This is a genomic window from Leptolyngbya sp. FACHB-261, from assembly GCF_014696065.1.
GTDB lineage: Bacteria > Cyanobacteriota > Cyanobacteriia > FACHB-261 > FACHB-261 > FACHB-261.
The window spans coordinates 283,548-340,407 of the sequence record NZ_JACJPL010000015.1 but is presented as its reverse complement, the minus strand read 5'-3'; the positions used below and the strand labels follow the sequence as shown (position 1 = coordinate 340,407).

Sequence of the window (56,860 nt, the reverse complement as noted above, 5' to 3'; positions counted from 1 at the left end):
GGCCTTCAGCCAGCAAGACCTAGATCCCCAGTCTCTGGTTGAACCTGAACCAGCGCAGGTCTAGTGCCAGTACCATAGGGCCAAGGCTACCGTCCACCCGTGCAGAGCCGCAATGACTGTGTCTCCTGAGCCCTTATCTTCTGAGCCCTTGCCTTCTGCGTCCCTTGATGAGGTCGCACCCAGTGAGGTGCCCGAACCAGAATTGGCCGAGGCCGAGGCCGAGGAGTTACCTGAGCCTCAGCCTGCTTCCCGTTCAGGCGTTAACTGGCGCTGGTTAGTGTTGGCATTGTTGTTAGGCAGCACTGTTCTAGCTGCCACTGTGCTTTGGTCGAAACGGGCAAATTGGCGCGGGCCTAACGCAATTCGAATCACTACCCCCACAGCTATTTTGGTCACTGCTGCTGGGCTGGGCTTATTGCAGTGGCAACTCGACCGGCGCCGACGGCAGGATTTGTTTCTGTTGAGCCAGCAACAGGCCGATATTGCTCGACAGCAAGCAGCAGAAGCCGCTCGCGAGCGTTACCTCGACAGCATTGGACAGTGGGTTTTGCAGCGCTCCTTAACTACAGCCCCCTCTCTGCTGCGGCAACCGATTCTGCCGCTGACTCCAGCAGATCCCAATGGTTTAGAACTTGAAATCCAGGTTGCCCGAGCGCGGACTTTAGCCGTGTTGAGTCAACAGGACGCTAGTGGTCGTGGGTCGATCATTCAATTTCTGCATGTAGCTGAACTGATTGTGGGCGAATACCCTCGCCTACCGCTGCATCACGCCTGCCTCAATGACGCCAATCTGAACGGCCTTTATCTAAAAGCAATTAATCTCTCCGATGCTCACTTGTCGCGGGCTGACCTCGCTGGAGCTTACTTGCGCGAGGCCCGGTTGGTGAATACTCAGCTCAATGAGGCCCAGTTGACCGATGCCAGCCTTGGGCACGCAATTTTGTGGGACGCTGATTTACGTCAGGCCGAGCTTCGGGCAGCCAGTTTGGTCAGTGCTGACCTCAGCCGTGCCGACTTGAGTGAGGCAAATCTGCAAGGGGCCAATTTGCAGTCGGCCACGCTATGGAATGCAGTCCTGAGAGGGGCAGACCTCAGTCAGGCTCAGCTGGGTGGCTGCATGGCCATGGGCGCAGACTTTACCGATGCCGATCTCGACGGCGCAGATCTAGTTCAAGCCAATCTTAGCGAAGCTGACCTGAGCGGCGCTAATCTCAGTGGGGCTGATCTTCAAGATGCCGACCTGGTAAGGGCCAACCTCAGTGGGGCTGACCTGAGGGGAGCTAACCTTAGCCGTGCCGACCTTAGTGGCGCAGATCTCAGTGATGCGCGCTTGGATAATGCTGATATTACGGCAGCTCACTTCGGGGATGTTCTAAATCTGAGCGAAGGCAACCGGCGCAATTTGTGCAAACGACCGGTTTCGCAACTCGAAGCTCATCATCCAACCACAGGGCTCAGCCCCGGCCAGTGCTTGGGTTGTGATAAGCCGGATGACAGCTGAGGGTAGGACTTGAAAGGTTATAGCCTGGGTTTGTGCATTAGTCCAATGCGACTCAAGGCGGTAGATTCCTGCTGTGAATTTATGAATCAAGGCAATAGCAAATATTGCGCCTGCTCTTTCTGACAACTATTTTCGAAATACTAGATTTTCGGCCACTTTTTAAGCCATTAAAAAACGCCAGCAAAACCATAATAGGCACAAGCTCCAGCACCAACAATGTAAACCAACCAGGTGAGAAAAAAACCAATAGCACGACCAGGTGAAGGACCGTAGGTTTTGATCAAGGCCCAGGCATGGGCAAGTCGGCCAACCGTAAGTGCACTGCCGAGAAACCACAGCAGCCAGACCTGGGAATTGCTCAACTCCAACGCCAAAATGAACAACAATGCGAGGGGGACATACTCTACGAAGTTAGCGTGAGCCCGTACTTTTCGTTGCAATACTCCATCATCACTCGTTTTAGTGACGATTGATTTCTGAGTGTATCTTTCGACGAGCGTTGCCCAAGCACTGGGGTGCTCAAGGTAGTTGGGCTGGGTTGCAACATCTTCCTTGGTCTCTCCGTGCCACAGTCTAGTTTTGATCCGCTCGATCACGACAATGTAGGAGAGCACGAAAGCGATAAAGCCATTGAGCCCAATGAATAAAGTTGAGACTGGGATAGGATAAGGGGCCATTGAAGCGTTGGAATTACATCAATGCCAAAGTAGATTTGTATAGACAGGACCACAAGTCCCCAACTGGGTACAGTTCCATGAAGTTATCTCTTTTCAGAGAAAGAGTCGCGGCTATCCAGAACGAACCTGAACTGCGCTCCTACTTCATGGATGTTGCGGGGAGGCTGGTCGGAGCTAGAGCTTGGGGTTTAGATCTCCTTGACAGTAATTCTCAGGTAATTGAATCTGAGCTATATGGCCTTGCTGATACTTTTAGAGATCGCTATCAAGCACTGGGACAGGATGCAGACTCAGTAAGCCAGTGGATGATCCAGCACCATATTCCTGTTCACAATTTATCCATTCAAACTCCGCAAGCTTGGCAACAGAGCCGACTATATCAACAGCTTTTTAAGGGTTATGGAATTGAACATGGCATGGTTGGCCCCTTAGTTGCCAATGGACGCCTAATTGGCGGCGTCTATTTTATGCGCGGGACTCATTTTTCACCCTTTTGCGATGCTGATTTGATTCGCCTCAGTTCTCTTTGTTTGCACCTGTCCGTTCGCTTGGCAACATTACGAATTCCTGCATCTGTTGCCAATTCTTTTTTCCGTACTTTAACGAGACGGGAACTGGAGATCGCCGAATTTGTTGCTCAGGGTCTAAACAATCGAGAAATCAGTATGAGCTTAGGCATCAGCCGAGATGGAGTGAAACAAGCGCTCAAACGAATGTTCCGCAAACTCGGCGTTTCTGCGCGGGCCGAAATGATTGCCAAGTTGAAAAGCTAAGTTGCTACTATTTTCGTAGCTGTTTTCGTAATGGCAAAGCTCTTCAGTGGGTTAATGTGAGAGCCATGATGTTGTCGTCTTGAATGTCATTACCAACTTGAAAAGTCTGCTCATCAACTTTAACGAATCCTGATTTTTGGTAGAAGGATATAGCTCTTTGATTCTCTCTGGAAGTACTCAGCCAGAGTTGTTGGTATTTGTTCTCTAAAGCTAATTGAATAGCACTGCGCATGAGTTTCTGGGCAATGCCAGTGCCATGAAACTCTGGTAGAACATAGAAACGCTTCACTTCAATAGCGTTGGCTAATAGTATCTCTGAAGCTACTTCAGAGCAATATAACATACAATAGCCCGCTACTTTCTCGCTAGTTTCTGCCACCTGAAAAATTGATTTTGGATCCTTAAAAAGATCTCTAAATCTCTCAGGAGAAAATTCGCTTTCAATATAGCTTTCTAAATCTGCTTGGGGAGTGTTCGCAGGACAGGCTAAGGCAAAGGTATGAGCTGCAACCGAGGATAAGTCTTCTGCATCGTTCTCAGTTCCAACCCTGATTGAGCTTTCCATTCAATTCACTCCTCAATGCGGTCCTTAATTTGTTTTAGACTCTGGCTGCTCAAGTCGTGTTGCGACATAGCACCTTCAGTCTATTTTTAATGCAAAAATAGACTTTACGGGGCGCCCTTCTAGTTAGCTTGAGGAAGTTTTGTGCTGGTCTAGCTATGTAGTTAGATCGCACCAAGCTTCAAGACTTGGGCAAGGCAGGCAGACCCAACTTTTGCCACCACTGGTTGAATTGCTGAGGAGCTACGAGATGAAACCCAACCAGAACCAAGACAACTAATAGGGTCAGACTTAGCAAAACAGATAGAAGTGCGCCTGATGGCCTCGCTGGTTGCGGCTGAGTTGTTGATTTCTGATTTGGGGAGTGCTTTGCACTATCAGGGCTGAAGGTAGGGCGGGGCGTCGCCGATTGTGGACGAGTTTCCCATTTGGGACGAGTGGCTGCAACGGGCACACGAGCCAAGCTTGCACCTGGAACCCAGGCCCCCACAGCCGCCTGCTGCACAGGTGTGGGCGGTTGTTGTGTCCTGGTCCATTGCACCAGCATATTGGGCGTAATACAACACAGGTTGCTCTGCCTTACATTCTGAAGCTGACGCGCTAAGGCGGAGTTATTGGCAACGACAACAATCAAACTACCAGGATTATCCTGAGCTACGGCGCAGGCACATTGTGCAACGGCTAAGTTAATTCGGGCCTGCTTGCTCAGAGCAACACCGGCAGGCGTGACAAATTGAGGACCAGTAGCCAAGCACGAGGTGACGCCCCAGTGGCTGTTGGGGTAGAACCGGGCAAAGGCACGGGCAACCGCTTCTTGGCCTGGCTCCGGGGCTCGGTCAACCAAAAAATTTAGCTCATCAAGCACGGGTTGAGGAACGACACAGTCTCCAATTCCTGAAAACCCAATCCAGTGTCGAGTTTGGGTCGACAGAATTGTACTGAGATCGAGTAATAACCGGACGGGTGGTAAAGGAGTCGCCATGCTACGAAAAAATCCCTGCTTCTCACCACAGATACTCCCAGATTCTGAGATTCATGCAGCAAAAAAACAGACTGTCTGGGACAGTCTGGTCAGATCAGAAGATGACAATGTATGACAATTCCGAATTGCAGGAAACTTAGGACCCTACAGGGCTTTGAGCAAGCCAATGAGGCCGTGGCCAGTGGTGTACTCAATCGCCAGCAATAGCGCAAAACCTAGCATGGCGAACCGGCCATTCCACAGCTCAGCGAAAGGTGTAAAGCCAATGCGGGACTCCTCATCCAAATAAACCGGAGGCTCATAAGCGAAGTTATTGAGAAGGCCCTGCTCGTCTTTGATCACCGTGCGCTGAGACATGAGAATCACCATTAGCTTTATCTTGTTAAAGAATGTAACAAAGATAAAGAAATATTACAAGCGCTTTTTACAAGCACTTCGCAGCTCTCTCCATTCAGCCGATGCCCAAGCGTCCTGCTAGCCCCGGTGACAAAGGGAGCAGCATCGCTGCCATCAGGAACAGTGCCAAGAGCGCCAAAGCATCGCGACGGTCGTCGGTCTCACTGATTTCATCTAGGGGTGGACGTTCTAGATCGCGGACCAGGAACAAAATTACCCCGGCCCAGTAGAGCGCCAGTAGGTTGACCAGAGCTGCCAGAGCCAGCAAAATCAGCGCGATCAAGGTAGATCGACTGGCGGTGCGCCGCCCGTAAATCGCCTGCACAATCCGGCCCCCATCCAAAGCCCCAGCAGGAATCAGATTCAGCGCTGTGCTCAGCAGACCTAACCAGCCCACCAACACCAAAGGATGAATGCTGATTTGAGAGGTTTGTAAAGCCTCACCCAAAATCAGTCGGGCCAGACTTCCGACTAAAATTGAGCCCTGGAAAAATAGGGTTGGAACTTGAATTTGGGCTCCCTCGCCGGACAAAAACAGTCCTGTGAGCAGTAAGGCCAGAGAGACCAAACCACCTGCAGCAGGACCCGCTAAGGAAATGTCTAGCAGGGCTTTGCGGTTGGGAACGGTCGATTCAAAGCGAGTGAGCGCACCAAAGCTGCCCAACTGAGCGGCTGGAATAAAGAAGGGCGGACTGAGGCGCACATTGTAGCGTTGAGCGACCCAGCGATGGGCTAGCTCATGCACGGTAAAGATACCAAACAAGGCAGCAGCGACGGGCACCGCTAACAACACCCGTTCCGGTTGTGCAAACAGATCAAAGTTATTGAGTTGAGCCCCAAGGCTGAGTGTGGTTACAACGGTGGCTAGCAGTAGGGCCAGGGCCAGAGCTTTCTGCCCTGGTTGGGTTGGGCTTTGTGACATTGCCTTGGGCAACACCAATACCACTGGCTTGCCTTCTTGTCCCTCGACTAGAAATAGGCAGTATTGATCGCCCATGCGCTGCTTGAGATTCTCGCTCAAGCGTTGATGGCTCGCGGTTGGCTCACCCCGCAGATTCCCTTTGAAAATCACACCCTCACGGTAGGGGGTCGCTTCGGTGGCAAAGAAAGTTTCGATGCCAAAAATGCCACGAATGACCTGCAAGTCCTCAGCAGGAATGCCGGCTGCCTGTAGGAGAACCGTTGGTTCTGGCTCTGGCCGAGAAATAGGATTGCGCTCGATTTCAGCCTCAGGCGCAGGACCTGCGGAAGCCTGAGTCTTGAGACCATCCGGAGCTGCTTGCGCTAAGCGCCGGACCTGGTTGCCCAGGAAAATGTAGGCCCCTGTAGACACCACAATCAGGATCACCAAGGCCGCAAAAGGGATATAGATGCCCGCCGTGAACAGACCAAAAAACAGCAGCCAGGGGGTCATGAGCACGACCGACTGAAGCCATGCCAACACGCCAGGCTTACCGAAGGGCTGCGCCCGGTAGTAGCCCCAGATCAGAATGCCCAGGGCAACGAGCATGATCAGGATCGTAATCATGGACTCAGTAAGTATGAAGTTCTCTTGCTTCTTTCGAGTCTAGCTCCGAGCTGCCTTCGCAACGCAGAGATAACGCTATTTAGCGCTTATCGGGAGCTAGAAAGACGATTTGAAGTCGTTATAGTGGCTCAGCGCTACCAATTCTTCTAGGGAGCGAGTGCCAGGGTAGAGCTGACCTTCGATCTCCCAAGTCGGAAAGCCCTGGATGCCCTTGTCTCGGCAGAGTTGCGTTTGCGCTTGTGCACCCTGCGGATCGCATTCAACGTAGGGAACTTGAGCAAAGGCAGCCCCAAAAGTTTGTTTCTGCTCAGCGCAGTGCGAACACCAATAAGCGCCATACATGCGTGCCCCTACCTGGCTTAAGTGCTCAGCTAAGCCTGGAGCTGATACGTCAGCTCCAGCAGGACTCAGGAGAACTAGCACTGACGCTAGACCGGCCACAAGACCCACCATCAAGGCTAGGCCCAACTGTTTTAACCCTCTAACCATCCCCAACCCCCTTACTGGTCATGTCTGCTGACCTGATGCCTTCAGGTTTTTCCGCCATCAAAGCACAGCCGAAGAATTCTTGCAGGCTGGTGAGAATCCGCTCGGCTGCCCGACCGTCACCAAAGGGATTGATCGCATTTGCCATCTGTTGGTAAGCAGCCGTATCCGATAGCAAACGGGTGGCAGCGGCGACAATCTGCTCGGTGTCTGTGCCCACTAGCTGCGCCGTTCCGGCGGTGACGGCTTCGGGTCGCTCGGTGGTCTCGCGCAGTACGAGGACAGGCTTGCCCAGGCTAGGTGCCTCTTCTTGCAAGCCTCCTGAATCGGTTAGCAGCAGATGGGAGCGCTGAATCGCGCCCACCAAATTGGCATAGTCCAGCGGCTCTGTGAGAAAGGCGCGGGGATGATTTTGCAGCAGGGGCTCTAGTACCCCTCGCACTCTGGGATTGCGATGGAGCGGTAACAGCAGTGCTGTGTCGGGAAAGGTATCTAGAATCTGCAAAAACGCTTCGGCAATCTGAGTGAGGGGCGTGTCCCAGTTTTCGCGTCGATGAACAGTGGCTAGAACCACGCGATGTTGTTCCCAAACCAAACCGGGAATGTCACAGGCCGGCTGACGCTTAGCCACAGTCAGCAAGGCATCAATTACGGTGTTGCCAGTTTTGATGATCTGTCCAGTCACGCCCGAGCGCTCTAGATTGGCAACAGCGGCCTCCGTGGGTGCAAAGTGCAAACGGCTAATCTGTGAGATTAACCGACGATTGGCTTCTTCTGGATAGGGATTGAGAATGTCATCGGTGCGCAGGCCTGCTTCCACATGACCCACTGGAAGCTGCTGATAGAACGCCGCTAAAGCAGCTGCGAATGCCGTAGTTGTATCGCCTTGCACCAGCACCATCTGAGGCCGAAGTTCTTGAAATAAACCTTCCAAGCCGCGCAAGCTACGACAGGTGATGTCGGTCAAGGTTTGGTTATGAGCCATGATTTCTAAGTCATGATCTGCCTTGAGCTCAAATAAATTCATCACTTGGTCAACCATCTCGCGATGCTGGCCAGTCAAAATGACCTGAGTTGCGAAGGTTTTGTGGGCTTGGCGTAGGGCTTGAATGACAGGAGCGAGCTTAATAGCTTCGGGGCGAGTGCCCAGGATCACGCAGATGCGAGGTTGGCTTGGGTCGGTAAGAGAGTTAATCATGGCGAGATCCATCCTACCGAGCTACTGGCAGGCTGCAAATCGTGGCAAAATAGCCGCACCGATTTTGCAAGAGGCATCGAGCTGGCATCGAGCAATTTTCTCATTCCAGAATCATCAACAACGCTCACCAAAACTTCCCCTTTTTGCCCCTGCTGATCACCGTCAGACTGCGCGATGAAACTACTTTGCCTGAGTAACGGTCACGGAGAGGATAGCATTGCTGCTCGCATTCTCGAGGAGCTCCGGCTTCAGGCCCAAGATCTTGACCAAAATCTCGAACTGGCGGCGCTGCCGTTGGTTGGGCAAGGAGTTGCTTACCGCAAGCTGGATGTGCCGTTAGTAGGTCCGGTTAAAGCCATGCCCTCGGGTGGGTTTGTCTACATGGATGGGCGGCAGTTGGCACGAGATGTGGGCGGCGGTTTGGTGCAGCTAACTCTGGCTCAATTGCGAGCAATTCGACAATGGAGCGAGTCTGGTGACGCGGTGTTAGCAGTTGGCGATATTGTGCCTCTGCTGATGGCTTGGCTCAGTGGTGCTCCCTACGCATTTGTCGGCACTGCCAAGTCGGAATACCATCTGCGCGATGAGCAGGGACCCTTACCGCGTCAGCATTGGAGTGAGCGCTTTGAGGGCTGGTCGGGGTCAGTCTATTTGCCTTGGGAGCGCTGGCTGCTGCAGCGTAAACGATGTCGGGCTGTCTTTCCTCGCGATCCGTTAACGGCTCAGATCCTCAAACGCTTTCATGTGCCTGTGTTCGACCTGGGCAATCCGATGATGGATGGTCTAGAACCTCAAGGTTTTGAGTTTGAGAGCGAACCCGATGCCCTGGTGGTCACCCTACTACCCGGTTCGCGCGCGCCAGAAGCTTATCGCAACTGGCAGCAAATTCTCGCCGCAGTCGAGGCGATTGTCCAAAACAAACCCGCTCGTTCTGTAACTTTTCTAGCGGCTCTCTCGCCTGAGTTAGATCTGGAACAGTTCGGCCAGCTCACGCGGCAGCAATCCTGGAGTGAGACAGCGGTTGCAAATCGTGCGGTTGCCCAACGCAGTTTTAAGCGAGAGCAAGTTTATCTGCACTTGATCCAAGGGGCCTTTGCCGATTGTTTGCACAAGGCTCATTTGGGATTGGCGATGGCAGGTACGGCAACAGAGCAACTGGTGGGTTTGGGTAAACCAGTTATTTGCTTTCCCGGTGGCGGTCCCCAATTTACATATGCTTTCGCAGAAGCACAGACCCGTCTGCTTGGCCCCTCTTTGACTCTGGTTCAACAACCCACAGATGCGGCAGCTGTAGTCACGAGCTTGCTACAGGATCCTGACCGCCTACAGCTTTGTGGAGTCAATGGCCGTCAACGCATGGGTGAAGCGGGGGCTGCTGGCCGGATTGCTTGTTGTCTGCGCTCATTGTTACTAAATCCCGAGGCTCAATCCCGGTGACTCCTGCTTCAATCAGCACACCCAACCAGCCTCCCAACTAGCATCAGGGACTGTCGAAGTCAGGGCGGGGACGGGTCCGCAGCGCTTCAAGTGTCCGGGGGCCAGCAATGCCATCAACTGTTAAGCCGTAGAAGAACTGGGCATTACGAACAGCCGCCTCGGTGGCAGGACCATAGACGCCATCCGCAAAACCCAAGTAATAGCCCCTGGCCTGAAGCAGCTGTTGAAGTTCGACCACATCAACAGCAGCACTACTGCCAGGTGTGCCGGTTGAAGGTTCAGCGATTGGCGTTGGGGTTGGGGTTGGAGTTGGGGTTGGGGTTGGAGTTGGGGCAGCTTGACTGCGCAGGACTGCCAGGGTTTGAGGCCCAGCAACGCCATCGGGGAACAGGCCATAGGAGCGTTGCGCTTCGAGAATGGCAGCTTGCGTGAGAGGGCCACACACGCCATCAACGGCACTGAAGTAGAACCTCAGGCTGCTGAGCAATTGCTGGGTCTCGATTGGGTCCTCTAAGCAAATCCGGTTGGCTGTGCTCTCTTCGCCAACTCTAAACAGCAAGCGGCTGGTTTCTGAACCAACGACACCATCAGCAAACAAACCATTGCTCTGCTGAAACTCAATGACTGCCTGCTCAGTGCCGCTGCCGAAGTCTCCATCTACTGTCCCAAAGTAGTAGCCTTGGCTGCTCAGGGCTTGCTGGATCTCGGCTACAGGATCGCCGAAGTCCCCAAAACCAAGCACCTCGTTGGCCATTGCCAGAGCAGGACATAGGACTGGTGCAACTAGCCCTAAAGCAATGAGTGCGCCCGTCGTCAGCTGAAGGCGAAATTGCTGCGTCACCTGTTGCCAATCCTGCCGTCTCTGGATGAGCGCCAACACGTTCATGAAGCCCCCTGAAGTTCTGCAAGACCTGAGCCCATCAGCACAGGCCTCAGCACTGTGTCGCCACTTCATGACCTAAGTTCCCATGAAGCGAGGCTAAAACATCCTCAAGCCTTTACTCAGCCTGCTGAGAATGTCAATCCCGGGACTTAGCACTGCTGATGTCAAGATTGCCCAGCTCCTGGCTATTGCTAGCTCCAGAGACTTAGGGTCGTCCCAGAGCAAGCCTAGGATCAGCAGGTGACCTGAGTCTGGGGAGTAACTTTGCAGTAAAGTAGAACTAGTTTATAAAACTTTACTTATCCTGCCTGTGATTACGCAGCAATCGCCTACTCTCAGCTCACTCGACAAACACAGTTGGACCTGGCAGGGTCACAAAATCCAATACACCGTGATGGGGGCTGGGCAGCCTCTGGTATTAATTCACGGTTTTGGCGCCTCTCTGGGCCACTGGCGCAAGAACATTCCGGTACTAGCGGCTGGCGGCTATCGAGTGTTCGCTCTGGATCTGTTAGGCTTCGGCGGTTCGGACAAGCCAGCACTGGCCTACAGCTTAGATCTGTGGCAAGAGCTGATCAAGGATTTCTGGACCGAGCACATCCAGCAGCCTACAGTGTTCGTAGGCAATTCGATCGGCGCTTTGCTGAGTCTAATGGTGGTTGCTAACCATCCAGAGATTGCGGCTGGAGGCGTGTTGCTCAACTGTGCTGGAGGCTTAAATCACCGACCGCAAGAACTCAATCCACCCTTGCGCTTAGTAATGGGCGTTTTTGGCAGACTGGTCAACTCCAAAGCCTTTGGCCCATTCATGTTTAATCAGGTGCGCCGGAAGTTTCGCATCCGTGGCACCTTGCAGCAGGTTTATCGCAACCAGGCAGCGGTAACTGATGAACTAGTTGACTTGCTCTATGAGCCCTCTTGCGATCCGGGTGCGCAGCAGGTTTTCACTGCTGTCCTAAGTGCGCCGCCTGGCCCTAGTCCTGAGGAGTTGCTGCCCAAAGTTGAGCGGCCTTTGTTGGTGCTTTGGGGTGAGGCCGATCCTTGGACGCCGATCAGCCGAGGGCGGATCTATCAGAGTTATAGCGACCAGGTGCAGTTTGTAGGCATTCCAGACACTGGCCATTGCCCCCACGACGAGCGCCCAGAAGTCGTCAATCCCTTGATTCTGGATTGGCTGGCCCAGTTGCAGACTGCTCAGCACCCTTGAGCTTAGTGCTGTTTAGCAGCAAAGCTTAAGAATGCATCAACTCCTTGGGCATTCAGCGTTTGGTTCGCCTGCAGCCAGCCTTTGTGGGTCACTGCTAAGGTTTGATCTACAACCGCAAAGCCATCTGTAGAGTGGGCATCCGGATTTACGCAGATCTGAATGCCCTGCTCGGTTGCTGTTCGCAGTTCCCGCCAATCTAGATCTAGACGATAGGGGCTGGCATTGAATTCAATGGCTGTGCCGTGCGCTGCGGCGGCTGCTAAAACAGCCTCATGGTTAAATTGCGAGCCCTGCCGGCCTAGTAGAATACGGCCGCTCCAATGGCCCAGCATTGTAACCCGAGGATGGGAAACGGCGCGAATCAAGCGCTGGGTCATCGCCTCGAAAGGCATTTTGAGTTGGCTATGTACCGAGGCAACTACAAAATCAAAAGCTTGCAGAATATCTGGATCGTCAGCCTCATAATCCAAGCTGCCATCCAGCAGAATGTCAGCCTCAATGCCCTTCAAAATGCGAATCTGACCTGCGTACTCAGCATTGAGTCGGTCAATTTCCTGATGCTGCCGAACAATATCAATCGGTTTGAGCCCCCCGGCATAGAAAGCCGCTTGGGAATGGTCTGAGATGCCGACATACTCATAGCCCTGCTGAAGCGCCGCTTGGACCATAGCCTCTAGGCTGTGAGCACCGTCGCTGTAGGTGGTGTGTAAGTGCAGCACACCGCGTAAATCTGAACGGCGCAACAACTCCGGCAACTCACCACGACGGGCCGCTTCAACTTCGCCTGTCCCCTCTCGCAGTTCTGGCGGGATCCAGGGCAAACCTAGACGCTGATAGATCTCTGCCTCGCTACCACTATCAGCAATATTCGATGGATCGCCTAACGCTTGCAAGTGCTCAGCCGAGCCGGTGGTTTGCAGCAACGTCCAGCCGTAGCGATGGGCTTGGCAACAATAAACCGTCACTGGCAAGCCATCCAGTACCGTCCGGACGGTGCTGCCGTCAACCTCTAGCATTGTTGCTAGCGTCTCTGCTGGCTCAGCCAAGGACGCGGCTAAGTGATTCAGGATGCTAGCAACAGTTTGGGGCTCACCTTGAACTACCAACTCCAGCCCTTCTAACACTTCCCAAGCCCGACGACATTTGCCGGTGACCGAGGCGGCTGCAATCGTCTTGGCCTGGAGCAACTGTTCGATTAAACTCTTCGCTAGCGCCATAACATCGCTATAGCGAAACAGCGAACGGTTGCGCTTGATCCGAGCAATCTCCTGCAAGATTTTGCTCTGCTTCCTGGCACCAAAGCCCTCTAATTCAACCAGCCGGTTTTCTTGACAGGCATACTCCAGCTCACCTAAGGAGGAGATGTGGAGCGTTTGGTAAATGCTACGGATCGACTTAGTGCCCAAGCCTGGAACCGCAGCTATTTCCAGAAGGCCCTCTACTGGCAGCTCTGTGCGCAGTTGCTCCCACAAGGGCGAAGTGCCTGTTTGGGCCAGAGCTGTGATCTCCTCCGCCAGCCCTTTGCCGATCCCCTGGATTGAGGTCAGAGTGCCAGATTCAAGCAAATCAGCGAGGTCATAGGCTCTGAGAGTCCGAGCTGCCTTGCTGTAGGCATTGACCCGAAATGGATTGTCGCCTCGAATCTCTAGAAGCGTGGCAAGTTGACTCAGCCTTCGGCTGACATTGGGCGGGTTACTCATGGAGCCGATTCGGATTTACTAGCCCAATTTATTGGCCCAATCCCCTCGCGCAAGAGGTCTAGCGAGGCAGCGGCTTCACATCGCGCTGAGCAAAGCCATTCTTGGCTAGTTCTTGCGCCAGCAGAATCGAGTTTTCGACCCGATCAACAAAGAGAATCCCGTCCAAGTGATCAATCTCGTGCTGAATACAGCGAGCGACGAGACCCGCAGTGGTCAGACTCTGGGGACGGCCTTGTTCATCGCGGTAGCTCACCGTGATCTGCTCAGGACGCTTTACGTCCAGGAACACCGAGGGAATACTCAAGCAGCCTTCTTGGCCGAGCGCAATGTCCTGGCTGACGCTCTTGATCTCGGGGTTGATCAGGACCAATGGCGGTGCTGCTGCATTTTCGGGGTCGCAGTCCACAACCAATAGCCGCTTAGAAATGCCAACTTGAGGCGCAGCCAGACCAATGCCGTCTTCGCTATACATGGTCTGAAGCATCTGCCGAATCAGCTGGCGAGTTTCTGGATTAACGCTACTGATGCGCTTAGCAGGTTGCCGTAACACGCGATCGCCCATATAGTTCAGGGAGAGAGGCGGGTTTTTGAGCTTCTGTTTAGGAACGAGAATCTCAGAGCTACGGGGAGCGGCTGTCTTTTGGACGGTCATGGCAGGAGAGCGCAAAAAAAGGACTGGCCGCACCATGAAATATGCTGGCCTACTCTCCTATCGTAGTCCGTTTAGGCAGACTGGGGGCAACTGGGTGTGAGCAGCATGATTGCGGGCTAATCACAGCTTCGCTAGCATGGCGATGTAAGCTTCGATACTCTCCCGGACACGGGTTGGATCAGCGCGTAAGTTTCCTACGGACAGCAATGCGGAGAATGCAGGCTAGAATCTCTAGTCAGACTCGGTTGTCATAACCTGATTTAAGGGTTCCTACTGAGAATTAGTGCTTAAAATCCTCCGTATGTAGGTTTAGGTATGAACCCTATGGTTTGAGGCCGTTGTGGAACGTAAACCCCTCAGCCTCTGGCTGCTCCTGAGCTAGAGATCGTCCCCTTTGACAAGAGATCGCTATGGCCAGATCAGCAGGACACTCTTTCCGACGTACGCTACTGACTCGTATCTTGCTCTTGAGTGTGCCTGTGCTGCTTTTGGGTGAGGCGGTCGCCTATCGCAAAGCTCGTACTAGCCTGCTGGACCAAGCCCGGCGCTATCTAGCGGAGAGTGCCCTCCGTCAGGCGGCAACGATGCAGAGTTGGCTACACACTACTCAGGGGCAACTGCTAACGGCTACCAATGCTCGGCAGCTCACGAATCCGGTGCCGGAGGTGCGCCAGCAGTTTTTGAATACGCTGGTCAAGCAAGTGCCTCCTGAGGTGAAGTGTATTGACCTGACCAACACCGGCAATGGCATGATTGAGGCCAGCAGTTGCCCTGCCAACCTCAGGATGAATGTCAAAACCCTGAAGAAGGACTGGTTCTTAACGGCAGCTAAGGGCAAAACTTTTGTCTCCGACCCAGTGTCGCCTGGACCTGGGCAAGAGCCCACATTTGTACTGGCGGCCCCGGTCTATGGCCTCACCGGGCGTCAGACCCACGTCCTGAGTTTTCAATCTCAGGTGCGTAACCAGGCTCAGACTAACTATGACTCCCCAGCGTTTGCCATGGTGGTGGATAGCCAAGGCAACATTCTCACCCACGCATCAGCTGACCGAGTTGGCGATAGTATCTGGCGGGTTCAAAATGCCAAGCGATTGCAAAGTATTGTCAGTCGGGCCCTGCGCGGTGAGGACTACTTTGCTCACTTTTACAACGAGCAAAACGAAGAATGGCTAGCAGGCTTTAGCTCTATTTCGATTGACCCACCTAATCAGGCTAAGGCCCGAACCTGGGCTGTACTCATGGTTTCTCCCCTCGCCCAAGAACTCAAAGGGCTGGATGATATTCTGCTGGCCATGATTACGCTCGTAGGGGCGCTGCTAGCCGCAAACGTTCTGGCAACCATCTACTTTGCCCGTGACCTAGCCCTACCCCTAGAAACTCTGGGTAAGGAAGCGCAACGGATTCGCGACCGTCGCTTGAATCCTCAAGCGGGCAGCAATGCCATGCGTATCCCGCAGAACTTCCGCATCCGTGAGATGAATCAGTTGGCGGCAACGCTCAACGAGATGGTTAATCGCCTAGAGGCTCGTGCTCGTGAGTTAGAGGTCGTGAGTAAGGAAGCGGAAGAAGCTAGCCGCATCAAGAGCGTTTTTCTGGCAAACACATCTCACGAACTGCGCAATCCGCTCAACGCAATCATCAACTTAGTACGCCTAGTGCGGGATGGCTTCTGCGACAACAAAGAAGAAGAGCTGGACTTCCTCAAGCGAGCTGATGATGCGGCAGTTCATCTACTGGGCATCATCAATGACGTTCTTGACATCGCCAGTATTGAATCGGGCAAAGAGCTGAAAGTGACTCTAGGACCCGTCGATCTCAACCGCCTGCTGCTAGAAGTCTCCTACATGTGTGAGGTCAAGGCGCAGGAAAAGAAACTGGCCTTGATTATGCCCAAGACACTGGGCACTCCTTTGCAGGTTCGCGCCGATCCGGTTCGACTCAAGCAAGTGTTAGTGAACGTGGTTGGCAATGCAATTAAATTCACCGACAGTGGCAGCGTCACGGTCAGCACCCGCTTAGATCGGGCTAAAGGTGAAGTTGAAGTGTTGGTTATTGATACTGGTGTTGGCGTCGATCCTAAGCAGCAGGCTAAGCTGTTCCAGCGCTTTGCCCAAGCCGACGGTTCTACAACCCGCCGCTTCCAGGGTACTGGTCTGGGACTGTCGATCTCGCGCGATTTGATGAAGCTGATGGACGGCTGGATCGATCTCTACAGTGCTGGCGAGAACTGTGGGACTGAGGTCCGGATCCGCCTAAAACTCCTATCCACTGGCAATGTGGAACCGCTGGAACCCTCGACTACAGCTACCCCATCTCTGCCAGAATCTATCCCAGAGCAAGAGGTGACTGAGCGTCTAACGGCGCAAGTCGGGCCAGAACGTCGCTTCCGGCCCAGTGATTACCTAGATGTTTAATGGTGTGTTTAACGGCCACTAGCTAGGTTAGGTTACTTAATTCCCACTCGCTTCAGGCGTAGGCGGGCTGCTAGGTCTGGCATCACGTAGCGTTGACTGGATGCGCGGGTTAGACAGAACTGAGCGAGCATCGGTGAGCAAGCGCTCGCCCCACAGGTTTTCTCGTAAGAAGTCTGGGCTGGCGTAGCGAGGGTCCAAGCGCAGCGCAGCTTCCCCGAGGCTCAATCCCCGTTCTCGTTGGCCCAGTTTGTAAAGCGCGACAGCCAAAGCCAGTTTGGGCTCGGCAGCCTCGCTGTCAATGGCTAGCGCTGCCTCCCAACGCCGAATGGCTGAGCGAGCATTGCCTGACTCATACTCAACCAATCCGATGTTGTTCATCGCTGGCCAGAATTTCCCTTCTAGGGCTAAAGCCCGGCTGTACTGGTCGATGGCTTCTCGGAAGCGACGCAGCTGAAAATAGGCATTGCCCAGGTCGAAGCGGGTGCCTGCAGAATTGCCGCCAGCCAGTTTTAGAGCATTCTGCAAAGACTGAACTGCTTGCGCATGGTTGCCTTGTTGGAGATAGGCAGAGCCTAAGCTAGACAAGAGATCAGGGTTGTTAGGCGCACGGCGACTGGCTTCTTGAAGATTGCTAATCGCTTTAGAGAAATCCTGATTGCGCAGGTAGAGGCTCCCTAAAACAGCCCAAGTTTCGTAGGCTCTAGGGGCCAGCCGAACCGCTAGCCGAGCTCGAGCAAGCGCTTCCTCGGTCTGCCGAAACTGAGCCAATTGAATAGCTTCACGGGCGAGGATCATGCCCTGCCGCTCAAGATTGGTACGGTCTAGTTCGACTTGGTGGGGAACTAGCACCTGAGCTTGCACGGTATGGGCCAAGGGACCAGCACCTGCCAGCGCTGCAAACGCCACGATACTCAGGAATCGTGAGAGGCAATTGCGCACAGGTCTTCTCCTAACAGGCAGTCACTCCAGCCATTCTAGTGCCCGGCGCAATCGATGCGTAGTTGCCTACCCTGGCGAGAGCTCCAACAGATTTGAAGATGACCATAGAATGTGATCATTGGACGCCCCTAACCCTGTCTTCGCCTCGAACTTATGGAACCCCAAGTTATTCGTGAACGCATCAACGCTATTGCCAGCAAGCGCCAGTCCCTAGTTGAACTGCTGGAGCAACCTAACTTAGGGACTTTGCGAATTGATGTCAATCAAGCCTTAGAAGAGATTGACGACCTTTTGGAAGACTTTAAGCGCACCTTTCCTAACGACTCAGGCTCTAGCTTTACCTAGAGCCCTGATCAAACTCAGGTTCTGTGCTTGCTAAGAGCAGCACTGGGACGGTGAGCAGTGTTCTGAAAGGCCGACAAATGCTGGTTGAGTCAGGCCACAGAGTGGTAAGCAGAGGGCGTTGGCAGCGCCCTCAAACTCGGTCAAGTCAGAACTAAAGACTCGAAAACCGTGTTGATTCAAGCGGTTGCGTAATTCAGAGGAAGCGCTGTGCATCACTAAAGTTCTGCCAATTGCCACAGCCTGACAAGCGCCGTTCAGCGTGTCCTGGTAGCTTGCCTCAATCCGGCAGTCTGCTGGGATGTACTCCTCAACTAAAGCCAGTGCATCCAGCGAAAGAGCCTCAGGGTAATAGAGCACTTGACCGTTTGGCAGTGGGCAAAAGCATTCGTCTAGGTGCCGAATTAGAGGATGAGCGAGGGTTAGCGGCACTAACTCTGGTTGAGCAGTCCCTGCAAAGCTCTGGTACGTTTGTCGAAGCAGCCGTTGCTCCCCAGGCCGCAGACCGACCCAAAAGAGTTGCCGCATCTCGTCCCAGCGCCAGTCACGGCCATCCAGGGCAATGTCTGCCTTGATCCACTGCCACTCCCGACGCTCACACCACTGCTGTAGGGTCAGATCCACAGAAGACTGACCAATGACTTGACCGTTAAAGGCAATCGCCTGAGCACTAAGCTGAATCTGCTCTAAGTGATCACTACCCGGCAGCACCTCTACTGTTGCACCCAGAACGCCCGCCAAAAGTTCATAAAAATGCTGCCACTCCCGCTGGGCAATTTTACCTAAACCGCTCAGTGGAGGCCGCATTAGAAATTGTGCAGTCATTTTCTGTTACCCTTCGTGAAGTGCTGGGCTCTGTTAAGTTGGACGCTGACGAACACGATGTAGGTGAACTAGGGCAGACTGGTCTTGCTCTTGGGCTCCACACCACAACCGACACGCTCGGTTTAGCTATATGCAACCTACAAGGGCAGGGACAGCAGCAAACCTGGGCAGTAGGCCGTAGTCTGGCGTCTGTCTTGCATCAGCACCTGCTAGAGTTTGTGAGCCTGCAGCCCAAGTGGCACCCTGAGCAGTGGTCAAACTTGAAGTTGATCGCCGTAGCTGGAGGGCCAGGCAGCTTCACAGGCATCCGAATTGGCGTAACCGTGGCGCGAACGTTGGGTCAGCAACTAGGGATTCCTGTGTATTCTGTATCAAGCTTAGCAATCCTGGCTTGGCTACATAGCTCTCTCCATAGAGAGTTATTTTGTGCTGATCCCCGTCTGTTTGCCGTACAAATGGCTGCAAAGCAGGGCGAGGTCTTCGGCGGTTTATATCAATTTGTGCCTGGTATCCCTGGAACCGTCGAGCCTCCAAAACTACTGATCCACCAACCCGAACAGCTTTGGCAGCTTGAAGACTGGGAGCAAAACCTGACTCAGTGGCCACAAGCGGAACGAGTGAATGCTGAGTCTCATGAACCTGCTCCTGTCCTAAGTTTGTTGGATCTAGCGCTTTGCCTATGGCAACACGGAGAACGCCCCAGTTGGGTTCAAGCGCTGCCACACTATGGTCGCCGACCTGCCATCACTCTGGTAGGGTAGATCCCCCCTCTATCTAAACCCCTCTACTTTATGTAGTCATTAAGGGGTAATCGTTAAGGGCGAGCGTCAGAAGCTCAGCTTTTGCCTAGGACGCGGACATCCATAACACCGCCACGTAGGTCGTACTTGAAACCCTCAAGCTGAATTGGCGTACCTACTTTGAGCTTGCTGTTGCCTAGAACCACGCCATCTGGGGTAACTTGAGCCTGTCCGCTGAGAGTCACAATTAGGTCGCGCACCAGTCCCTCAGCGATGCGTGGGTCTTTCAAAACCTTGACAGTGCCATCACTCATGGGCACCAAAGCTTCTTGGGGCAATATCTTGACAGCCTTGACGTCAATCTCGCCGTAGGGCTGGTTCCGAATAATGACGTTGGCTTTCTCACCAGCCTTGAGCAACTCCTGGGGATTGGCAACACTCAAGCCCCGGATGATCATATCGACTTCCACCGACTCGGTCTTTGTACCAATCTGGGCAACAGAGGAGCCTGACTGGCCTGGGAAGAGAAAGACGGCAGCTACGGACAACAGAATCACCAGTATCGCCCCGAAATCTAGCAGGTTGATTTTGCCAAACAGACGTCCCTGGGGATCCAAAATTGCCATTGTGCTTTACCAGGTTGAGTAACCAACTTTTGCAGTCTATCAGCTCCTTCGTCCGCACAACTGCCTCAACAATTGGGGTTCTGATGGGGTTCTGACTGGTGTTCACGACTGCTGTTTGTGACCTTGGTTAACTGGGTTCATCTGGCTTGGAGACTTTAAGCTGCTGGACAGAGGCGCAGCGAGACTGCTGCTTTTGGATTTGTTGGCGCAGACGCTTGGTAGGCCCCAGCACAGCTGAGTCGTAGAGGCGACTGAACTCACGTTCAAAGTGAGCCGCTATGATAGGACTGTGAATGACAAGCAAATTCTCGTCGTTGCTTTGGTTAGCAGCCTCGCTCCAATTCTGAGAGCCAGTAATGACGGTTTGAGCGTCTACTACCCCAAACTTGTGGTGTAGGAGATCGCCTGGTGACAGCACAGGCACACCCACCGTTTGCACGCTTGTTTGCCAGGGCTGGTTACCAGCCTCTAGGCGGCAATCTTGAGGTAGGGACAAGCCCCAGAGATCTAGAGCCTCGCTGTAGCTGCGGTAGGCAAAACCAGGATCAATGACCGCTTCTATCGCCACACCTCGCTGCCGGTGGTCTACCTCTAAGACATTGGCCAAATTTTGATCGGAGAACACAAACAGGGCCAGATGAGCACTCCGCTGGGCACTTTGCAGTGCCCGTCCGATCAGGCCATTGACACTCTCTTGCCAGGGGCGAGTCCCACTGGTGGGTGAAAATTGCACCTCAACTTTAACGCCGCCTACTTGAACGGCCTGCGCGGGCCGATAGGGCTTCTTCAGACCAAATCGGCTGTCCTGCTGCCCGCCTGGGCCATCGCCCCATATCAAGGCGAATTCCTGGCTGTATATTGCTGCTAGCTCTGGACTTTCGAGGCGTAAGAGGTGATTGGCGTTGCCTCGGCTTTCAGGCTGCAGCTGGTCTCCATGAACGTCACTAGGAGTGAAATTAGCAGAGGCGACGATGACCACTCGCTGATCGATCACTAGAAACTTGTGGTGCATCAGGCTGCTACCTGCTGAACCGTCCTCCGTGTCATCAATCCAGCGCACCCCTGCTTGCCGCAGAATATTGAGAGCATCCCGTTGCTCCCACTCGCTAGCGCTCACCTGGCCATCATGGTTGAGATCTGCCATCGCCTGCGCCTCGCGATAGCTATTCTGGCCACGTTTCTCCAGGCCTGCAATTTGGGCCGAGGTGTAGCCACTCCAGGGGCGGCTGTAGCTATTTTCCAGAACAACCCGGATGGGTACCCCAGCACGCTGACGCTCTGCTAGAGCTTGAGCAACTCCAGGCAGACGCAACTCATGAATGGCTACATCAATGCTGGTGCGAGCTGTAGCGATGTTATCGATTAAAGTCTGTTCCAGGTTGTCGCCGTAGCGTTCAATGGGACGGTAGGGCTCCGTGTAGTAGGTAGCCTGAGACCGATTGAAGTAAACCTGGATTTGCCCCTCTTGAGGTAGGGCAGGCAGCGTATTCTTGGCCTTTGGGCGGGTCTGCTGACAAGCGCCAAGCGCCAATAGGGTGAGGAACCCAACCAGCAAACTCGGCCATTGTTTCGAGAATGACACGGGGGTAGTAAGATGCTTCCGAATTGGATGAGGGAAGAGACGTTTCCGGCTCAGCTAGCTAAATCAGGGCTAAGCAAGGGCTTAGCAACGGCTCACCAGTTTGATCCGCCCCTCGTCCATCTCACTCATCAACAGTTCCAAAGCTTCGTAGTCGACATCGGAAATATAGCCAAGGCGGGTGAGTTCGAAATTGATTTCGTCCTCAATATCCGGAGTGAGGCTGCGGATGTAGAGTGCCTTTTCAACCAGTTGGCGGATGACGTGCTTGACAGTCATGGTTGCGTTCAAGACTCCATAACTAGTGTCATGTTGGCTAGTCGACGACTGTAGCGCTTGCCCTACCTGTTCTAATCGAAGGGCCTGCTTCAGTTGCCTCTCATGACTTTTAATTGTCCTAAGTTGTGCCCAACCAAGAAACCCGAAAAATACGGCAACTCAGACCGGATTTTGCAGAAATTGTCTCAGAATTGCGCAGATCTACTTAAAGCCAAAGGGACGAATCTTCAGACAGCCTGCCTGTTGCTGTCGTAGCCCACTACACCCTGAGGTTATTATCCTTGACGTGGGAGTCCCCGAGAGTGTTTAAGGGAGGTTTCTCCGAAATTTCACGGGAAGCAATAGCCCTGTAAACTTTCACCAAAGTTCTGGGCTCTGGCTAGAACTTCACTAGAAAACCCTCATGCCTCAGCTGTTAGAGCAGTCTGTAATCATCCATACCAAACCAGAACAAATCTGGGCACTGCTAGCTCAACCGGAAGCTTGGCCCCAGTGGGATCCCAGTTTGCTTAAGGTGACGCTAGATGGCTCTGCAACCGCCGGTGCTACTGGAATTCTGCAATCGGCCAATGGCATGAAGCTACCGTTACAATTGCTGCGTGTGGAGCCCATGGCTCAGCTTGAATACCAGGTGCAGCTCCCTGGCATTCGGGTCATATTTGAGCGTGTGCTTGAAGCTCATAACAGGGATAGCTGCCGTTTACTCTGGCGGGTTCACTCCAAAGGCTGGCTGGCCTGGCTCTTGTACCCTACCCAGAAGAGAGTGTTCAGCCGAGAGGCACAACGTAGCCTGCAAAGCCTGAAGCAGAGAGCAGAGCAATCGCTGTGAAGTGCTCCCAAATTTCTTGCTAGCTGGCTTTAACTATCCGCTCTCCGCTAACTACCAGGCGTGGCCAAGGGAAGGGAGCAACAGACAACGGTCGCGGGCCAGTCCTCGGTTGCTAGTAGTTCTTGAGTGGTTGAAACGGGTGCTGGTGTGGGTGTGCCCGGTGGTAAGACGCGCAGTTCACCCCCCATCAAGTGAACGAGCTGAGCCGCCAAGGCTAGGTTCAGTCCTGCACTATCTGCTGGCTCCTTAGCAGGACTCCGGGTTTGTGTTTCAGACTCCTGAAGCGGTGGACGTTGATCTTCGACGTAAACCTGGACTTGGGATTGATTGGGCTCTAGATGCGAGAAGACCCGAATAGAACCCTCGGGCATCTGACTGATTGCAGTGTCAATTAGGTTGAGAAACACCTGTTTCAGGCGGCGGTAGTCTGCCAGTACGTGCAAATCTTCTGGTGGCAGCGTGACTTCCAGGCGCAGGTTACGGTTCTGGGCAGGCAAATGGGCTAATTGCTGAACCTCGTGGAGCAAGCGGGCCAGCGGTAGCGGCGCTGTTTGCAACTGGGCTGTGCCGTACTCCATCTTAGATACGTCGATCAAGTCGTCTAGCAGGGCCAGTAGCTTCAGCGAAGATTCGTGGGCCTTTTGCAAAAACTCTCGCTCCTCCTCTGGTCCCTCGCAGAGTTCACCCAGAATGAGCTGGTGCATGCCAATAATGCCGTTGAGAGGCGAGCGCAACTCGTGGGAGGTGCGAGCTAGGAAGGTTGCTTTAAAGCGGTTGCTTTCTTCCAGTAAGCGGCAGGCTAATTCAGCCTGCTCTAACTTGTGCTTCAGGTCTTTAATGGATTCCATTCACACCGTTCACGGATAGAGGGTTGAGAGAGCGGCAACAGAGAAGAGTTCACTGAGCCTAGCTTACTCAGATGGCAACTGAAAGGCCCCCTGTCGCAATAGCCGCCAGCTTGGCTTACCCTCAATTGCTGTTACTCCCTGCCATTCAACAACGGTTGAGGGCAAGCCGCTATGTATTGCCTGCTCACTCTGCTCCCATGCCAAGACCTGCACGGCTGGAAATGCAGCCTCAATACTTAGAGGATCAAGGAGCGGTGCTTCCCCAGATACGTTAGCGCTGGTCGTTGCTAGAGGCCCAGTTTGCTGCAAGATCTTGAGCGCTATCGGATGATCGGGGATGCGTAGGCCAATACTGGTCAACCCAGGATTGACTACATCTGGTACGGCTGAACTACAGGGAAGCACCAGGGTTAAAGGACCAGGCCAACCCTGAGCGGCCAACGCTTGCCACGCCTCGCGCTCGGTGTCACTGCCAGCAGCCAACTGCCACAACTGGTCTGGTTCAGCCGCCATCAAGATTAAGGGCTTGTTGGCAGGACGGTTTTTGAGTTTGAAGATCTGAGGCGCATCGGTGGGTCGAACAGCTAAGGCCGGTACTGTATCGGTGGGAAAGCTGACGACCTGTCCTTCTAATGCTGCCTTCACTAAGGCAGACATGCTTACCAAGCTCATGGGTCACTCGTCCAGCGGCTCGTTCATGGATTCGATACTCTCTTGGGCTTGCTCTGGAGCTTGGCTCTGAGTTTGAGTCTGAGCTTCAGCGTAGTCCTGTAAGGCTTCTAGCAGAGTGGTTGAGTCAAGCTTTTCGAGCTGAGTTAGCCAGTCGTTTAGCGCGATCGCGACCACCTGAGAAGTATCAGGGGATGGTAGCTGACGCTCTGCGGCAAGAGCAGCCAAGTGGTCCAAAACCTGTTGCAGGCGTTGGTGCAAAGGGATCGGTAGCCGCAGATTTAACTCCAGCGTAGGAGGGTATGTTTGCGGTTGGGAGGCACTGATTAATTTACGAACCAAGCCACTTGTCGAGCCTTGCGTTCTTGAGGTTGATGACTGTGAGCGCCTAGGTTGTGGGTAACTAGCGGTTCGTGGGGAAGCGAACAGTGAGGTTGGTGGCTTCTCTACGTCTTCTGGTCGAGGAGAGCCCTTGGGTGCAGGCACAGCAGGCAGCAACGGCCCTAGCAAGGAGGTTGAACTTTGCAAGAGTTGTTCTAGACTCTGCCCTGTTACCGCCGGCTCAACCAAGTCGCCGAGTGGGTTGCGGCCTAAACGCGGGGGTATGACTTCACTCATGGTTCTCTGGGCTGCCTTCCCTTAACGGCCTTCTTTCAACTGCCAACGACCTATGGCTTCGACGGCCAGATTTTCAAAGGCTCGGGCGGCTGTAGACCAGGAACTGTAAGTGATGATCGGCTGGCCGTGACCTGCAGCTTCAGCGATGCTCACCTGTTCAGGAATAGTAGTCTGCCACACTTGCCAACGCTCAGAAGTAGCAAGCAGCTGATCAGCCTCTGCGGTCAGACGCAGCTGGGCTCGGTAGCGACTGCGCACCACATCAACAGGATAGGCTCCAGGATTCTCGCCTGAACCCAAGCGGGTGGAGTCGATGAGATGGACTAACTTACCCAAGCCCCGGAGGACCAGTGGATCCGCCTGCACGGGGATAAACACTCGATCGGCAGACATAATTGCTGCAATCAATATTGATGACAAGCTGGGCGGACAGTCAATCAAGCAGAGATCGTAGCGGGGAGCCAGGGGCATCAGCGCTTTTCTGAGGTCTTCTGTACTTTGCCAGGCGTGAAAGGCAGTAGCTTCACCCCCTGCAATTAGATCTGGCCAGGGGCCGCTGCCAGTCTGAATTTCCAACCTACCTGCCAGCAGAGCTGCCAATCCCGCCAGCCCCTGAGCTTCGGTGAAACCCATCCCGTAAGTAGCCGAGCCCTGAGGATCGGCGTCCACGATCAGCACTGAGAGTCCCTGCGCTTTTAAAGCTGCTCCTAAAGTGATCACCAGAGTTGATTTGCCCACGCCTCCCTTCTGGGAAGCCACTGCGACCTTTAGCACTGTGCAGTCTCCTGCTGTTGCTTCACTATATATGCCGAACCTGCCAAAGCTGGCCTGAGGCTAAATATGAATTTGCCAACAAAAATTATTATGAGCTACTGCTAGAAATTACAATTAGTCGCGGTCAATTGGCTAGAAAAACTAGCATTTAGTTTGTCTAAGCCCCCTGTAATACCTGGGTTGTAGTCAGTCCAATTGATATTTATTTTCTGTGTTTATTGAGAATGTTTTGTAGTAATGGCAGACGCAGACTAAAGAGTTTTTTTCGGGTTACTGAACCTATACTTGGATCATCGAGCTGCCCACCAGCAGTTCGTGATTCAGCAAGGAGACAAGGAAATGAATACCACCACTAACCACAGCAGCATCCTGCGGCAGGCTCCTGATGTAATTGCAGACAATGTACTGCGACTAGAACGGGATTTGGCGGGCAGTGTGGTCAATGACCTTAATCCATTGCTCGGTAGTCTCTTTACACTGTTTCATCAGTATCAAAAGCATCACTGGGTCGTGACTGGCCCTCAATTTGGCCAGCTTCATGATTTTCTAAAAGATGGCTATTCCGAATTGCACGATCAAGCTGACAAGGTTGCCGAACGGATTACAGCTTTAGGCGGTGTGCCGGTTTCTACACCTGCACGGCAGCAGGAACTAGCTTGCTTTGAGACAGAGCCAGAAGGCGTTTTCGATTTGCGTCAGATGCTGGAACATGACCTCAATGCTGAAGGCGATATCATCTCAATGCTGCGGGTACTGATCCGCAGGTTCAATGGCTTGGGCGACTTTGCAAGTGAGCAGATCTTGCGCGAAATCATTGTGGAGCGTGAGGAATACGCGCATCACTTGGAGCATTACCTGGCCCTCGAAAGCCTGACCCGTGCTATGCATCCGATGCTCTAAGTGCAGGTCCTTTGGGGTCGCTAAGTTACTAGCCTGAACAAGGCAAGATAAGAGTGGGTAGAGAGCTAAACTTTGCCCATTTCTACCAACTTGCCTTTTATTACCAGAATTGCCGTCAGAGTTGCTGTCAGAATATTAAAGTGCTGCCTACGTAGGTTTTCCTATGTAGGCAGCACTTTATATGGGTTCGACTGCTGTGATCTCAGCCTTGGGCCTATCATGCTCAGCCTTCCGATGCGTCTTGTTACCTACAGTCCCGCCTTCACCCTGGTTCCGACCTACGAGTGCTTCAATCGTTGTACTTACTGCAACTTTCGGGCCGACCCACACCAAAGCCCTTGGTTGAGCCTGACGGCAGCTGAGGCCGCCTTGCGTCCTTTGCAAGCGCAGGGCGTGATCGAGGTTCTGATTTTGAGTGGAGAGGTGCATCCTCAGGATGCGCGGCGAGGGGCTTGGCTACAACGAATTTACGATCTCTGCGAACTGGCCCTCAGTTTAGGTTTTTTGCCTCACACCAATGCAGGACCGCTGAGCCGAAGCGAAATGGCTCAGTTGAAGTCGGTCAATGTTTCGATGGGGCTGATGTTGGAACAGGTCACGCCCCGGCTGCTCAAGACGGTCCATCGCCACGCGCCCAGTAAACGCCCTGAGCTGCGCCTAGCCCAGCTGATCCAGGCTGGTGAACTGGGCATTCCATTTACGACTGGGTTGCTGCTTGGTCTGGGTGAAACCCGAGCTGAGCGTCGGGAAAGCCTGCAAGCTATTGCTGAGGTTCAGCGGCAGTGGGGGCATATTCAGGAAGTCATCTTTCAACCGCATACAGTTGGTAGTTCTCAGAGCTGGGCGGGGGCAAGCTTAGCGCCGACTGAGCTATGCGAGGTGATTGCCGAGGCCCGAGAAGTATTGCCGCCAGAGGTTGTTCTACAGGTGCCGCCCAATTTGGTGGTGAGTGACGAGCACTTGCTGCGCTGTCTGGACTTGGGAGCGCGGGATCTAGGCGGTATTGGCCCATTGGATCATGTGAATCCGGATTACCCCCATCCGCTAGACCGGCAGTTGGCAGCAACTTTGGCCGCAGCTGATTGGCAACTGGTGCCTCGGTTACCCATCTATGCTCAATACGACAGCTGGCTGACGGGTGATTTAGCTAAAGCTGTGGCGGATTGGCGTTCGCGATTGCATAGCCTGTCGCTCGCCAACGTAAGTCTCGGTGCGTGATCTGGATATTGGGCCAGGGAGCCGAATTTGAGAGTATTACTACCCCTCATCGCCTCGGCGCTTGTGGGCCAGCCAGAAGGGTTGAGCCTAGACTGTACAATAGGGGGCTGCAGCTATCGTGAACCGCAACTCACTGGAGAACTCTGACTATGTCACGCCAATGCGCCCTGACGGGCAAAAAAGCCAACAACGCCTTCGCGATTTCCCACTCTCACCGTCGGACCAAGAAGCTTCAAGAAGTCAATCTGCAATGGAAGCGGGTTTGGTGGCCTCAGGGCAACCGCTGGGTTCGCCTGCGTCTGTCTACCAAGGCAATCAAAACTCTCAATTTCAAGGGCATCGATGCCTTTGCACTGGAAGCTGGGATCAATCTCAACAAGTTCTAGCTCGGCTGGCCCTGAGGGCTCGACAGAACAACCTGTGGGTTACGCGATGGCCCGGTCTTGGTCCTAGGCTGCTTCTTTTGAAGCAGGGCTGGGGGCTAAGGTCGGGTTATTGTATGTGGCGGCTTTTTTGGGAGCTGGGCAGGCAGTGGGTTAGATGGCCTGAGATTCAGCCTGAGATTCGAAGGGGAGTTCACCTTGAACTTCAAATTTCTGGTAGGTAGCAAATTTCCGGTAGGCAGATCGTTTGGCTGGCCTAAGTGGGTAAACTTTTGGCAAACTAGAGCCTAACTGCTTGTAGCAGCCACAGTGCCAGAACTACTACTTACTTAAGTCAGTTCTTGAGGCGGCCAACCGGAACAGGGGGAGAAAAGCTGAGGAAACTCGCTGAATCCAGTCAGAACTTTCCATTTTCAGCCTAAGAGCCTAGTCGGTTCAGAAGTACAGTCTTTCCACGGAATTGATCAGGGCAGTCAGTGTAGCTGACCCGGTAACACACGGAGTCTAGAGAGCGATCTATGTCACGTTCTGCACAGAGAAAGCGTCGCCAGCGCCGACCTTCATTTTTCCAGCGTGTGATTGCTGAGCCATTGGCTGCCGTGAGGCGTCGTGTAGAGAGTTGGCGTCCTCGCGCACGAAGAACCTCGAACCCAAGCGCCAGGCCGGATGGGCAGGGGCTAGGGCTTAGCCAGGTGTTGCGGGTGTCGAGTCGATTCTGCAAGCGGGTGGGGCAATCGTTGCAGCGGTGGCTGTTGCGCGGCTTCCTGGTACGCCCTGGTAGGGTACGGGGTCGGGCGGCCTCGGGCTTCGTGCTGCCGACTACGGTGTTTGTGCTGTTGATCATGACGCTGGTGGTGAGTCTGCTAGTGTTCCGGGCTTACAACCGTACCAACCAGAACATTGGTTCGCGCCAGGAAAAACTAATCGAAAACGCGGCTGCACCTGCGATTGACCGGGCTAAGGCCAAGCTGGAGTATTTGTTCACGAAGGATAGTCGTCTGCCCACTGGGGAGCCTTCTGAGGAATACATCGCGGGCATGTTGCTCAACAATGGCTTGGGCGGTGCCGGTGCTCTGGCGAGCAATCCTTACAACAGCCTTCCAGATGAGACTCAGCTAACCGAAGCTGACCTCAATGTCGATTTCAACGCCGACGGCAATATTGAGGCGGCTGACCCAGTGCCTGCCTGGAAGTTTGTTAACCCTGCGGATAACACCACAACGGTTTATGGCGTTTTCCTGAAGACACAGGTTGATACCAATGGGGATAATGATGTCTTAGATCCGGAAGACATCACGATTAACTCTCCTGACAACGTTAAAGCAAACGCGTTAGTTGTTCGCAATGGTCCAACTGGTGCCACAGGCAATGTTTGTCAGGCGGGTAGTTTCAGCCGAGGTAGAGCCGGCTGGTTTAGCGGAGTTCGTGATGGGGCTTCTAGAAAAGATTTTCAGATCTACGCCGTAACCCTGCCTACTGACGTAGCCACAGGAAATGCTGCTGGTAGTCCTCTCAATTCGACGATTGCGGCACTTCAGTATCAGCAAGATCGAGAAGTCGAACCGGGTAATACTTTTGGAGCGTTGTTCCGAAATGATCTGGAAGTTTTCGCTGGCGATGCCTTCAACTGGAACGGACGGATTCGCACTGAAGGTAGTTTGTTCACCACTAGAGATAGCTTCCGCTCTTATCTAATTAGTTCACCTGCTTCTTGCTATTACTTGCCAGCAGCGAACTCCGAAGTCAGCGCGCGGGGCTTGTTTGCAGTTGGCACCATTGGTGATAACGCCTACTCCGGAGACAATGTCACTTTTGATGTTCACCCTGGCGATGCTAGCGCACCGACAGACTCAGAGAGAGTTAACAACGTAGAGGATTCTGTTGTTGATGGCAACGCCAACACAGACCCAATCAATCTGGCACTAGACCCTCTGCAGATTGTTACCAGGGATGCTTCTGTGCCGAGGGGCGGAGACGCTACTTACAGGACCGCGAAAGCCGCGCCTTGGGAAAACAGAGATGTGGCAGACCGGATCAAGATTTTGGGAGATGGGGATAGGTCCTGCTTGCCCTACATTGACGACACCTATCGTGCTGACAATCGCTACGGTCCTAAGCCAACTTACAAAAGGGCGACCCGGGACGATACGACTGGCAATTGTTCAGCGGTTCAATTTAGCCAACAAATTGCCAAAAATATTGGCGATGAAATTGTTGCAACGGATCAGCTCATTACTGGTGGTCAGGTTGAACTATTAGGAGATGATCTAATCCGGGAGGGGCCGAAATCTGGAGGCGATGAGGATTCAGTTGGTCTGGATGGTTACTGGGAACGCCGTGCAAGAGCCAAGGGACTACGGCTGATTGTTGGGCAACGGCTAGAGCTGAGCAACCCGCTGCCTCCCTATGCCGCATCAGATGGCACCCTTCGGGATAATGAGGCCCGTCAGCGGCGCGCTTTGCGAGATAGCCTAGCGGCAGTTCAGGCGACGGCTGTTTATCACTACAGTTCGACAGATGATGGTTATTTCCCTAAAGCCTGCTTAGCGACAACTGTTCACCCTGGCACAGCCGAGACTTTAAGAGCATCCTCAACCTTCACAGACGCCAATGGTCTTGGCATAAGCTTCTTCCAAGGCACAGGTACTAACGGCTGGGAGTTTGATGTTCCTCAAGGCTCAGAGGCAGGCTTCATAGGAGCTTATAACAGTGCCACTAGCCCACTGCGTAGAGCGCTTCAGAACCTAGCTTATTTTGCTGGGGATTATCTGGATAGCAACAGTGATGGTATTCCAGAAGCGAGTGGAGCGTTCCCACCCACTCAAGAAGCTAGTGGTACCAATGCGAAGGTCCATCCAGAACCTGTATTAAGCGCTTGGGGCAATTTTTCAGAGCTGCGACGAGTTCTAGCTAGTCGTAAAAACTACGAGCAGCTCAGTATTGCTGATAAGTCAACTCTGCACACCGCAGCCTGCACTCTGGGCATGTTGGCCCATGACATCGTCACTAACCGTCTAGCTGACTCGGTGATCAGAGCGAGTCGGACAGACCAAGATGAGAATCCCTACCAGTCTCTCTTCTATCTATTCCCCCTAACTGCAACTCCTCACGGTGAATTTCGTGCTGGCTATCCGCTAACGATCAACCCGAATCCAACCATTCTGTACAGTCCAATTAGTGATGCGGACTTGGATGCCATCAAAATCAATCCGAGAAGGATTGACACAACTATACCAGGGGCAAATGTTTGGGTAACGCCTGCTGAGAGATTTAACGGAGATGCAGTTTGTACTTTGGCGAACGCACCGAATTGTAGCCAATACAACCTGGTCAAAATTACTGCTGACAATAGTCTTTATCGGATCGCCTTTAAGGACACTACCTTCCTAAATGGGCGGGAGATGATGAATGTCCGTGCTCTCAACGTTGACTTGGATCTGCTGCGTCAGAGAGATCAAAGCAAGAGTACTGATGATAGAGATACGTGGCTACCCAAGAGCGGCTTGGTCTATGCGTTCCGTGAAGATGCTGTTCGTGAAGACGCCATTGCTAGACCTAAGCTGAAAGCTTGGAACGATTACGCTGCGGCTTGGGCTACGGCTAAAGGTGATCCGACAGATGCAGCCAATATCATGAATGTCAACGCAGATCGGGATCCGCCAGTCTGCCAGTTGAGCAGCACAGGTTGTGTTGACGGTACCCGTGGCGTTAGCACCAAATCAGTTGACTACTACGCTGATCCGGAACGTCGTCCTCATGGCTTCCGCCTGATTCAAGGCTTTAGGCTGGACCGGGCAGCAACAATTGTTCCTGAGCAAGAAAACATTGCCGGTCTGTCCTTTATTTCCGACGACCCGGTTTATATTCAGGGCAATTTCAACCTGCACAGCACAGGTGGCACCAGTGAGGCTGACGCAGTTGGGAGCCTCATTGAGGAATTCACCGAAAAGATTGATTATGCCAACAATTTTGCTGGCAGCTTCTATAGCAGAAGCACACCTAACCCTGCCTTTGCCAGAGCTAAAGCCGAAGGCGGCGATATATGGCGCCCCTCAGAAATCCTTTCGGATGCGGTAACTGTTCTCTCTTCTAATTTCTGTGACGGCAGTATCGAGGAAAGCTTCCTACAAGATGGATCCTTCAACTCACGAATGGCTGTTGGCACTGGCAACAATAGAGGAGCCTTCTTTGGTGACACTGTTGATGATATTGGTCCTATAAGAGCGAACTACGGCTGTACTACTGAGACCAACACGTCGTATGTCAACCAAAACCTGCCAGCTGCACCTACCTTGAGTTCGAAAATAGCTTCTGGCTCTTGGCCTACGGTGTTCACCAAGCTTCGCGCCTCGAACCCTGGTGCAAAATTATTAAGTTGGGGTCGTAAGCCAAAGCGTGACGAAATTGTTCCTCCTTCTACCCTCCTAGATCCACTAAGGCGACCCATTCATATCTCATCACAGGGAAATCCAGTTATCGATACGGGTGATCTAGCAATTGGTTGGAATTTTGCCCTTGATGACCCTGATGCTCCTAATAGCGCTGACAATGAAATCCAGCCAGCGAGGACTGACTTAAGCCTGGAAGATGGCTTGCCATTTTGCCCTTCGACCACTCTAACGAATACAGCCTATGTCCTAGGTGTTTTCCCTAGTGATTACTTCTCTGACGGTACTGGTAATCGTAAGGCTTACAACGTAAGTCATCCTCTCTTTGAGGAAGATGATGTGGCACCTTACAACTTGGTTGTGAGATCCTCAAAATTCAACAACGGTATCTGTTTCAGGTTCCGAACGGACCAGAGAAGGCTGCGAATTAACGGGAATCTAGTCAAGGTAGAAATTGAGACACGTCCCGAATCAACCCTTCTTGCCGGACAACGGTACGTTGTTCTTCTAGATGAGGTAACGAGACGTCCTATCCCTGTGCCTGATTATCAACGTTTTGAAGTCTTTGACAGCGGCTTTGAAAGTAGTCAGCTAATGACTGCCCCAACTAATACCTGGGTCAACGCCATAATCGTCAGTGGCACAGTACCCTCTCGGCTTAACCAAACCGCCGGCGGTTTGCACAACTTCCCGCGCTTCCTTGAAAGCTGGAAAGACGCAAACCTCTACTTCTCCGGCTCAATGATCCAGGTCAACTTCAGTAACTACGCAACTGGCCCGTTCGACCAAGACGCCTGGGAGCCGCCGACTGTATCTAGTAACGATACCCAAAGCAACCAGTACTACCGGAACCCGAACCGTTATTGGGGTTATGACGTGGGCCTGCAATACGCACCTCCCAGCGCCTTTGCCCGACGCATCGCGGAAACCACCAACTCGCGCGACGAGTTCTACCGAGAACTGCCAGCTGACGATGACTACATCTGCAAGCTGCGCAGCGCCACCCAATATCCATGCAACACCGGGGCCTAAAGATGCAGTACAACGCTCGACATAGGTCTACTGAACAGGGCCTAACCCTGCTAGAAGCACTGGTGGCGTTGGTACTGGTCTCGGTGGTCATTGGTGCTATCGCACCACCGATCATCCTGGCCCTGGCCACCCGTGTGCAAAACCAGCGCAACGAGCAAGCGCTCAGCGTGGCGCAAGCAGAAATCAACCGCGTACGGCTGCTAGTGGATCGGGGCGGCTTGACTAGCGCTCAGCTCGACCAGTTGCTGCCCCCAAAAACCACTAATAACGACACAGCTCCAGCCGCGGTTCCTGTGCCTACCTCGACTACCCCAGCCACTCCAGCTAACTGTAACGGCGACCGTTCCAAACTAACGGTTACTGACTGGTGCGGCGTAGACACGAATGCTGACAACAAATTTGATTTAGCCATTCAAACATTCCGTACCCAAGTCAAAACCACGACCATTCAAGGCATCCCGGTTTTCTTCCAAATGGGCGTTAGGGTCTACACCAAACAGTCCATAGACGCCTATGCAGGCAATGGCCTCAAAGCCGACACCAGCAGACTAAAGCTCACCAGTGGTCAGAGCGCTGTTCAATCGCCATTAGTCGTTCTTTATGCGCCAATTACCCGCAGCGATTACACCAACTCCAGCGACTCTGCCCTGAGGCAGTACTGTCTGTCTCTCGCTCCAGGGAGTTCAACTTGCCCACCCAACTAGCCCAACTTGGTCTTTAGGCACTGCGCATAATGGCTATCCAAAAACTTAAGGCCAACCTATTCCGAGCCTATTTGCTCACACTGCGTCAGCAGAAGACACAAGGCTTCACCCTCACAGAACTGCTGATTACTTCAGTGGTTGCAGTTTTGGCAGTTGGGGGGCTTCTGTTTTTAATGACCCAGCTTATTGGTCAGGACAGACAAGACTTCGGACGCTCAGAAACCCAACGCGAAATGGCTCAAGCCCTCGACTATATTGCCGCTGACCTTAAAGAAGCGGTTTATGTCTATGAGGGCGAATGCCTGAGTGGTAGTGGTCCTCGCGTAACTAATGCTTCCGATGCTGGTGGTTGCGGACGTACCCAAAACTTAGCTGCCTCTATCGGTTTGCCTGTAGTCACTGACGGTTCATTCACACCCGTCTTGGCTTTTTGGAAGCAGGAGCGCACGCCTTACTTTAGAAATCCAACTGGCACGCAGCTATTGCCGACGGAGGCGGACTGCGCTCGTTTAACTGCTGATCAAGCAGAGTGTAACGGTCTCAGGATTTCACAGAACGCGTACACCCTAGTTGTTTACGCCTTAGCCAGAAATATAAGCCCAACTGATATTCAACAAGGTCCAGCGAGAATTATTCGCTACCGCCTGCGCAAGTACGATCCCAATCAGTTATCTACACTGGTTAAAAGATACGAGGATGATCCTGCTGAAGGCTTTCAAGGCTGGACCTGTAAATCTGGGGGACCTACTGCCACTTCCTGTCCTACCGCAACTGTGAATGATGGCTCAAGCATTCTAGAAGCGGCAGCCTTAGTGGACCATGTCGATTTCTTCCCTATCGATGTCGGCAGTGATCAATTTCCCCCTGACTGTCCTCCTAGTCAGGCCGATCTCAGTCAGACTGATCCTTGCGCAGCAACCGCGAGTTTGCCCTTCACCTATAGTCTGACTCCGCCTAAGCCAGCTAGTGGCAATGCTAATGCCAGCTTCTATGCCTATGTCACTCGCCCAGACGCTTCACAGGCTGGGTTGAACCAGGATGTTTTCGTATTCCTGCGAGGCAACGCTGCCACCCGTTCAGGTCAACCAGACAACAATCGTCAAGCCGGTTACTTGCCCACTCTGCAAACCCAAGCCCAGATACGCAGTGCGTTTAACCGAAATCCTCCTTTGGCAAATTAGTGGCAGAAAGGCAACTATGGCTCCCCTAACCCAACAAAAACAGCCACAGTCAAACTCGGGCTTTACCTTGCTAGAAGTGCTAGTTGCCTTGGCAATCATTGCGGCTCTAGTGGCAATTGTCGCGCCTGGTTGGTTAGGGCTGCTAAACCGGCAGCGCATGAACACAGCTCAGAATGCAGCCCTAGCCGTCATCCGCGAAGCTCAAGCCAACGCCAAACGCCAAAATCGCCAGTGGCAAGCTTGTTTTCGTGTTGCAGATGATCGCGTACAGTCGCTAGCGCAAGCACTGCCCAGCCGCTCCACTCCCACTAGCTTCTGTGCAACAGACGCGCCAGGATGGGAAGATCTGATCGGCGGTGAGTCTGACCAAGTTGCCATCAATACGGCAACCACATCTTTCCTCACCAACGGCCCAGGCGTTTACTACGTCCCCTTCCGGTTCGATGGTTTAATTGACGATGAGCGCTTGGGTGCAGCCTCAGTACCAACGCGAATCTCATTCCAACCCCGCGAAGGCGCAACCCCCGCAAATCAAAGATGCGTTGCGGTCGCCACATTGCTAGGCGCTATTCGTACAGAAAGAGGTCCCGCCTGCAATCTTTAGGTTGAGGCTTAAAATTTTCGCAATTGATACCAAATAAAATCCTCCCGTTGAAGTTCAACGGGAGGATAACTTTAAGCTGCCGAATTTAAGCTGGCAACTCAAGCTACTAGAAACGAGTTATGCGCCCACAGATTCCTTAGCGGCGTACATCACCTCAACGGTGATTTCATTGAGGCCCCGGTCCCGCGCAAACTTTTCAGTGTTGCGCTTCACCTTGCCTCGCACAAAGCCAGGAATCTTATTCAACTCTGCAGTGGCTTCTTTATTCCAGCCCAGGTCGGAGCCAGCACTGATGCCCTTAGTAATCACTTCCTTAGTGTCGTGACCGCCAAATATCTCCAGCAGGTGATCCTCCATGCCCAAGGTGAAGGAGTTATAGGCCAGGTCGCAGATCTGGTTGGTGCCTTCGTACCCCAAGAAAGGCTTGTAGCCAATCGGGAAATTCTGGATGTGCACCGGAGCCGCAATCACACCGCAAGGAATATCCAGGCGTTTGCCAACGTGACGCTCCATTTGGGTACCAAAGATCGCAGACGGTTCAACTCGAGCAATGGCATCGCCAATCTCACCGTGGTCGTCGGTAATTAGCACCTCGTCGCAGTACTCGCTGACTTCTGCGCGGAACCAATCAGCGTCGTATTTGCAGTAAGTGCCTGCCCAAACCACATGGATACCCATTTCACGCGCCAGAATCTTGGTCATGGCAGCGGCATGGGTATTGTCACCAAAGACTACGGCCTTTTTGCCCGTGAGGTTCTGGCAGTCAATAGAGCGCGAGAACCAGGCCGCCTGCGAGACATGGAGCGTTTGCTCATTGATGTAGTCTTCGTAGTTAACCTCTGCGCCCTGCTCGTTGAGCACCTGCTGAATCTTGCGGATGCAACGGGCTGTATCAACCACGCCCATCGGTGTGATGTCCACACAAGGCGTACCGAATTCCTTCTCCAGGTAGCGAGCTGCCATCAGCCCCAACTCACGATAAGGCACCAGATTGAACCAAGCGCGAGGCAGGTTCTTAAGGTTATGAACTGACGCCCCTTCCGGGATGATTTCGTTCACCTCAATGCCCAAGTCGGCCATCAGCCGCTTGAGTTCGGTGCAGTCGTGGTGGTTGTGGAAGCCTAGGGTCGAAATTCCAAAGATATTAACCGATGGCTTTTCAGTTTTGCCCTCGGGCAGGTCGCCCTTGCGACGAGCTTTATCGATGTAGAACTGAACGATCTGCTCTAGCGTGCGGTCAGCGGCTTGCAGCTCATTAACCCGGTAGTGGTTAACATCTGCCAGTAGCACATCGGACTTGGTATCCAGGGAAGCTCGTTCCACAAAATTCTCCAGGTCTTCCTGAAGAATGCTGGAGGTGCAAGTTGGCGTGAGCACGATCAGGTCAGGGTGCTCTTCTGTGTCCTTGCGAGTAATGTTATCGACAACTTTTTCTTGTGAGCCCCGTGCCAGCACGTTGCGATCGACAACACTGGTCGTTACTGGGGTAAAGTTACGCTCGCGCTCCAGCATTGAGCGCATGACATTGAAATAGTCATCGCCCAAGGGAGCGTGCATAATGCCGTGGACATTCTTAAATGAGCTGGCGACGCGCAGAGTGCCAATGTGGGCAGGACCCGCATACATCCAGTAGGCCAATTTCATAGGTCGAGCTTTCCTCTGCCTTATTGCTTCTTAAGCCCTAAAAGTCTCACAGGGCACAGGACTCAGGTTAAAACGGGACTGATGCGTGAGGGGGGCACTGTAATCATTCTTTATCGAGCCAAGGAGCTGGCTCACTGACTGGTTTACTTGCGGACTTACTGACAAATGACACTCTTTGCGGTCCAATTCTTTGTGTAAAGATTTGCAAGTCAGACCCAAGAGAAAAAATGGCAGACAAAACTATTCAAGTGGTTGCCCGTATTATTGCTCAGGCAAGCAAATTAGAAGAAGTTAAAGCTCGTCTTTTCGGATTGTTAGAACCCACCCGTGCCGAAAAGGGCTGCATCCGTTACGAACTATTTCAGAGTTCTGCTGACCCTTCTGAGTTTGTCTTCATCGAAGAATGGGCAAGCGATTTTGCAATCACTGCCCACCTTGGTTCAGACCACGTACAAGAAGCATTTCTAGGTGCAGAAAACTTACTCGCAGCTCCTCCCGATGTTCGTCGGTACTATCTGCTGGCTTAGTTAGTTCTGGCTAAACCCTAAGGGGTTCCTCAAAGACGCAAAATCTCTTAAAGGCCCTCCTTAAAGGCTCAAAGAGAGTTCAGGAATGAGGCTGGGTGGTGTCTCAGGGGTCTGGGGAGGCTGCGGCGAGGGCAAGGGGTCTGGATCAGGGAACGGAATCGAGGGTGGAATCGGCTCGTGAATCGGCTGAGGAATGGGAGCAGGCACTGTCTGGGGAACAGAACCAGGGGTCGGCTGAGGAATCGCACCTGGAACTGGTTCTGGCACTGGACCGGGAGTGGGTTGTGGTCCAATGGCCAGCAGCCGTTCAGCTTGTGCCTGAGCTGGCCTCTGCGTTCCGAGGAGCAGACTGCTAGAGCCAATTTTCATCGAAAACACCAATATCTCAATACTTACTATGGGACTATAAATCGCGCTTAAGTCGCGACTGCCTACCGAGGTATTTGAACCAGGCCTGCTAAGCAGAAGTGACTGAAGATAACTTTAAGGGCTCAAAAGACTTAGAAAAACTAAAAACAGACATAAAAATCGTGGCTTATACTGCTTGCTCTCGCTCTCTAGACAGAAGTGACTTTCCTTTCTAGAGGTAGAGCCAGTTAAGAATCGCGAGGGACTAAAGTCTAATTATTAACAGGGTGACTACTATTAGCCGAAGCAACCGAAGCATAACCCAAGAACCTAGCCTAAGCTTCAAAGAGCTTCAGAGCTTAAACCGGCAGTATCGACAGCGAAATCTCAAGGTCTTCAAAAGAGTTCTGTTAATAACACTATGTCCAATTCTAATGATCGAGAAGTTCACAATCGTGAAGTCCGTCGCGATGTTTACCAAGATGCTAGTGGCAAGATCCACACGGATGTAACTCGCACCTCTGAAACCATCCAGGGCAGAGGGCCAGATCAAGGGGTAATATCCGACGGAGCGTCTTACCGCAACGGCTATGTACAAGGGCGAGTAACGGAGTCTCGCCTGCAACAGGAAGGACAGGTTGCTCGCGATAATGAAAACGCAGCTCGCGGCTTGCTGTTGGGACTATTGCTGACGGGTCTAACAGGATTGGTGCTGGGCAGTATCCTTTATGTGAATCAGCGCAATAACCAGGTCCCCGCTACGGCACCTGCCCCTAGATCTACGATTGTTGTTCCCAGCGCTTCACCTGCTCCGGTCCCAACCCCGGTCCCAACAGTCACGCAAACCCCAGCGCCTAGTGCGACCACAACGATTATTGAAAGAACGCGCGAGATTGTGCCGGTGCCTCAGCAGTCAGCCCCCGCACAACAAGCTCCTGTTCAGCAGGCCCCCACACAATTGCCGCAGCAGGACGATGTCGAGCCAAGCACCCAAGGTGAAACAGATCTCGCCCCGGCTGACCCTACTCTAGACCAGACCTCGCCTACAGGTGAGGCTGCTCCTGCCCAGTAAGAGGTACGGGCTGATACAGGCTTATACGTGTTGACGGTTCTCTCTCTAGCTCTCTGCTGCTAGAGAGTTTTTTTAGCGCTATTAAGCCAGATTAAGGTCTAAGTGTTTAAACCCTGAGTCCAGTGTTGAACCGACCACAACAGAAGCCCCGATTAGCAAGATCAGCAACCGGCTTAGAAATCTACAAATTATGTGTTTTAGAAAACATAAGCGCGAGTCGCCTAGAGCCAACTGTTTTTCTTAAAGTTCACAAAGAAAGCTGCACAAAACTTTAAATTTGCTGACAGCCGGTAGGGATGCGTTAGCCTGGAGCTAAATCACACTACCTTCTATGCTGTTCAGCTCGACTAATCTTCCCTACTGGATTTTCTTAGGGATGGGTCTGCTGTTATTTGCCGTTGTGATTTTTACTGGGGGGGGTGATCAGGATTTAGATGCTGATGCCGATTTAGACGCTGATGCAGACCTTGAAGGCTCAGACGGCTTTGGTGGAACTGCTTTCTTGGGTTTACTTGGCGTTGGCAAAGCGCCCCTACTACTCTTGCTCGCTACTGACTTTAGTCTATGGGGAGTTTTCGGTTGGGTTCTCAATACTTGGGTTTCTAAATCACTCGCAGAACTAGCTGAGTTTGGACCTGTTCGCCTGGGTGTATTCGTCGCTTCGCTACTAAGTGCTTTGTGCTTGGGCGGCCTGATGGCTCGTCCGGTTGGTGCAGCTCTAGCGAGTTTTGGTGAGGATCCCAGTGAGGCCCGGTTAGTAGGACGCAGCGGCACTGTCGGCTCAGCTGTAATTCCAGTCTTTGGCACTGGCAAAATTGGCCAAGTTGACGTGATTGACGCCCATCTAAATCGCGTTACCCTCAGCGCTGTGACGCCAGAATGGGCAACCTGTATGCCCAAAAGAGGTAATCCAATTCTGATTATTGACCGCCAAATCGTTTCGCCTGAGCGCAGTCTTTATTTTGTTGTCCTAAAAGACAGCGTTGATCAGGATCGTTGGCAGTCGGTTATGCCTGAAACCAATTCTAGTCGTTAATCTTTTTTGACTCTGCCCAGGAGATTTTCTATGCAGTTTTGGCTAACTTTGCTGCAAAATTTACCGGTCACTGACAGCTCTGCTGAACCTATTGATCAGCCTGCCAACTTATCTCAACAGCCAACTCTGTTGAGCAGTGCCGCAGTAGATTATTTGCCGCCTGCTATGCCATTGGCTGTAGCAGGCGAAGGCGTTGTCTTGGCTGGGGGCATTGGTGGCATTTTGCTACTGCTGCTAATTGGAACCTGGGCCTACACCAGAGTCTATACAATTACCCCCACGAATGAAGCCTTTGTCTTGACCGGTGGCGTATTTCGCAAAGGCAAAAAAGTAGTTCTCAATGGAGGTTGCGTTGTTCTGCCTGGCTTTCATGAGCTGACTCGTGTGCCGCTGCGCGAAATTTCGGTCGATGTCGAACGGACTGGCAAACTCGCCGTGCGTACCAAAGATTACTTGCGGGCGGATATGCGCGCCACCTTCTTTGTCTATATCAATGCCTCAGAAGGGGACGTGCTAACTGCGGCGGCTCGTCTTTCTCAGAGCAACCGGATCACGCCTGAAAATATCAAAAACGCGATTGAAAAGAAGGCGGATGATGCGATCCGAGCGGCGGCCAAGAAAAAGAGCTTGTCTGAGATTGACTCCGATAAGTTGGGCTTTGCACAGGAAGTTCTGGATCTGATTCAGCCCGACTTGGAGAAATTAGGCTTAACGCTCAACAATATTTCGATCTCCGAGATCGAAGAGAGTGATACCTATGAGGAAAACAACTTCTTCGATGCGCAAGGGGTGCGCCTGCGCACCGAGACAATTCAGCGCTCGATCCAACAAAAGCGCGAAGTGGAATTGCAGGTGCAGATTGGCATTGAGCAACGCGAGCTAGATGCTCATAAACAATCGCTCAAGATCAAAGAACAACAAGAAAGTGCTCGCTTGGAGCAGCAGCTTCAAGTAGAGTCCCTCAAGGCCCAGCGGGAACGCGAAATTCAAGAATCTCGGGCCCGTGAGCTGGCAGTTTCTCGACGCACACAAATTCTTCAAGATCAGGGCGTTGAGGAAGAAGAAATCCGCAAAAAACTGGCAGTGCAGCAAAGCCAAGTAGAAGCGGATATCTCGCTAGAGGAGCGTAACAAACAGCTCAAAGTCACCCAAGTTGTGCAGCGTCAAGAGGCGGAGGCGGCAGAAATTGCCCGTCAACAAGCAATCGAGTCGGCGCAGTTTCAAGCTCGGGCTAGAGTCGCAGAAGCCGAGCGTCAAACTCGCCTGGTACAGGAAGAAGCTGCGATCGACGTTGCCACTCGTCAACGGGAGCGTTTGCTCACCGAGGCCAACCGGGCTCAAGCAGAAGCCAGCGTTGTCACTGCTACTGCAATCGAGCAGGCCGATCGTGAGAAACGGTTGGCCCTAATTGACGCTGAAAAACAGGCTGAGCAGAAACGGCTGAGCGAACAAAACGTGGTAGAAATTGACGCTTTTCGTCGTCGTCGTGCTGCCGAAGTGGCTCAGGCAGCCGCTGAATTAGAAGCTGAATCTCTGCGCGTTTTGGCCCAAGCTACCCGCGAGAAACTGTTGGCCGAAGCTGAAGGGACACGCGCCAAAATCCTGGCAGAGAACACAATCAGCAATCCCCGCCTGCTAGAAAATCTGCTGAATGCTCTTGGTCCTGACCTGGTGACTCAGTTACCAGAGATGCTGAGAGCACTTGCCCCTCAACCGGGGGTCTTGGGCGATGCCCGAGTTTATGCCTTCCCAGGTGCGGGTGGCAATGGCAGTAGCAACGGCAATGGTGCTAATCCAGATATCAACCGCTTGCTTCTGTCCACCAGCGGCTTATCGCTAATCAACACCCTATTAGAAGAGGGCAAGTTAGCAACACTGCTAGGCCAACTGCTGAATGTAGTCCGCAATCCTGCGCCAATCGTTAACCCTACTGTCCCAGAGCTTGAACGCTTAGAGTTTGATGGGAAAGGGGATGGTAACGGCTCCCTAGAATAAGCCAGTTAACTGGTTGTCCCCTGGAATAATCGAACCAATGCGATAAGCAGCTAACCCCTGGTTGACAAACCACTGCTGAGCAGCTTCGCTTTGTGTTGCTGGTAGTACCACCGCGAAGCCAATACCCATATTAAAGGTGCGATACATCTCTGCTTCCGGAACCGCACCCACTTCTGATAGCCAACGAAAGACTGGTGGTAGGGGCCAAGAGCCCGCTTCGACCTGAGCAGATTGTCCGGTTCCCAAGCACCGAGGTAGGTTCTCAGGCAAACCGCCGCCTGTAATGTGAGCCATGCCATGAATTTCCAGCCCTGACTTGAGCGCTGCCAGGACTGGCCGCACATAAATCTGAGTTGGCGTGAGCAGCACTTCGCCGATGGATCTCGTTGGATCCAGTTCAGGCAACGTCTGTTGCCAATCCAGCCCAGAAATCTCAACGATTTTGCGAACCAGGCTAAAGCCGTTACTGTGAACGCCACTGCTGGCTAGTCCTAGGACAACGTCGCCAACTTGCACCTGAGAGCCATCCAGCGCCTGGTCTTTTTCAACGATGCCTACGCAGAAGCCCGCCAGGTCATACTCGCCAGCACCATAAAAGCCGGGCATCTCAGCTGTCTCGCCACCCAGCAGAGCACACCCTGCGTCGCGGCAACCGGTGGCAATGCCTGAGACTACGTCAGCTAGCTGTTCCGGCTCTAGTTTGCCCGTCGCCAGGTAGTCGAGAAAAAACAGGGGCTCTGCCCCCAGCGTGAGCACATCGTTGACACACATCGCAACCAAGTCCACGCCCACCGTGGTGTGCTGGTCCAGGACCTGGGCAATTTTCAACTTGGTGCCTACGCCATCAGTACCAGAAACCAACACGGGTTGCCGATAGCCGCTGGGGAGTTCAAATAATCCCCCAAAGCCACCCAGGTTTCCTAGAACACCGGGTCGACGGGTGCCCTCGACAGCTGAGCGGATGCGTTCAACAAATGCGCGGCCTGCCTCAACATTGACCCCTGCTTGCTGATAATCCATGCCCTCTTCCTTTTCAGGGTTCAGACTCCCGAGTATGACGTGATCATGCTCACAGAAAATGTAAAGCTTTGTTAAAGGACCCCAGAAATGGGGAGAAATGCTTGCAGGCTGAAACCCTTGTCTCCACCTGATCTCCTACGGTTTTGTCTTTTTAAGGATCAATAAATCTAACCTGAGACTATGGATTCCTCTGATCCCCGTAACAGAAACTTCATGCTAGTCTATTGCAGTTCAAAACTAATGGACAAAAGCGGAGCAAGTACGGCTTAGACGACGACTCTGAGTTAGCCCGAGTGCTGTTAAAACTGACCCCTCTACGGTCAGCGGCACTCCCTGATGACGTTGTTCCTCACGGAAGTATGAACCATCAATTTTGGGGCAGCCTGGTCACTGCCCTGCTAATCTCGACCGCTCACGGCGCAGTATCTAGCGCCCCCGTCCAGGCAGAAGACCAGGACAGTTCCTCAGACAAAAAAGTTGGCATCATCGACGCGGGCGGTAATCTTGCCCCTGCTCAGCCCGCTCTTGAGCAAAACAGCGCTCTTCAAAGCAGCGCCGCCCCTGCCTCAATCACTTCTCCCTCCGGGGACTCGGTAGCTGGAGTCATAGCTTCACAACCAATTGCTCCAGCTTCAGGAACTGACGAAACAGACGCCATCACCGCTGCGAAGTTCCCGGCTCATGCCCCGATTGCAGCGTTTGCCATGATTGACGCTCAGGTGCCTCAACCATCTGCTCTTGAAGGGCAGAAGTCGGAGGTGATGAAGTCAGAGGTGACGAAAGTTGGCGCTCGCCAATCACAGCAAGCTGATGAGCAACCGGCCGATCTAGTTGCTCGCATTCAGCCCCACACCTGGGAAGGTCGTGCCGCCGCGACCCTCTACGTGCGTGATATTCCAATTGTGACCTTCTTGACTCTCAACGGTTCGGGAGCAAGAGGTGAGAGTCGCTCAGATAACACGGCTCAGAACCCAGTTTGGCAAGCCACGGAGGTTGCGGCTCGAATTAACGCCTTAAGCCGTTCCGATTTTGATGCTAGGTCTATTGCTCTGGTTTGGTCTGAGGCTCAAAACCAATACCAGATCAGGCTAGACGATCAAGTGCTACTTGGTTTTGCCGAAAACGTGCGGCTGGCTGATGCTACCCGCAATCGTTCAGACGATGCGCTCCAAGCAGCCAATCGTCTGCGAAGGCTGCTCGGCAATGCGCCGCCCCTAAGGCAAAATGTGCTGGGTCAGGCCCGCCAGAATGTACTGGGTCAAGCTCGGAATTCTGGTATCGGTTTGGCAGTTCGCTCTTTCCGAGTTCTGGCTAGTGGCATTGCTTCCTGGTATGGGCCTGGATTCCACGGCAATCGCAGTGCCAGTGGTGAGGTGTTCAACCAAAATGCGATGACTGCGGCCCACCGTAGCTTGCCTTTTGGTACCAGAGTCCGGGTTGTGAATCGCAGCAATGGTCGCTCAGTTGTCGTTCGTATTACTGACCGGGGCCCCTATGCTCGCGGACGGGTAATCGACTTATCGACGGCTGCCGCTCGGGTCCTCGGTCTCGTTCAATCAGGGGTTGCTCCGGTACGCATTGAGGTCTTGCGTCGCTGAGAGTCTGCCTGCTTGAAATGAGCCGCCAGAACGAAAAGTTCTGGCGGCTGGTTTGTTTGAGTTGTAGAACCTTGAGTGGGTAGGACCAGAACCGAGAGCTAACCTAAGCAGGCACAGCCTCGATCTGATGGATCAGCTGATCCATGGCGGCTGCGATCTGGCTCTCTTGCTCAACGGAGTGGGTTTCCAAATAAACCCGCATCAGGGGCTCGGTCCCCGAAGGACGCAGCAGAATCCAGGAGCCGTTTTCTAGATAAAGTTTGACGCCATCTTTGCGACCCACTTCTTTGACGGCTATGCCTGCAACTTCGCTAGGTGGGTTGTTGCGGAACGATTCCATCACTGCTGCTTTGTGCGGATTGCTCAAATGAAGGTCTAGGCGCTGGTTGTAGAGAGGGCCTCCTGCTTCGGCAGTGACTTCTTCCACAATTTGCGACAAAGGTTTGCCTTCGTAGGCGATCACTTCCACCATCAACATGTCGGCAAGGATGCCATCTTTTTCGGGGATGTGACCGACGATGCTCAAGCCTCCAGATTCTTCGCCACCAATCAGCACCTGAGTTTGCCGCATCTTCTCACCCACGTACTTGAAGCCCACCGGGGTTTCGTAGATCTCTAGGCCGTACTTGGCTGCCAGATTGTCGAGCAGATGGGTGGTAGCGACAGTGCGGACGATGGCACCAGACTTGCCACGGTTCTTGACTAGATGTCGGGCCAGAATTAACAACACCGTGTTAGGGGTGAGCACATTGCCCAGTTCATCCACGATGCCGAAACGGTCACTGTCTCCGTCAGTTGCTAGACCAATATCGGCTCCTGAGGATTTGACTGCTTCTACCAACTCAACTAACTGATCACCCTTAGGCTCTGGCATGCCGCCGCCGAACAACACGTCGCGGTAGGTGTGATAGCTCGCTGTATCGCAACCGCAGTGCTCCAGCACCGTATCAACGTAGCCGCGCGAGGTGGAATAGAGCGCGTCGTAGCGAACCTTAAGCTGAGCGGCGCGGATGCGCTCAACATCGATCAGTCCATAAATAAATTGCAGATACTCTGGCTTTGGATCGAACTGGGAAATCTTATCCCGAGGCACATTGTCCGGTCCCTCGTCACTGGAGCCGCTCAGATTCGCCACGATCGCATCCGTAATTTCAGGCGTAGCGGGACCGGCGTAGTCTGGAATGTACTTGATGCCACAGTAGGGAGCCGGGTTGTGGCTGGCTGTGAACATCAAGGCCCCAGCAGAGTTTAGGTGACGAGCACTATAGGCAATGACCGGTGTAGGACAGTCCCGGTCGGAAATCTTAACCGTCCAACCTAACGAAGCCAAAACATCAGCCGCCACCAGGGCAAACTGGTCGGCCAGAAAACGAGTATCGTAGCCAATAAGGACGGGCCGATCTTTGCTGTAGGCAGTTTCGAGATACTTGGCAATGGCCCGAGTCACCTTCCGCACGTTAGGAAAGGTGAAATCATCAGCGATAATCCCACGCCAGCCATCGGTACCGAATTGAATCTGAGGCGTGTGAGTTGGGGGACCTGCAGTTACGCTCATGAAACCTCACTCTTAGGCTTAGGGGACGCTGCTTTTTACCCTCTAGAATAGTCGCCCCTGGACCGGAAACCCAGCTTTAGATGAAGCGTTTGCTGCTCATTTTCTAGTTTCACCATCTAAAGTTCAGGCTTGACATGACTAGTGTTGATATGCATTTGACTAAAACCTTTTTGCGTTTTTTGGCAAATTAAGATAACTTAATTTTCTTGTGAGCATTCACTCTTAGGAAATGCAAAGAAGTGTTTCGCTCTTCCTATCAAATTATTTCGGTTCAGCGCTGGAACGCCTAGTGGGACCGGGTTTCTGATACAACGATTCATGTGTAGAGCCCGTGGGCAGAACACTGAAATTCCCGGTCTGCATGCCTTTTCAGGTGTGTGGCGCAGACTAAGTGCGCTCCTTACCGAAACCCGTCAGGCCCTGTGTAAAGACTGTAAAGGAGTTCGACTTGACTATGCTCACCCATGCCTTCACACCGGCTGCCCGGCATCTGCAGCCTGCTAATTTAGGCAGCCGGGTCCTGATGAAGGTGGTTTATGTCGTGTTGGAGCCGCAGTACCAGAGCGCCCTGTCTGCCGCCGTTCAAAGCATTAATTCTAACCACCCGGATCTGGCTGTAGAAGTTAGCGGCTACCTGGTTGAAGAGCTGCGGGATGCAGCAAACTATGAGTCTTTTAAACGGGACGTGGCTGAGGCCAACGTCTTTTTTGCATCCCTCATTTTTATTGAAGATATTGCCAACAAGGTGGTTGAAGCTGTAGAGCCTCACCGCCCACGGCTGGATGTTTGCCTGGTGTTCCCCTCAATGCCGCAGGTGATGCGGTTGAACAAACTGGGCTCTTTCAGCATGGCAAATCTGGGCCAGTCTAAAAGCGCCATCGGGCAGTTCATGAAGAAGCGCAAAGAAAAATCAGGCGCTTCTTTTCAAGACGGCATGCTCAAGCTGGTGCAGACTTTGCCCAAGATCTTGAAGTACATGCCCATTGATAAAGCCCAGGATGCTCGCAACTTTATGTTGAGCATTCAATATTGGCTGGGTGGCTCTCAGGGCAATTTGGAAAACTTTTTGTTGATGCTGGCGGACAAGTATGTCCCTGCTCTGCAAGGCAAGAAACTGACTTTCAACGCGCCGATTGAATACCCGGATCTGGGGATCTGGCATCCCCTTTCCCCTCGCATGTTCGAGGATGTTCGCGACTATTGGGCCTGGTACAACGCCCGTACGGATATCTCTGCCGATCTCAAAGATCCATTAGCGCCTTGCATTGGTCTGGTTTTACAACGCACTCACCTTGTGACTGGCGATGACGCTCACTACGTCTGCACAGTCTCGGAGTTCGAAAGCCGGGGCGTGCGCGTTATTCCAGTGTTCGCAGGTGGACTTGATTTCTCGAAGCCAGTAGAAGCCTTTTTCTATGAGCCGGGCAAAGGCGACGATCGCAAGGCTGTAGTTGATACGGTCGTCTCCCTGACTGGCTTTGCGCTGGTCGGTGGTCCTGCCCGTCAAGATCATCCGAAAGCGGTGGAAGCGCTCAAGCGCCTCAATCGGCCCTACATGGTGGCTCTGCCCCTCGTGTTTCAGACCACTGAAGAGTGGGAAGAAAGCGACCTTGGTTTGCACCCGATTCAGGTGGCTCTGCAAGTGGCTCTGCCTGAACTCGATGGTGCCATTGACCCCTTAATCTTCTCCGGACGCGATGGCGTTACGGGCAAAGCTATCCCACTTAAAGATCGAGTTGAGTTGCTGGCTCAGCGGGCGGTTAAGTGGGCCAAACTGCGCCGTAAACCCAAGATCGACAAGAAAGTTGCGATCACAGTGTTCAGCTTTCCGCCGGATAAGGGCAACGTGGGAACGGCAGCCTATCTGGACGTGTTTGCCTCAATCCATAAGGTGATTGATGCCCTGAAGAGCAACGGCTATGACGTTCAGGACTTTCCCCAAAGCCCTGCGCAGCTGATGGAAGATGTGCTGCACGACGCACAGGCGCAAGTCGGTAGCCCTACGCTCAATGTGGCCGCTAAGCTCTCGGTACGCGACTACGAAGAAAAAACTCCCTATTACGAAAGCATTGCCGCGCAGTGGGGACCGGCGCCAGGTCACCTCAACTCCGATGGCCAAAACCTGCTGGTTTACGGCAAGCATTACGGCAATGTTTTTGTAGGCGTACAGCCGACTTTTGGCTACGAAGGCGACCCCATGCGCTTGCTGTTCTCGAAGTCCTGCTCGCCGCACCACGGCTTCGCTGCCTACTACACTTATCTGAACGAGATTTGGAAAGCCGATGCTGTGCTGCACTTTGGCACTCACGGCTCACTGGAGTTCATGCCTGGTAAGCAGATTGGTCTCTCGGGAGCTTGCTACCCGGATCAGCTGATCGGCACGATGCCCAACATTTATTACTACGCAGTTAACAACCCATCCGAAGGCACGATCGCTAAGCGCCGGGGCTACGCGACCACAATCAGTTACCTCACACCAGCGCCCGAGAAGGCTGGTCTGTACCGTGGCTTGCAGGAACTCAGCGAACTGATCGGTTCCTACAAGGAACTGCGCGAAGGCGGACGCGGCGTTGCCATCGTCAACACGATTGTTGAGAAGGCTCGCCAGGTCAACCTGGATAAAGACATTGAGTTGCCTGAGCAGGACACTGCTAGCCTCAGCTTAGAAGAGCGCGATGCCATCATTGGTCGTGTCTACGTCAAGCTGATGGAAATAGAATCGCGGGTTCTGCCCTGCGGTCTGCATGTGGTTGGACAGGCGCCCACGGCTGAGGACTCGGTTGATGTTTTAGCCAGCATTGCTAGCTTTGACCGGCCAGAAGAAGGGGTCAGAGGTCTTCCACGGCTGCTGTGCGAAAGCATTGGTCGCGATCTTGACGAGGTCTATAAGGGCAACGACCGAGGCAATCTAGCCGATGTTGATCTGCTGCAACATATCCGTGCGGCAATTACAGCGGCGGCGGCGGCGCTAGTAAAAGAGCAAACCGATGCTGATGGGCGGGTTTCTAAAGTCTCACGGCTAAACTTCTTCAACATGGGCAAGAAAGAGCCCTGGCTGGAAGCTTTACATGCTGCTGGCTACACCAAGGTTGACCCTGAGGAAGTCAAGCCTATGTTTGAGTTCTTGGAAAATTGCCTCAAACAGATCGTCGCTGACAACGAACTGGGTGGTTTGCTCAAGGCGCTGGAAGGCGATTACATCGTGCCCGGTCCTGGGGGCGACCCAATCCGCAATCCTGGTGTGCTGCCTACAGGCAAGAATATGCACGCCTTGGATCCGCAGTCGATTCCAACTAGTGCGGCAGTGCAGTCAGCCAAGGTGGTCGTAGACCGCTTGCTCGACCGTCAGCGGGCGGAGAACAACGGTCACTATCCAGAAACCATTTCCTGCGTTCTCTGGGGCACAGACAACATCAAGACCTACGGCGAGTCCCTGGCGCAAATCCTGTGGATGATCGGTGTACGTCCGCTCCCTGACTCTCTGGGTCGCATGAACAGGCTGGAGTTGATTTCGTTGGAAGAGTTGGGTCGCCCTCGCATTGATGTGGTGGTGAACTGTTCTGGCGTCTTCCGCGATCTGTTCATCAATCAGATGGATCTGCTGGACAAGGCGGTGAAACTGGCCGCCGAAGCCGAAGAGCCTCTGGAGATGAACTTCGTGCGCAAGCACGTCATGGTTCAGGCTCACGAATTGGGCATTACGCCGCGTCAAGCTGCAACGCGTGTGTTCTCCAACTCCTCTGGTTCCTATGCCGCCAACGTCAACCTGGCAGTAGAAAACAGCACTTGGGAGAATGAGCAAGAACTACAAGAGATGTATCTCTCTCGTAAGTCTTTTGCCTTCGGTGCTGAGGTCAGCAACACCCAGCAGCGGCAGATCTTTGAATCGGCGCTCAAAACCGTGGATGTCACCTTCCAGAACCTGGACTCTTCTGAGATCAGCCTCACGGATGTCAGCCACTACTTCGACTCAGATCCCACCAAAGTAGTTGCTTCTCTGCGTAAGGATGGTAGGACCCCGTCTTCCTACATGGCGGATACCACCACGGCTAATGCACAGGTGCGGACTCTATCGGAAACTGTTCGGCTCGACGCTCGCACCAAGATGCTCAATCCCAAGTGGTATGAGGGTCTGCTCAGCCACGGCTACGAAGGCGTACGCGAAATCTCCAAGCGCCTAGTAAACACGATGGGCTGGTCTGCAACCGCAGGCGCTGTAGACAACTGGGTCTACGAAGAGTCCAACGAGGTTTACATTAAGGATGAGGCGATGCGAGAGCGTCTAAAAAACCTCAACCCTCATTCGTTCCGTAAGATCGTTGCCACTTTGCTAGAAGCTAACGGTCGCGGCTATTGGGAAACCTCAGAAAGCAACTTAGAGCAGCTCCGCGAGCTCTATCAGGAGATCGAAGATCGGATTGAGGGAGTCGACGAACCGGTTCCAGCGTTGGCTCGATGAAGTTCTAGTTCACTCCAGACTCTGCGGTGGGCTCACACCAAAGCTGAGACCCACCGCATTTTTTTCTCAACAGAGGCTCATTGCTCGAGCTTATGCAACACCATCCCACTGTCGAGTTGGCTTCAGAGCGTGGCGTAGACTATGTGCCGCTACAGAACCTTCTGGTTCAACAGGATTTTCTGGCTGCCGATAAGCTCACCCTGCAACTGCTTTGTATGCTGGCAGGTCCCTTATCGGCCAACCGGGGCTGGCTCTATTTCACTGATGTTGAGCGCTTGCCTAACGCTGATTTACGCACAATTAATGCATTATGGCTGGCTCATTCGGAGGGCAAGTTTGGTTTCTCCGTCCAACGTGAGCTTTGGCTTAGCGTGGGCAAGAATTGGGAAAAGTTTTGGCCCAAAATTGGCTGGAAGCAGAACAACCGCTGGACCCGCTATCCTCAAGAATTTATCTGGAACACCACGGCTCCTAAAGGTCACCTGCCCTTGTCCAATCAGCTGCGAGGAGTTCAAGTCCTAGCTGCCCTAATGGCTCATCCAGCTTGGTTGAATAACTAGCTTGGTAGAGTAATGGAGCAATCTAAACAACTCAAGAGCAACTCAATAAACTAGGGCTAAATAGCGTCCAGTCAATTTGCTTCTATAAACACATTGCCAGCCAGCTTAAATTGCTGACCGGCAAGCTTGTTATTTGTTTGTTGAGTTAGCCTCAGACCAGGCGAGCTTCTAGGCGCCTTGCTGCGCTCCTACTGGTTGAGAGCCCACTTCCCGTTCTACTTCTTTGCCCACTTCTTCGATCACAGCTACGGGCCGCGGGAAACGGTTCATGTCGACTCGCTTGAGCAGTAGATTTCCATCCGAGAAGCGCTCGCCCACCCGTACATAGCGAGAGGTTGATTCTTGAGGAGCTCTGACTAGAGCATAAACGCCTGCTGGCAGCTGCACGATCCCTGTCACTGCGACTTGAGGGGCTAGGACTGGCTGCGGCTCCGGGGGACGCACCGGCACCACAGCCGGGCTAGGGATATCAGTGTTATTGTCATTCCCACCGTCATCCTCAACATCCCGAGGCACACTTCTAGGAATCACTCTGGGAACAGGATTAACGGCAGCAGGGGCTGCCACCGGTATGGCAACAGGGCTAACCGCAACGGTAGCGAAGGGGTCGCTGCGTCCAGTGGTGATGCCTGGTTGGATGCTGCGCAGCCGATCTTGGGGATTCGTGACTGGAATCAAACCATTAGCTGCCACCGCAGAGCGTGGCAGGGGGGTCGGCGATGCAGCAGTGGCAACAGGGGTGGGCGCGGCTGCTTCAGGTACCCCAGCCGGTACACCTGCAGGACTGGCCTCTGGTGCAGTCGGTGCCGTATCGCCCTCACCTGAAGAGGAAAGGCTGTCACAGCCTCCCATCAGTAAAGCTGTTCCAGCAACCAACGCCAGCCATCGGTGCTTTAGCATTGCCACTCCCTAGAAATCTCCATACCAGAATAGCCTTGATTCTCCAGGATCTAAGCCCGAAACTTGACAGAAATTCAATAACCCGAAGCGTTTTTTGAACTGTTTTCGCCTTCGCAGTGTAATTGAGCTGTGATTCAGGAGAAAACGGAGAATTTTAGGGACTTAGCACGACTAAATCCCAGTCCTCAGTTGCCCCTGGTTCCGTACCAATCCGAGGGCGGGCTAGACGCCAGCTTTTACCCTCCCGCTGCTGCTGTAAATAGACCTCAAAGGCAGAATCGGGCACCCGGACCTGCTGCCCTGGCACCTTAAGATGCAATGTGCAGGTGCCAGTGACTCGGTAACCCGGTAAGCCTGCTACTTCAATCGGTTCGCGCCCCGTCACCTTGACTGCACTCACCTCGATTGGGCCACTGCCTTCAGGGGGCAAATGCAATTGCTGATTGAGCTGACGGGTGGCCGTCTGTAACTGAATGGTCAGGGCCTGCGCGACGGTTGCCTTGCTGAAACCGGGTCCACCGCATGCCACTAAGAGCAACGCAGTCAGCACAGCAAGCACAGCGGTGATCACAGAACGGGGCATAAATTCTGAATATTTCCAAGGCCATCTTCAGCCTAGCGCCTTAGGTCTTTCATTTGCTTTAAGTCTTCCATTGGGAATTGGACCGTTCAGGCTGATGCTGACCGCCCCCATCCAGCGAGCCATCTAGCGAGAACTCACTCGGTAGATTGCGAATCCATAGAGAGCGGCGAGGATAGGGAATGCTAACGCCTTCCGCCTCAAAAGCGTTCTTCAGGCGACGACGAAACTCGCGAGCGACCTCCCACTGCTTGAGCGGTATGGTTTTAATCCAGACCCGAATCGTGATGCTATCGTCGCCAAAACCGTCGACCCCCAAGACGCTAGGCTCTTCCAGAATCTGATGTGACCAGGGCTGCTCTTGCCACATCTGTTGGCCCAAGTTCTTAATCAGAGCAAGCACCTGATCGACATCGGATCCGTAGGCGACTTGGATGCTCAAGTCCACTCGCGACCAGCCGTTAGAGAGGTTCTCGACAACTTTAATTTCACCATTTGGAACCGTAATCAAGGTTCCCTCGCTGTTGCGCACCTGTGTAATGCGCAGGTTCATGTTTTCGACTAAGCCACTAATGCTATTTACCGCAATCACATCGCCGACTCCATATTGGTCTTCGACCAAGATGAAAAAGCCGTTGATGTAGTCCTTGATCAAGCTCTGCGAGCCCAAAGAGACGGCAACCCCTAAGATGCCAGCACCAGCCAAAATCGGTCCAACATTAACCCCTAAGGTTGAGAGCGCAACTAGGATGCCCACGGCGGAAACGACAACTGCGAGCACGCCTTTGACAGCACTGGAAAAGGTATTCACACGCAAGATCAGGCGTGCAGACGACTCTGGGGCAAACAGCCGACCTTCGCGAATGGCATCAAAGGCTCGGTCAGTGATGGTGCTGGTGACCCGCATGCTTAGGTAAGTACCAATGCCGATGCCAAGTAGACGGATAGCTGGACCTCGGGCAATTTCCAGAGCTAACCGTTGTACCGTCCGTGTCTGAGGAAATAAACCTGTGGTGAGCAGTAACCAAGTCAACCAAACGCTGGCTTGGGCGAGACGGATTGCCCAATAGGTCAGGTCCAGAACTAAGTGTTGACGGCGGCGATGTTGCAGCAGAGTCGTTTGAGCAACAACCGCATCAACATTAATATCTGCCTGAGAGCCAGCCTGGGAGTTGAGTTGGAGACTGAGCTGTCGATCGGCTGAGACCGGTTCATTAACGTCGCGAATGGAAACTGGGGAAGTGGCAAGTGGGTAAAGTTGCGACTTGGTCTCCTGCATCTGCGCGTCACAGCGGTTCAACTTATCCTGAACGCGCCTGCGCAATCGCTCCAGCATATAGCTGCTGAACAAGGCTAGCAGCGTCAGACCAGCCGCGATAATCGCCCGTTGTACCAAGACCTGCGGTTGCCGCTCCTGATAGGCCTGCCGGAGTGCAGTTTCAACTCGGTCAGTGATTTGATTAGCACGAGCAGTCAGACTGGTGCCTTCACTTTCGGCATCCAGGGTCGTAACGGTCAGCAGGTACTGACCATTGACTCGAACCACCGGTAAACCGCTGTCTGGATCCGTAGCCTGGGTCACGTTGAGCTTGTTGGGCTCAATGCCTTGCTCAACCACCTGGCTGAGGCTCTCTTCAATATTCTCGACGCGTTGCTGCAAGTTATCAGTGGAGGCACTGACCTCAAATACCTCGCGCCCATCCAGATTAACTGCACGTTGCTGAATATCACGGCTCTGGGCCGAGACAGGCAGAGCAATGACCAGCAGTAGAGCTGTGAGCTGCAGGTAGACTGCGCGCACCGTTCCCATGCGCAAGAACACCCAAGTACACCAGAGAAACAGGCATTATACTAGTGCGACCCTTGAACTGAAACACCCACCTCGTTGATTTCTCTGCCTTCTGATAGAGCGGCGTTTGCCGTGACCCCAGCGGGTCTGCACCTGCTCCAGCAACTGCTACCGGATGTCACGCTTTGGCAGCCTGATACCCTGGCCACAGTTCCAGGTTGTCGCACCTATAGCGGCGCTTTAAGTGCTCATTTGCAAACGCTCTGGCCGAGTCAACAAGCCCTGATCTTCTGCTTGGCAACGGGAGCTGTGGTCCGATTAGTTGCACCCCTGTTGCAAGATAAAACCCGTGATCCAGCAGTCGTTGTGGTGGATGAGGCAGGGCGATTTGTGATCAGCCTCTGTGGAGGCCACCGGGGTGGGGCCGATCAACTGGCGCGGTTGGTCGCAGCGCGGTTGGGAGCGCAGCCAGTTTTGACTGGCGCTTCCGATGCTGCTGGACGGGTGGGTCTAGACATTCTGGGCGAACCGATGGGTTGGCAACGAGGCGCGACCTCGGATTGGTCGGCAGTTAGCACGGCACTGGCCCGGCACCAACCCGTAGCAGTGCATCAGGAGTCAGGCTCTCAACTTTGGCGTACCGCTTTGCCAGCCGAGCACTCGCTGGTCTGGGATGGGACCCAAACGGAGGCTCAACTTTGGATTACCCACCGGTTGCCTGCGTTCGAACCATCAGACCATGCGGCGGCGTGGCATCCCCGCGTGCTTTGGCTAGGAGTTGGTTGTGAGCGCGGCACCCCACAACAGGTGATCGAGCAAGGCATCGAGCAAGTCTTGACCGCGCATCAGCTAGCCGCGCAGGCTGTAGCGGGAGTGGCAACACTGGACCTTAAAGCCGATGAGATGGGACTGCAAGCCCTTTGTGTCGAGCGGGGCTGGCCCCTACGCTGCTTTAGTGCCGAAGCACTGAGCCAGGTGGCCGTGCCTAACCCATCTGAGGTCGTAACCGCTGCCGTTGGCACTCCGAGTGTTGCCGAGGCCGCAGCTTTACTAGCAGCTGCCGGAACTCTACTCGTGCCCAAACAGGTCATTCGCCAGGCAGGGCTGCCAGGAGCTGCAACCGTTGCCGTTGCCTTGGCTCACCAGGAATATACCGGTCGTACAGGTGAGCTGCTATTAGTCGGAACTGGACCGGGCAGCCTTGAGCAAGTAACGCCTGCGGCACGAGCAGCCCTAGTCCGGGCCGATGCTGTGATTGGCTACAGCCTCTACATCGAACTGATTCGGCCCCTGCTGCGTCCGGGGCAAATCATTGAAGCTCTACCCATCACGCAAGAGCGAGCGCGGGCCGAACGAGCGATTGAGCTTGCCCAGTGGGGCTTGAGTGTTGCCGTGGTATCTTCTGGCGACTGCGGCATCTACGGCATGGCGGGGTTAGTGCTAGAAGAATTACGCGCCCAAGGCTGGGATGGCAAAACTCCTGCCGTTGAAGTTATTCCCGGCATCAGCGCTCTACAGTCAGCTGCCTCCCGGTTGGGTGCTCCCCTGATGCAAGACTTCTGTGCCATCAGCTTGAGCGATCTGCTCACGCCTTGGGAGGCTATTCGTCGGCGTCTAGAGGCCGCGGCTCAGGCAGATTTTGTTACTGCCCTCTACAATCCTCGCTCACGCTCACGCCTTGAACCTCTAGCCGCTGCTCAACAAATTTTTTTGCAGCACCGAGAGCCGACTACCCCTGTTGCTTTGGTGCGCTCGGCCTATCGGGATTCAGAACAAATTACCCGCACCACTCTGAAAGACCTAAGTTTAGAGGCGGTAGACATGCTGACCCTGGTGTTAATCGGTAACCGCACGACCCGCTTCTATGGCGACTGGCTGATCACCCCACGTGGCTACCTGGGAT

Annotated in this window: 51 protein-coding genes (2 of these 51 only partly in view); 25 read left to right on the top strand and 26 right to left on the bottom strand. The window is 53.4% G+C overall.

Going from position 1 to position 56,860, the window contains the following annotated elements:
* Together H6F94_RS07765 and H6F94_RS07760 are read left to right on the top strand one after the other, a co-directional pair.
* Positions 1 to 64, top strand: the 3' end of a protein-coding gene (locus H6F94_RS07765) for a B12-binding domain-containing radical SAM protein (protein WP_190801639.1). 1,607 nt of this gene lie to the left of the window's left edge; the window shows 64 of its 1,671 coding nt (coding positions 1,608-1,671); the start codon falls outside the window, past its left edge; it ends in the stop codon at positions 62 to 64.
* 48 nt (positions 65 to 112) lie between these two features.
* Positions 113 to 1,501 (top strand): pentapeptide repeat-containing protein, encoded by a 1,389-nt coding sequence (locus tag H6F94_RS07760; protein WP_190801638.1) that lies wholly within the window; start codon positions 113 to 115, stop codon positions 1,499 to 1,501.
* A 167-nt stretch (positions 1,502 to 1,668) separates the two neighbouring features.
* On the opposite strand, the gene H6F94_RS07755 is transcribed toward H6F94_RS07760, so the two are convergent.
* A complete protein-coding gene (locus H6F94_RS07755; protein ID WP_190801637.1) occupies positions 1,669 to 2,178 on the bottom strand; it encodes an MAPEG family protein in 510 nt (169 codons plus the stop codon).
* A gap of 77 nt (positions 2,179 to 2,255) precedes the next feature.
* Between H6F94_RS07755 and H6F94_RS07750 the strand changes: the two genes are divergently transcribed.
* On the top strand, positions 2,256 to 2,951 hold the full coding sequence (locus H6F94_RS07750; protein ID WP_190801636.1) for a helix-turn-helix transcriptional regulator: 696 nt from the start codon (positions 2,256 to 2,258) through the stop codon (positions 2,949 to 2,951).
* A gap of 43 nt (positions 2,952 to 2,994) precedes the next feature.
* Here H6F94_RS07750 and H6F94_RS07745 read toward each other — a convergent pair whose 3' ends face one another.
* The 6 genes from H6F94_RS07745 to wecB form a co-directional block, all read right to left on the bottom strand.
* Positions 2,995 to 3,516, bottom strand: a complete 522-nt coding sequence (locus H6F94_RS07745) for a GNAT family N-acetyltransferase (protein WP_190801635.1) — start codon at positions 3,514 to 3,516, stop codon at positions 2,995 to 2,997.
* 178 nt (positions 3,517 to 3,694) lie between these two features.
* Positions 3,695 to 4,495, bottom strand: coding sequence for a PIN domain-containing protein (locus tag H6F94_RS07740; protein WP_190801634.1), 801 nt, complete (start codon positions 4,493 to 4,495; stop codon positions 3,695 to 3,697).
* A gap of 144 nt (positions 4,496 to 4,639) precedes the next feature.
* On the bottom strand, positions 4,640 to 4,852 hold the full coding sequence (locus H6F94_RS07735; protein WP_190801633.1) for a CAB/ELIP/HLIP family chlorophyll-binding protein: 213 nt from the start codon (positions 4,850 to 4,852) through the stop codon (positions 4,640 to 4,642).
* A 94-nt stretch (positions 4,853 to 4,946) separates the two neighbouring features.
* On the bottom strand, positions 4,947 to 6,419 hold the full coding sequence (locus H6F94_RS07730) for a site-2 protease family protein (protein ID WP_190801632.1): 1,473 nt from the start codon (positions 6,417 to 6,419) through the stop codon (positions 4,947 to 4,949).
* A 96-nt stretch (positions 6,420 to 6,515) separates the two neighbouring features.
* Positions 6,516 to 6,908: a thioredoxin domain-containing protein gene (locus H6F94_RS07725; RefSeq protein WP_190801631.1), complete on the bottom strand. Its 393-nt coding sequence runs from the start codon at positions 6,906 to 6,908 to the stop codon at positions 6,516 to 6,518.
* Positions 6,901 to 8,103, bottom strand: a complete 1,203-nt coding sequence (wecB, locus tag H6F94_RS07720; protein ID WP_190801630.1) for a non-hydrolyzing UDP-N-acetylglucosamine 2-epimerase — start codon at positions 8,101 to 8,103, stop codon at positions 6,901 to 6,903. Before wecB ends, H6F94_RS07725 begins: the two co-directional genes overlap by 8 nt.
* Here wecB and H6F94_RS07715 point away from each other — a divergent pair.
* Both H6F94_RS07715 and H6F94_RS07710 read left to right on the top strand, forming a co-directional pair.
* Positions 8,102 to 8,281, top strand: a complete 180-nt coding sequence (locus H6F94_RS07715) for a hypothetical protein (protein ID WP_190801629.1) — start codon at positions 8,102 to 8,104, stop codon at positions 8,279 to 8,281. The genes wecB and H6F94_RS07715 overlap by 2 nt on opposite strands.
* Positions 8,278 to 9,540, top strand: coding sequence for a lipid-A-disaccharide synthase-related protein (locus tag H6F94_RS07710; protein WP_190801628.1), 1,263 nt, complete (start codon positions 8,278 to 8,280; stop codon positions 9,538 to 9,540). The genes H6F94_RS07715 and H6F94_RS07710 overlap by 4 nt, the downstream gene beginning before the upstream one ends.
* A 43-nt stretch (positions 9,541 to 9,583) precedes the next feature.
* On the opposite strand, the gene H6F94_RS07705 is transcribed toward H6F94_RS07710, so the two are convergent.
* Positions 9,584 to 10,495 carry a peptidoglycan-binding domain-containing protein gene (locus H6F94_RS07705; protein WP_190801627.1) on the bottom strand — a complete coding sequence of 304 codons (912 nt, stop codon included), beginning with the start codon at positions 10,493 to 10,495 and terminating at the stop codon, positions 9,584 to 9,586.
* A 238-nt stretch (positions 10,496 to 10,733) separates the two neighbouring features.
* On the opposite strand from H6F94_RS07705, the gene H6F94_RS07700 reads away from it, so the two are divergent.
* Positions 10,734 to 11,630 (top strand): alpha/beta fold hydrolase, encoded by an 897-nt coding sequence (locus H6F94_RS07700; RefSeq protein ID WP_313949243.1) that lies wholly within the window; start codon positions 10,734 to 10,736, stop codon positions 11,628 to 11,630.
* 2 nt (positions 11,631 to 11,632) lie between these two features.
* Here H6F94_RS07700 and H6F94_RS07695 read toward each other — a convergent pair whose 3' ends face one another.
* Together H6F94_RS07695 and def are read right to left on the bottom strand one after the other, a co-directional pair.
* Positions 11,633 to 13,330 carry a DNA polymerase/3'-5' exonuclease PolX gene (locus H6F94_RS07695; protein ID WP_190801626.1) on the bottom strand — a complete coding sequence of 566 codons (1,698 nt, stop codon included), beginning with the start codon at positions 13,328 to 13,330 and terminating at the stop codon, positions 11,633 to 11,635.
* 58 nt (positions 13,331 to 13,388) lie between these two features.
* Entirely contained in the window at positions 13,389 to 13,982 is a 594-nt protein-coding gene (def, locus tag H6F94_RS07690; RefSeq protein WP_190801625.1) for a peptide deformylase, read from the bottom strand.
* Between the two features lie 410 nt (positions 13,983 to 14,392).
* Between def and H6F94_RS07685 the strand changes: the two genes are divergently transcribed.
* A complete protein-coding gene (locus H6F94_RS07685) occupies positions 14,393 to 16,396 on the top strand; it encodes a sensor histidine kinase (protein ID WP_190801624.1) in 2,004 nt (667 codons plus the stop codon).
* Positions 16,397 to 16,432: 36 nt separating this feature from the next.
* Here the strand turns inward: H6F94_RS07685 and H6F94_RS07680 are convergent, their stop codons facing one another.
* Entirely contained in the window at positions 16,433 to 17,335 is a 903-nt protein-coding gene (locus H6F94_RS07680; RefSeq protein ID WP_199320262.1) for a tetratricopeptide repeat protein, read from the bottom strand.
* A 153-nt stretch (positions 17,336 to 17,488) separates the two neighbouring features.
* On the opposite strand from H6F94_RS07680, the gene H6F94_RS07675 reads away from it, so the two are divergent.
* On the top strand, positions 17,489 to 17,680 hold the full coding sequence (locus H6F94_RS07675) for a hypothetical protein (RefSeq protein ID WP_190801623.1): 192 nt from the start codon (positions 17,489 to 17,491) through the stop codon (positions 17,678 to 17,680).
* A 30-nt stretch (positions 17,681 to 17,710) separates the two neighbouring features.
* On the opposite strand, the gene H6F94_RS07670 is transcribed toward H6F94_RS07675, so the two are convergent.
* Positions 17,711 to 18,502, bottom strand: coding sequence for a hypothetical protein (locus tag H6F94_RS07670; RefSeq protein ID WP_190801622.1), 792 nt, complete (start codon positions 18,500 to 18,502; stop codon positions 17,711 to 17,713).
* On the opposite strand from H6F94_RS07670, the gene tsaB reads away from it, so the two are divergent.
* Positions 18,493 to 19,263, top strand: coding sequence for a tRNA (adenosine(37)-N6)-threonylcarbamoyltransferase complex dimerization subunit type 1 TsaB (tsaB, locus tag H6F94_RS07665; protein WP_190801621.1), 771 nt, complete (start codon positions 18,493 to 18,495; stop codon positions 19,261 to 19,263). The genes H6F94_RS07670 and tsaB overlap by 10 nt on opposite strands.
* Positions 19,264 to 19,337: 74 nt before the next feature.
* Here the strand turns inward: tsaB and H6F94_RS07660 are convergent, their stop codons facing one another.
* The 3 genes from H6F94_RS07660 to H6F94_RS07650 all read right to left on the bottom strand — a co-directional run bounded on the left by H6F94_RS07660 (position 19,338) and on the right by H6F94_RS07650 (position 21,726).
* Complete coding sequence (locus H6F94_RS07660; RefSeq protein WP_190801620.1) at positions 19,338 to 19,868, bottom strand: DUF4330 domain-containing protein; 531 nt, start codon at positions 19,866 to 19,868, stop codon at positions 19,338 to 19,340.
* A 127-nt stretch (positions 19,869 to 19,995) separates the two neighbouring features.
* Positions 19,996 to 21,450, bottom strand: coding sequence for a phospholipase D-like domain-containing protein (locus tag H6F94_RS07655; RefSeq protein ID WP_190801619.1), 1,455 nt, complete (start codon positions 21,448 to 21,450; stop codon positions 19,996 to 19,998).
* A gap of 81 nt (positions 21,451 to 21,531) precedes the next feature.
* Positions 21,532 to 21,726, bottom strand: a complete 195-nt coding sequence (locus tag H6F94_RS07650) for a hypothetical protein (protein ID WP_190801618.1) — start codon at positions 21,724 to 21,726, stop codon at positions 21,532 to 21,534.
* Positions 21,727 to 22,129: 403 nt separating this feature from the next.
* Between H6F94_RS07650 and H6F94_RS07645 the strand changes: the two genes are divergently transcribed.
* Positions 22,130 to 22,555, top strand: a complete 426-nt coding sequence (locus tag H6F94_RS07645; protein WP_190801617.1) for an SRPBCC family protein — start codon at positions 22,130 to 22,132, stop codon at positions 22,553 to 22,555.
* A gap of 47 nt (positions 22,556 to 22,602) precedes the next feature.
* On the opposite strand, the gene H6F94_RS07640 is transcribed toward H6F94_RS07645, so the two are convergent.
* The 4 genes from H6F94_RS07640 to H6F94_RS07625 form a co-directional block, all read right to left on the bottom strand.
* Complete coding sequence (locus tag H6F94_RS07640; protein WP_190801616.1) at positions 22,603 to 23,403, bottom strand: sensor histidine kinase; 801 nt, start codon at positions 23,401 to 23,403, stop codon at positions 22,603 to 22,605.
* A 63-nt stretch (positions 23,404 to 23,466) separates the two neighbouring features.
* A complete protein-coding gene (locus tag H6F94_RS07635; protein WP_242041041.1) occupies positions 23,467 to 24,060 on the bottom strand; it encodes an L-threonylcarbamoyladenylate synthase in 594 nt (197 codons plus the stop codon).
* An 18-nt stretch (positions 24,061 to 24,078) separates the two neighbouring features.
* Positions 24,079 to 24,690, bottom strand: coding sequence for a hypothetical protein (locus H6F94_RS07630; protein WP_190801614.1), 612 nt, complete (start codon positions 24,688 to 24,690; stop codon positions 24,079 to 24,081).
* A gap of 21 nt (positions 24,691 to 24,711) precedes the next feature.
* Complete coding sequence (locus H6F94_RS07625) at positions 24,712 to 25,464, bottom strand: ParA family protein (RefSeq protein WP_190801613.1); 753 nt, start codon at positions 25,462 to 25,464, stop codon at positions 24,712 to 24,714.
* Between the two features lie 339 nt (positions 25,465 to 25,803).
* Here H6F94_RS07625 and dpsA point away from each other — a divergent pair, with 339 nt between their 5' ends.
* From dpsA to H6F94_RS07590, 7 genes are all read left to right on the top strand, one after another.
* On the top strand, positions 25,804 to 26,364 hold the full coding sequence (gene dpsA, locus H6F94_RS07620; RefSeq protein ID WP_190801612.1) for a DNA starvation/stationary phase protection protein DpsA: 561 nt from the start codon (positions 25,804 to 25,806) through the stop codon (positions 26,362 to 26,364).
* A 219-nt stretch (positions 26,365 to 26,583) separates the two neighbouring features.
* The gene (gene cofG, locus H6F94_RS07615; protein WP_190801611.1) at positions 26,584 to 27,582 is read left to right on the top strand and encodes a 7,8-didemethyl-8-hydroxy-5-deazariboflavin synthase subunit CofG; all 999 of its coding nucleotides are present in this window, start codon (positions 26,584 to 26,586) and stop codon (positions 27,580 to 27,582) included.
* A 149-nt stretch (positions 27,583 to 27,731) separates the two neighbouring features.
* Positions 27,732 to 27,968 (top strand): 50S ribosomal protein L28, encoded by a 237-nt coding sequence (gene rpmB / locus H6F94_RS07610; RefSeq protein ID WP_190801610.1) that lies wholly within the window; start codon positions 27,732 to 27,734, stop codon positions 27,966 to 27,968.
* 515 nt (positions 27,969 to 28,483) lie between these two features.
* Entirely contained in the window at positions 28,484 to 33,385 is a 4,902-nt protein-coding gene (gene hpsA / locus H6F94_RS07605) for a hormogonium polysaccharide biosynthesis protein HpsA (protein ID WP_190801609.1), read from the top strand.
* Positions 33,367 to 34,089, top strand: coding sequence for a prepilin-type N-terminal cleavage/methylation domain-containing protein (locus H6F94_RS07600; RefSeq protein ID WP_190801608.1), 723 nt, complete (start codon positions 33,367 to 33,369; stop codon positions 34,087 to 34,089). The genes hpsA and H6F94_RS07600 overlap by 19 nt, the downstream gene beginning before the upstream one ends.
* A gap of 29 nt (positions 34,090 to 34,118) precedes the next feature.
* Complete coding sequence (locus tag H6F94_RS07595) at positions 34,119 to 35,270, top strand: PilW family protein (protein ID WP_190801607.1); 1,152 nt, start codon at positions 34,119 to 34,121, stop codon at positions 35,268 to 35,270.
* Positions 35,271 to 35,286: 16 nt separating this feature from the next.
* Positions 35,287 to 35,874, top strand: coding sequence for a prepilin-type N-terminal cleavage/methylation domain-containing protein (locus H6F94_RS07590; protein ID WP_190801606.1), 588 nt, complete (start codon positions 35,287 to 35,289; stop codon positions 35,872 to 35,874).
* A gap of 117 nt (positions 35,875 to 35,991) precedes the next feature.
* On the opposite strand, the gene bchB is transcribed toward H6F94_RS07590, so the two are convergent.
* On the bottom strand, positions 35,992 to 37,518 hold the full coding sequence (gene bchB, locus H6F94_RS07585) for a ferredoxin:protochlorophyllide reductase (ATP-dependent) subunit B (protein ID WP_190801605.1): 1,527 nt from the start codon (positions 37,516 to 37,518) through the stop codon (positions 35,992 to 35,994).
* Between the two features lie 227 nt (positions 37,519 to 37,745).
* Here bchB and H6F94_RS07580 point away from each other — a divergent pair, with 227 nt between their 5' ends.
* The gene (locus H6F94_RS07580) at positions 37,746 to 38,045 is read left to right on the top strand and encodes a putative quinol monooxygenase (protein ID WP_190801604.1); all 300 of its coding nucleotides are present in this window, start codon (positions 37,746 to 37,748) and stop codon (positions 38,043 to 38,045) included.
* Between the two features lie 60 nt (positions 38,046 to 38,105).
* On the opposite strand, the gene H6F94_RS07575 is transcribed toward H6F94_RS07580, so the two are convergent.
* Complete coding sequence (locus H6F94_RS07575) at positions 38,106 to 38,414, bottom strand: hypothetical protein (protein ID WP_199320261.1); 309 nt, start codon at positions 38,412 to 38,414, stop codon at positions 38,106 to 38,108.
* Positions 38,415 to 38,814: 400 nt separating this feature from the next.
* On the opposite strand from H6F94_RS07575, the gene H6F94_RS07570 reads away from it, so the two are divergent.
* The 3 genes from H6F94_RS07570 (at position 38,815) to H6F94_RS07560 (ending at position 42,496) form a co-directional block, all read left to right on the top strand.
* Positions 38,815 to 39,465, top strand: a complete 651-nt coding sequence (locus tag H6F94_RS07570) for a hypothetical protein (RefSeq protein WP_190801603.1) — start codon at positions 38,815 to 38,817, stop codon at positions 39,463 to 39,465.
* Between the two features lie 331 nt (positions 39,466 to 39,796).
* The gene (locus H6F94_RS07565; RefSeq protein ID WP_190801602.1) at positions 39,797 to 40,501 is read left to right on the top strand and encodes an OB-fold-containig protein; all 705 of its coding nucleotides are present in this window, start codon (positions 39,797 to 39,799) and stop codon (positions 40,499 to 40,501) included.
* A 30-nt stretch (positions 40,502 to 40,531) separates the two neighbouring features.
* Positions 40,532 to 42,496 (top strand): flotillin family protein, encoded by a 1,965-nt coding sequence (locus H6F94_RS07560; protein ID WP_190801601.1) that lies wholly within the window; start codon positions 40,532 to 40,534, stop codon positions 42,494 to 42,496.
* Here H6F94_RS07560 and purM read toward each other — a convergent pair.
* Positions 42,488 to 43,516 carry a phosphoribosylformylglycinamidine cyclo-ligase gene (gene purM, locus H6F94_RS07555; protein WP_190801600.1) on the bottom strand — a complete coding sequence of 343 codons (1,029 nt, stop codon included), beginning with the start codon at positions 43,514 to 43,516 and terminating at the stop codon, positions 42,488 to 42,490. The genes H6F94_RS07560 and purM overlap by 9 nt on opposite strands.
* Before the next feature lie 224 nt (positions 43,517 to 43,740).
* Between purM and H6F94_RS31920 the strand changes: the two genes are divergently transcribed.
* Positions 43,741 to 45,114, top strand: a complete 1,374-nt coding sequence (locus H6F94_RS31920) for a septal ring lytic transglycosylase RlpA family protein (RefSeq protein ID WP_206757709.1) — start codon at positions 43,741 to 43,743, stop codon at positions 45,112 to 45,114.
* A gap of 103 nt (positions 45,115 to 45,217) precedes the next feature.
* On the opposite strand, the gene H6F94_RS07545 is transcribed toward H6F94_RS31920, so the two are convergent.
* Positions 45,218 to 46,669, bottom strand: coding sequence for a phosphoglucomutase/phosphomannomutase family protein (locus tag H6F94_RS07545; RefSeq protein WP_190801599.1), 1,452 nt, complete (start codon positions 46,667 to 46,669; stop codon positions 45,218 to 45,220).
* Positions 46,670 to 47,123: 454 nt separating this feature from the next.
* Between H6F94_RS07545 and H6F94_RS07540 the strand changes: the two genes are divergently transcribed.
* Both H6F94_RS07540 and H6F94_RS07535 read left to right on the top strand, forming a co-directional pair.
* Positions 47,124 to 51,128: a magnesium chelatase subunit H gene (locus H6F94_RS07540; protein WP_190801598.1), complete on the top strand. Its 4,005-nt coding sequence runs from the start codon at positions 47,124 to 47,126 to the stop codon at positions 51,126 to 51,128.
* Between the two features lie 92 nt (positions 51,129 to 51,220).
* Positions 51,221 to 51,688, top strand: coding sequence for a GUN4 domain-containing protein (locus H6F94_RS07535; RefSeq protein ID WP_190801597.1), 468 nt, complete (start codon positions 51,221 to 51,223; stop codon positions 51,686 to 51,688).
* Between the two features lie 168 nt (positions 51,689 to 51,856).
* Here H6F94_RS07535 and H6F94_RS07530 read toward each other — a convergent pair whose 3' ends face one another.
* The 3 genes from H6F94_RS07530 to H6F94_RS07520 all read right to left on the bottom strand — a co-directional run bounded on the left by H6F94_RS07530 (position 51,857) and on the right by H6F94_RS07520 (position 54,978).
* On the bottom strand, positions 51,857 to 52,588 hold the full coding sequence (locus tag H6F94_RS07530; RefSeq protein ID WP_190801596.1) for a hypothetical protein: 732 nt from the start codon (positions 52,586 to 52,588) through the stop codon (positions 51,857 to 51,859).
* Positions 52,589 to 52,742: 154 nt separating this feature from the next.
* Positions 52,743 to 53,171, bottom strand: coding sequence for a hypothetical protein (locus H6F94_RS07525; RefSeq protein ID WP_190801595.1), 429 nt, complete (start codon positions 53,169 to 53,171; stop codon positions 52,743 to 52,745).
* A gap of 58 nt (positions 53,172 to 53,229) precedes the next feature.
* On the bottom strand, positions 53,230 to 54,978 hold the full coding sequence (locus H6F94_RS07520; protein WP_190801594.1) for a mechanosensitive ion channel family protein: 1,749 nt from the start codon (positions 54,976 to 54,978) through the stop codon (positions 53,230 to 53,232).
* Between the two features lie 111 nt (positions 54,979 to 55,089).
* On the opposite strand from H6F94_RS07520, the gene cobJ reads away from it, so the two are divergent.
* A protein-coding gene (gene cobJ, locus H6F94_RS07515) for a precorrin-3B C(17)-methyltransferase (RefSeq protein WP_313949242.1) crosses the window boundary here: on the top strand, positions 55,090 to 56,860 show its 5' portion. It continues 11 nt past the right edge of the window; the window shows 1,771 of its 1,782 coding nt (coding positions 1-1,771); the start codon lies at positions 55,090 to 55,092; its stop codon lies off the right edge, out of view.

Excerpts from the sequence above, each read along its gene's own strand:
- H6F94_RS07760 (WP_190801638.1), top strand. The coding sequence starts at position 113 with ATGACTGTGTCTCCTGAGCCCTTATCTTCTGAGCCCTTGCCTTCTGCG.
- H6F94_RS07755 (WP_190801637.1), bottom strand. The coding sequence starts at position 2,178 with ATGGCCCCTTATCCTATCCCAGTCTCAACTTTATTCATTGGGCTCAAT.
- H6F94_RS07750 (WP_190801636.1), top strand. The coding sequence starts at position 2,256 with ATGAAGTTATCTCTTTTCAGAGAAAGAGTCGCGGCTATCCAGAACGAA.
- H6F94_RS07745 (WP_190801635.1), bottom strand. The coding sequence starts at position 3,516 with ATGGAAAGCTCAATCAGGGTTGGAACTGAGAACGATGCAGAAGACTTA.
- H6F94_RS07740 (WP_190801634.1), bottom strand. The coding sequence starts at position 4,495 with ATGGCGACTCCTTTACCACCCGTCCGGTTATTACTCGATCTCAGTACA.
- H6F94_RS07735 (WP_190801633.1), bottom strand. The coding sequence starts at position 4,852 with ATGTCTCAGCGCACGGTGATCAAAGACGAGCAGGGCCTTCTCAATAAC.
- H6F94_RS07730 (WP_190801632.1), bottom strand. The coding sequence starts at position 6,419 with ATGATTACGATCCTGATCATGCTCGTTGCCCTGGGCATTCTGATCTGG.
- H6F94_RS07725 (WP_190801631.1), bottom strand. The coding sequence starts at position 6,908 with ATGGTTAGAGGGTTAAAACAGTTGGGCCTAGCCTTGATGGTGGGTCTT.
- H6F94_RS07715 (WP_190801629.1), top strand. The coding sequence starts at position 8,102 with ATGGCGAGATCCATCCTACCGAGCTACTGGCAGGCTGCAAATCGTGGC.
- wecB (WP_190801630.1), bottom strand. The coding sequence starts at position 8,103 with ATGATTAACTCTCTTACCGACCCAAGCCAACCTCGCATCTGCGTGATC.
- H6F94_RS07710 (WP_190801628.1), top strand. The coding sequence starts at position 8,278 with ATGAAACTACTTTGCCTGAGTAACGGTCACGGAGAGGATAGCATTGCT.
- H6F94_RS07705 (WP_190801627.1), bottom strand. The coding sequence starts at position 10,495 with ATGAAGTGGCGACACAGTGCTGAGGCCTGTGCTGATGGGCTCAGGTCT.
- H6F94_RS07695 (WP_190801626.1), bottom strand. The coding sequence starts at position 13,330 with ATGAGTAACCCGCCCAATGTCAGCCGAAGGCTGAGTCAACTTGCCACG.
- def (WP_190801625.1), bottom strand. The coding sequence starts at position 13,982 with ATGACCGTCCAAAAGACAGCCGCTCCCCGTAGCTCTGAGATTCTCGTT.
- H6F94_RS07685 (WP_190801624.1), top strand. The coding sequence starts at position 14,393 with ATGGCCAGATCAGCAGGACACTCTTTCCGACGTACGCTACTGACTCGT.
- H6F94_RS07675 (WP_190801623.1), top strand. The coding sequence starts at position 17,489 with ATGGAACCCCAAGTTATTCGTGAACGCATCAACGCTATTGCCAGCAAG.
- H6F94_RS07670 (WP_190801622.1), bottom strand. The coding sequence starts at position 18,502 with ATGACTGCACAATTTCTAATGCGGCCTCCACTGAGCGGTTTAGGTAAA.
- H6F94_RS07660 (WP_190801620.1), bottom strand. The coding sequence starts at position 19,868 with ATGGCAATTTTGGATCCCCAGGGACGTCTGTTTGGCAAAATCAACCTG.
- H6F94_RS07650 (WP_190801618.1), bottom strand. The coding sequence starts at position 21,726 with ATGACTGTCAAGCACGTCATCCGCCAACTGGTTGAAAAGGCACTCTAC.
- H6F94_RS07645 (WP_190801617.1), top strand. The coding sequence starts at position 22,130 with ATGCCTCAGCTGTTAGAGCAGTCTGTAATCATCCATACCAAACCAGAA.
- H6F94_RS07640 (WP_190801616.1), bottom strand. The coding sequence starts at position 23,403 with ATGGAATCCATTAAAGACCTGAAGCACAAGTTAGAGCAGGCTGAATTA.
- H6F94_RS07635 (WP_242041041.1), bottom strand. The coding sequence starts at position 24,060 with ATGTCTGCCTTAGTGAAGGCAGCATTAGAAGGACAGGTCGTCAGCTTT.
- H6F94_RS07630 (WP_190801614.1), bottom strand. The coding sequence starts at position 24,690 with ATGAGTGAAGTCATACCCCCGCGTTTAGGCCGCAACCCACTCGGCGAC.
- dpsA (WP_190801612.1), top strand. The coding sequence starts at position 25,804 with ATGAATACCACCACTAACCACAGCAGCATCCTGCGGCAGGCTCCTGAT.
- cofG (WP_190801611.1), top strand. The coding sequence starts at position 26,584 with ATGCTCAGCCTTCCGATGCGTCTTGTTACCTACAGTCCCGCCTTCACC.
- rpmB (WP_190801610.1), top strand. The coding sequence starts at position 27,732 with ATGTCACGCCAATGCGCCCTGACGGGCAAAAAAGCCAACAACGCCTTC.
- hpsA (WP_190801609.1), top strand. The coding sequence starts at position 28,484 with ATGTCACGTTCTGCACAGAGAAAGCGTCGCCAGCGCCGACCTTCATTT.
- H6F94_RS07600 (WP_190801608.1), top strand. The coding sequence starts at position 33,367 with ATGCAACACCGGGGCCTAAAGATGCAGTACAACGCTCGACATAGGTCT.
- H6F94_RS07595 (WP_190801607.1), top strand. The coding sequence starts at position 34,119 with ATGGCTATCCAAAAACTTAAGGCCAACCTATTCCGAGCCTATTTGCTC.
- H6F94_RS07590 (WP_190801606.1), top strand. The coding sequence starts at position 35,287 with ATGGCTCCCCTAACCCAACAAAAACAGCCACAGTCAAACTCGGGCTTT.
- bchB (WP_190801605.1), bottom strand. The coding sequence starts at position 37,518 with ATGAAATTGGCCTACTGGATGTATGCGGGTCCTGCCCACATTGGCACT.
- H6F94_RS07580 (WP_190801604.1), top strand. The coding sequence starts at position 37,746 with ATGGCAGACAAAACTATTCAAGTGGTTGCCCGTATTATTGCTCAGGCA.
- H6F94_RS07575 (WP_199320261.1), bottom strand. The coding sequence starts at position 38,414 with ATGAAAATTGGCTCTAGCAGTCTGCTCCTCGGAACGCAGAGGCCAGCT.
- H6F94_RS07570 (WP_190801603.1), top strand. The coding sequence starts at position 38,815 with ATGTCCAATTCTAATGATCGAGAAGTTCACAATCGTGAAGTCCGTCGC.
- H6F94_RS07565 (WP_190801602.1), top strand. The coding sequence starts at position 39,797 with ATGCTGTTCAGCTCGACTAATCTTCCCTACTGGATTTTCTTAGGGATG.
- H6F94_RS07560 (WP_190801601.1), top strand. The coding sequence starts at position 40,532 with ATGCAGTTTTGGCTAACTTTGCTGCAAAATTTACCGGTCACTGACAGC.
- purM (WP_190801600.1), bottom strand. The coding sequence starts at position 43,516 with ATGGATTATCAGCAAGCAGGGGTCAATGTTGAGGCAGGCCGCGCATTT.
- H6F94_RS07545 (WP_190801599.1), bottom strand. The coding sequence starts at position 46,669 with ATGAGCGTAACTGCAGGTCCCCCAACTCACACGCCTCAGATTCAATTC.
- H6F94_RS07540 (WP_190801598.1), top strand. The coding sequence starts at position 47,124 with ATGCTCACCCATGCCTTCACACCGGCTGCCCGGCATCTGCAGCCTGCT.
- H6F94_RS07535 (WP_190801597.1), top strand. The coding sequence starts at position 51,221 with ATGCAACACCATCCCACTGTCGAGTTGGCTTCAGAGCGTGGCGTAGAC.
- H6F94_RS07530 (WP_190801596.1), bottom strand. The coding sequence starts at position 52,588 with ATGCTAAAGCACCGATGGCTGGCGTTGGTTGCTGGAACAGCTTTACTG.
- H6F94_RS07525 (WP_190801595.1), bottom strand. The coding sequence starts at position 53,171 with ATGCCCCGTTCTGTGATCACCGCTGTGCTTGCTGTGCTGACTGCGTTG.
- H6F94_RS07520 (WP_190801594.1), bottom strand. The coding sequence starts at position 54,978 with ATGGGAACGGTGCGCGCAGTCTACCTGCAGCTCACAGCTCTACTGCTG.